We start from the raw sequence: 56,577 nt of genomic DNA, 5'->3' as shown, positions 1-56,577 counted from the left end.
ACCTGAACGTCCGGCATGCCGCCAGCCTGATGAGCAAGTACCGGGTAAAGCGTCTTCTGGTGTTGGCCGACAATGATCTTAAAGGGTTCGTGGTCATGGACGACATCATGGCGGCCCTGCTCGATAGCATCGACTGATGGTGAGTCAGGTCAGGCATAGCACCACCAGCCGGTCACCCGGCTGCAACTCCAGATAGTCTTTCCGGGGCGGATTCAGCTGCAGGTGGCGTCCGCGCTCATCCGCCTTACAACGAAAAACGCCCAGGGCCAGCTCACCTTCGGCCGCCACGGCCTTTTCCAGAACCTGGAAGGTCGCACTGGCGGGCAATGGGTAATCCGCGGGGTCCCGGAACTGGATCTCGGCACCGCCGACGGTGAACAACTCATCCAGTACCACCCGGAGCTCCCGCCTGAGGGCCACCTGGGCCAGTACATGACTGAGGATCATGGGACTGATCAGTATTTCACTCTGTTGGCCGTACAACAGGTGCCGGTTATCCGGGTCGCTCAGTTCCATAATCAGTTGGGGCCGCGCTGTAGCCTCGGCCAGGATGTCTTCCAGCAAAAGATAACCCACCATGGCCCGGGCATCGGCTTCTTCTCCAGACGCCAGTCGGTCGCTGCTCAGCAGGATCACGGTGTCATAGCCCGCCGGCACAATCCGGCGCAGCTCACCTTCCACCATGTAATCCGCCTCGATATGCCGACAGGTCAGGCGCTCGGCATTCTCCACGTACTGGGCAATGGCCTGTTCCCGCTCGGTTCTCGGAACCACTGAGACCAGGTCTACTTCAAAATGACGGTGTCCGTAGCTCAGGAATTCCGCGATCAGGCTGGGTACCCGCCGGTTCCAGCCCAACACCAGAACCCGGTGGTTCACCTGGTCGGCAGGCCGGTCGACGCGCACCGCTTGCCCTCTCTCCAATTCCGGCAAGGGTGCCTTTTTGGGGTCCGGCTCCGTCTCGGAGTAGTCCCGAGCCATGATGACCACCCGATCCGCAGGATCAATTCGCGAGTCTGAAGGCGCCAGCAACTGGACGTCCCAGCCTGCATCGCGATGCTTCAACAGGCCCAGCACGATAACGTCCGGCCGAGCGGCGGCCAGTGCGCCAAGCGTCATACCGCCCAGCGATTCTCCGCCCCGGATATAGATTTCGTTTCCCTCACCGGCGGTGAGCAATTCGTTGAATACTTCCGACAGCCCGGGATGAAGAATGTTCTGAACCATCAGCCGACTGATAGTGGCATCGCCAGCCACGACCTCGACCGCCCCGGGATAGGCTCTTTCAACCACCGGGAGTTTGCGAACATCTTGAATTTCAGCCACCACGAACGGCAAAGGAGCCTGCAGGTGTCTGGCTTGAGCGGCGATGGAAAGAAGCGCTTTAACGGTTTCCACATCCGACGTTACCAGGCTACCTGCTTCATGGGCTGCACTCGGGACGATAACCGCAGCTGCGTCCAGGCAGGCCACTCTGTGTAAAGCGTCCGGCTGAATGGCCGAGCCAGATCGCAGAATGATCTGGCGGGCTCGGCGCCCGATCCCCGGCTCACTCCTCAGTTCGTGAACCTGGGCCGCGGAGGCGTCCTCCGACAGCACCACCAGGTTGAGCCTCTGGGCATCATGCTTTTCCAGAAACCGTCGCATCCGGCCGCTGGACCCGAGCAACTCGGAGAGCAATGGCAGAGTCTGGCTGGTCCAGCCCAACACCACCACATGGTTTTTGAGAGTCACCGGCGTGAGGCCCCGCTCAAGGTCAGCCATTTTGGCAATAAGCCATCGGGTCAGGATGGCGACCAGGGTACCCATGAACACCACATACCCCAGAACCGTCAGCAGGGTTGAGACAATTCGTTGCCAGGTGCCAACGTCGTCGCCGAGGTAACCCGGGTCGGTCAGCCGGAGAAACGCCCACCAGATTGCTGTGCCCGGTTCCTCGAAGTCGCCGCCCTGGGGAACGACCAGCAATCCGCCAACCATGGAAATCAGCGCAATGAAGATGCCCACGACAAGAAGCTGAAAACCTGCTCCTTTCACAAGTTGACGTTCTACAATGAATTTTACGCGGTCAATAAGCCGAAAAGGCAGCATGGGTTTCCTTGTGAAATATCCGATCTGTCAGCCATAGGTTAAAGCATAGATTGTGAAAGGAATTGTGGAATGAAAAGAATTGGTCTGCCCACAGGAATACCCGCATTCCTTATCGCGGTAATCGCACCCCTTTTCCCGGCACCAACTATACAGGCCGCTGACTTCCATCTGCCACAACCCTGGCAGCAGGAGGCTGTCGTAGAGGGGCGGGCTGAAATTTACAATTCCGAACGGTTCCTGAATGAGCTGAGCTTTCGCCACCAACACCCTCCCGGCCCCACACAACAGGGAATCCGGGGAACGGCCGGCAGCGCAAGAAGCAAGCGGTTGTTCATGGATTTTCGCTTTTACCGGGACTTTGCGTTTGACAATGAGCATCAGGGATTCCTGCTGGACATACAACGCAGCGAGGATCTTGACGGGGCGTTTGATCGTCAGCTGGTTGGATTCCGCCATACACTGAACAACACCGATCTGCGCATTCACGGTGACGTCTTTCACGACAAATCCCTGTCAGACATTTACCTGGCCGCCCGGCATCGCTTCTCAGGGGGAGACTGGCTGGAAGCTGCATGGATATTGCCGGATGCCTACTTCAACAGCAAAACCGAGACCAACGACGAGTTCGCGACCAAACCCCAGAGCCTGTTTCTTCAATGGCACAGGGGTAGACGGGAAGCATCCCGTGATGGGGGTTCAACGCTGTCGTTAAACGTGTCGCCCGAATCAGAACTGGTCAGCCGCAGTGCGGGGCTATCCGTCAGGAGCAGATCGGTGAAAGCTGCCCTTACACAGTCATTTCTTTTCCAGCAAGCGGAAGTGACACTGAGTGGAAAGGGGGAATACGTTCGTCGTACCTACCAGCTCGAGGAAGGCGGTAGTCCGGAGTTTACCCGAGACCATTTTCAGTTGATGGCGGAAGTCGCACCTCCAGGGCTACGGCTCTCTCCCAGATTGGGTGTTTCGGGACTATACCTGGATGAAACAGGCTATTTCGGGAGGTCCATCAACAACACCGGGACCGTTCGCAGGCGTGAAGCCAACATTTTCGGTTCGGTCTCTTTCCAGTTAACACCTCGGACGGACCTTGCCCCTGAACTGTTTCTGGGCACTGCAAATGTCCGCCAGAAACTGGAAGGCGAACCGCAGGAAAATCATACCGGATTCATCGGCAAAGTGGCTTTTCCGGTAAACATTCTTCTTTCGGCGACGGACAACGCCATGCTGACGATCAACCCGACTTTCTATCTTCACAAAAGCAATTTCGGCGGAGGAAACGTCCAACTCCACTGGCCTATGTAGAGCACGGAGCGTCGCGGCCCTGGTCGGCTACCAGGGCAAGCGCATGGGCCAGTGAGGGGCAGAACATGCTGACACCCGGCACAGGCTCTACACCGGCGCGCGCCAGGGTTCTCAACGGCTGAAACTGGAGATCGGCAATAACAATCTGCGTGCCATCCTGTTGGCAGGTAGCAATCAGCTTGTTCAGGGCAGACAGCCCCCCGGCATCCAGGATGGTAACGCTGTCCATGTACAGGATGAACCCACGCGCGTTCCGGGACATTGCTGCCAGCTCTCCGAAAATCCGGTCAGCGGCGGCGAAGAACAGAGGCCCGTTGATCTTGAACACCTGCCAGCCATCGGGCAGGCGGGCGTCAGCAAGCCGTTTGCTCCGGGTAATATCCGTAACCCTGGTCATCTGCGCCATCTCCCGCATGAACAGGACCGCTGCCAGCAAAACCCCGGTGGTGATCGCGATCACCATGTCCAGCAACACCGTGAGCGAAAAGCAGGTGAGAAACACCAGGATATCGCTGCGCGGCGCTGTTTTCAGAAGGTGCAGAGACTTGGGCGCCTCGCTCATATTCCAGGCCACCATAACCAGCAGAGCCGCCATGACGGGCATGGGCAGGTACGCCAGCAGACCCGCCAGCGAAACCAGCGCCAGCAGCACCACCAGAGAGTGAACCATTGCGGAGACCGGCGATTCGGCACCGGCCCGGTAATTGGCTGCCGAGCGCGCAATGGCTGCGGTGGCGGTAATGCCGCCGAAAAACGGCGTAAGGATGTTGCCAAGGCCCTGCCCCATCAATTCGCTATTGGCGCTATGACGCTTGCCGGTCATGCCGTCGAGCACTACGGCACACAGAAGGGACTCGATGGCGCCCAGCATGGCGATGGCAAAGGCTGCGGGCAGCAGGTCCCGGACCAGCGACCAGGACAGCCCGATGGGCTCACCCGACGCCCCTGCCTGCTGCCAGGGCCAGGCAAATTCGGGCAAAAAAGGCGGAATACCGGCACCGACCGAACCATCCGGTAACAGGTAGCTGAACCTTGAACCAATGGTTTCGATGGCAGCGCCCTGGGCATTCAACCAGAGTGCCAGGAGACTTCCGATCACCACGGCTGGCAGGTGTGGTGGCACCGGCGTTTTAAGCCTGGGCCAGACTAACATTACGGCAAGGGTGACGCCGGCCACCAGCGTGCTCATGTCATCAAACTCCGGTAGCGCAGCCGCCAGCACCGCCAGCTTGTCCCAGTAATGCTCAGGCATATCGCCAACCGGAAGGCCCAGGAAGTCCCGGACCTGCAACGTGGCAATCACCACTGCAATGCCCCCGGTGAACCCCAGGGTTACAGACTCTGGAATGTATTCAATAAAACGGCCCAACCGCATCAGGGCCATGACAATCAGCAAGACACCGGACATCAGAGTAGCCAGCAATAAACCGCCCAGGCCATAGTTCTGGGCAATGGGGTACAGAATGACGACGAAGGCGGCGGTGGGGCCCGAGATACTGAACCGGCTGCCGCCAGTCAATGCAATCACGAATCCGGCAATAATCGCGGTGTAGAGCCCGTATTGCGGCGCAACACCACTGGCAATCGCCAGGGCCATGGCCAGGGGGATGGCGATAATACCCACCGTCACCCCGGCCATCAGGTCGCGCAGGAAACGGCGCCCCCGGTATGGCTCATCAATACAGGCTTCCCGGAATGCGTGGGCCAGTCGGAGTGAGAACAGGTGGGCTCGGTGTGGCATGGAGTGCTCGTTAATTGCAACTTGTACCGTTCAATTATATGCTCACTGAATCTACATTCAATGTTAATCTGATTAACATCAAAGAAATCACCAGAGGTAAAGAAAAGCCCATGGAAAACCGCACTGCCCGTCTGACGCTTCTGATCGACCCGGAGAAAAAAGCCGCCTTCGAGGAACTCTGCAAGCAAGAGGATGTGACGCCCTCCCAGAAAGTGCGCCAGTTCATTCGGGAATACGTGGAAGAACGATTGGGGCCCGACTGGCGCGAAGATCGCAGAAAAAGATCCTGACAGCGCCCGAAACGTAAGGACTACCATGAAATTTGTCGCGCCAGCCCTGCTATTTGCTTCCCTGTTAACTCTGAATGGATGCACTTCCATGCCATCAGCAACCGCCACGGGCGCCCCGATTTCGGCACCCGAAACACAATACGATGCCCGGATAACAGACCCCAACAGCAAGACCCTTCTCTCTCCGACACAGCTGGCGCAACGGCTGGCCAATACCGATGTGGTGGTTGTGGGGGAATACCATGGGCACCACGGCTCGCATCTTTTGCAGTCCGGGCTTCAGACCGCACTGCATAGCCTGCGTCCGGAGCAGATACTTTCCATGGAACAATTCAACCTCGACCGTCAGGACGAGCTGAACCGTTATCTGGAGGGAAAAACCGGCGAAACCGAAATGATCGAAGATGCCGGGGCCTGGGACAACTACCGGGCCTCCTACCGCCCCCTGGTGGAATTTGCGCGCCGGCAGAATCTTCCGGTGATCGCTGCCAATGCGCCGGCCGATGTGGTCCGCTGTGTCGGCCGTAAAGGCCCGGAGTTCCTCAACCGAATTTCCGATACCCTGAAACAGAAATTACCGTCTGACCCCTTCATGGACACCCCTGCCTACCGCAAGAAGTTCATGGCTGCCATCGGTGCCAGCCATCAGGCCGACAACGCCATGAGCGAGCGGATGGAGAACACCTACAAGGCGCAGTTGCTCCGGGACAACACCATGGCCACCCGGATTCTCCAGGCCCGGGCAGAGCATCCGGAGCATCAGGTGCTGCACCTGACCGGCACGTTTCACAGTGAGGATGGTCTGGGCACCGTGGCTCTGCTGAAGCAACGGGCACCAGAACTTTCTGTTGCCGTGATCAGTCCGGCATTCTGGCCGTCAGACGACAGCCATCCAGCCCTGGACCAGAATCGATCGAAAGGCGACTTCATCTACTTTATTCAGCCCTTGCCTGAGGAATTCCGGGATGCCGACCGGGAGCGCGAAGCCATGCAGGCCCGTTTTCGCCGATCAACGGACAAGACCTGCGACTGAAAGGCGCCGCTACCGGCCCGACAGTCCCGGGTCCCGCTTGAGGGCGTCCTCAAACACCGAAAGATCCTGATCGCTGAACAGGACAAACCGGACAAGGCGAACAGAGTTGAGGTTGTCGAGAGTGTCGGCCACCGCCTTCATGGCCACGGCAGCGGCGTCCCTCAGCGGGTATCCGAACACGCCCGTGGAGATGGCAGGAAAAGCAATGGACGACAGTCCGCTCCGGTCAGCAAGCAACAGTGCGTTCCGGAAACAGTCTGAAAGCAAACGGTCCGAAGGCTCATCAACCCCGTAAACCGGCCCGAGGCAATGGATGACATGCTGATTCGGCAGATTGTGGCCCGAGCTGATCACGGCCTCGCCGGGCCCGATGGGTGCCAGCGCCCGACATTCCTCAGCCAGTCCCGGACCGGCTGCGCTATGGATGGCGCCCGCCACACCACTGCCAGGCAGCAGCTGAGCATTGGCGGCATTCACGATTACATCCATATCCTGTTGTGCTGCAATGTTGCCTTGGACACACTCAACTTTCACAGCCATCATGATTCCTCCCTTTTCGCTTGAGGCGTGAAGCGCTAATCTTGACCGTGATCTTCAGGATAACAGCCAGGGACCGGATTCTCTCCGGACCTTTCCGGTAATGTCATACAGGGACACGTGATGAAACTTCTTGCCTCGCTGATTCTCGGCATCAGCGCCATCATTTCCGCCACTTTGATCGGTAACGGTCTGACCGATCTGCGCACCGGCGACCGCTACGTAACTGTCAAGGGTGTGGCTGAACGGGAGGTGGACGCAGACCTCGCCCTGTGGCCCATCCGGTTTGTTGCCACCGGGGCCTCACTGAAAGAGGCCCAGGACAAGGCAAGAAGTAGTCGCGACGCAATCATGGCGTTCCTGAAACTGCAGGCCATTGACCAGGACACCGTCGAGCTCCAGCGTCTGGATGTTACGGATACCCGGGCCAACCCCTACCAGGCCAATAATGGCGAACAGAAATTCATCATCAGCCAGACTCTGATGGTTCGCAGCAACGATATCGAGCGAATCCGACAGGCCGCCCAGGGGGTCAGTGAGCTGGTGGACTCGGGGGTGGTGTTATCCTCGGACTACGGCCCATCCGGGCCTACTTACGTGTTTAACGGGCTCAACGACATCAAGCCAGAGATGATTGCCGAGGCCACCGCATCAGCACGGGAAGCTGCTGCCCAGTTCGCTCAGGATGCCAATGCGAAGCTCGGAGGGCTCCGCCGTGCCAATCAGGGCGTCTTCCAGATCCTCGCCCGGGATCAGGCGCCTGGCATTATGGAAGGGCAGCAACCGGTGAAAACCGTTCGGGTGGTCTCGACCGTCGAATATTACCTCCGGTAGCCCGCCCGCCTACTGCGTGGCCACCATCTCATCCGTCACCTGATACTCACCTGCCAGCCAGCGCAGTATCTCGTTGGCTGCGGGATGGTCAAAGGCATCGTAGGTATGCTGAAGACTCTGCCGCTTTTCATCACTGATCCGGCCCAGACCAGCGTCCTGAAGCACCAACAAATCCGCATGCAGCTGGGCTGCCAGTTCCCTGCCCAGCACCTCCCGGGCCACATGGCGGAACGCCTGACCGTATTGGTAGGAGGGGCCGAGCCGATAGGATTCCGCCAGCGTAATGGCCGGGATCGCTGTCAGAGTCGGTTGCAGGGCGGGGTTAATGCCATGGCCGGCCAGGTGTGCGGCATTGGCTGCAGGCCTTCCGGTGAACGCGCGCAGATGCAGGTGTTGCGACATCCGGTCGCCGTCGTTGACCGGATAGTTGTCCCAGAGCACCGGCTTGCGACCGAGCAGATCCCCGATCCGCTTCAGATGACCGGGAGAGACTTCCCGGGAACACACCTCCTCCCCGGTCCAGAATATAGTGATGGAGTGGTCCAGCTTGCGCCCAAGAGTCTCGAGATAATCCGCCGGGCGCTCACCGAACACACGGTCCAGGACCGGATCGTCAGAATAGTAGCTGGGGCAGACGCTCAGATGCTTGATGGCCGTGCGCTCACGAATCCAGTGCACAATCTCCACCTGGGTATTGGCAAGATCCGGTGTATCGGCTTGCATGTCATCAAACAGAATCGCCAGTTCATCAATACCGATTCGTTCCAGCAGGGCAAGCTTGTCTGCCAGTGCTGCGCGAGCATCGTCGTCAAAGCGGTTGAACACCTCGAACGGGCTCAGCCCCACCCCGAAACGCACCCCCTCATGCCGGCAGAAGCGCGCAAATTCCGCAAGCTCCGAGGCCACTGCCGGTGGATGGGGTTGCTGCCATTTTCGGCGCAGGAAGACGTCGGCCTTGGGGGCATAGAGATAAAACCCGTAACCATGGGGGGCCAGGATGCGGACCAGGTGCCTGCGTTCCTGCCATGTCCACATGGGGCCATAGAATCCTTCAATAATTCCCAATGGTGTTGTCATGGCTCTTCCCCACCGCCCTTGCTTTCCGAGGTAATAAGGATCAGCTCCACGCGCCTGTTCCGGGCACGCCCCTGGCTGGTTTCATTGCTCTCCAATGGCCGAGTCCCGGCAAAACCGACGGCTGAGAGCCGCTCCGGCGATACGCCTCTGGTAATAAAATAGCGCACAACAGTGGCCGCGCGCGCCGAGGACAGCTCCCAGTTCGAAGGATATTTCGGCGTGTTTATTGGCACGGCATCAGTATGGCCGGTTACCTTGATTCTGTAATCTGTGCTCTCGAGAACGGGCAACAACTGCTGGAGAGCATCGAACCCTGCCGGCGACAGCATGCCTTCACCCGATTCGAACAGTATGTCATTACCGATCCGGAAGCTGACACTGCCAGCATGGCGGATTACCTCAATGTCGCTCCCAAGGCCATCCAACGCAAGTGGCCCCAGTGTATCGTCTCCGTTTTCCACGATGGCTGGTTCCGGCGGCTTTAATGCAGACGGCATGTCGCCATGGAGTTTCCCGGATACCGTTTCCGAAAGCTCCCGGTTAATCGCCGGCGGCCCGGCGAACGCCAGCATTACCACAAACATCACCAGCAAAAGGGTGATCACATCCAGGTAGGTAATCAGCCAGCCTTCCTGTTCGGAACTGTCTTCCACGGGCACGTGCCAACGGAAGGTACGCTCGCGAGAGTCAGCCATCGCGCACCGACGCCTTTGTCGCAGCTGGCCGACGAGCCGCACTGGCACTGACTGTTCCCGCCTCGTGGATTTCGTCCTCGAAGCTCATGACAAACGATTTCAGAGTCTCACGCATCAGCGAGGGGCTACGCTTGCGGTACATCATGGAAATGCCCTGCATCACCATATTCATCACAATCAGCCGTTGTTCAGTCCGGCGCTCCAGTTTGACGGCTACGGGCTTGAACAGCAGATTCGCCAGTAGAATGCCGTAGAAGGTGGTCATCAGGGCGACGGCCATCTGCATGCCAATCACCTGCATGTCACCATCACCCAGTACAAACATCAGGTTGATCAGCCCCACCAGGGTACCGATCATGCCGAATGCCGGGGCAAATCCGGCCATTACCCTGAACAACTGGGCTTCTGCATGTTCCCGGGCCTTCAGGCGGGCAATACGCCACTGCATGAAATCCAGGATATCTTCCTCGGGCGTCATGTCGATCACCATCTGAACGCCCACCCGGAGAAAGGGGTTGCGGACATTGCCGAGTTCCCGCTCGACCGCCGGCAGATTACCCTCAATCCAGAGCCGGGAGATCCGGACCAGCTCTTCAATGTCATCCTGGGTGTAGAGCTTTTCGTTCCGGAGCACCGTGCCGAACAGCCGGAACACCCTGAGCACTTCTTTCAGGGGGTAGCTGATGAACGTGGCCGCCAGGGTACCGCCCAGAACAATGGCCAGGCCTGGCAGATTGATAAAGAGCCAGGGATCTGTTGCCGACCAGAACAGGACACCAGCCAGTACCGCCAGGCCCGTGATCATGCCAATCAGGGTTGATGGATTCATCGAACGCTCCGGATTCGTATTGTCTGCGAGGCAGAGTAGCTCAATGACTCCGCGGGAGGGAAGGCGGCACACCGGTTCCACAGGCAACAAATTTGGCTAGACTGGGAGGATAGTGCCAATCATGGATCCAACATACACAGCCAGGAGTTAGAAGATGGAAATAAAAACCTTCGAAGATCTGATCGAATGGACACGACAACTGCACGCGTATCTGTCCCGGTGCCTGCAGGAATCCGCAAAACTCAACAACGATGAACGAGCCAGCGCCCTTCTCGACTATCTGGCAGATCACGAAGCGCTGCTTGAGAAAGCCGTTCGTGAATTCGAGAAGCAGGCTGACCCCAAGGCCATGAAGACGCGCCTTTACGACTACCTGAACCACAAACCGATCAGGGCCAGCGCCGACTCATATACCCACTACGCCTCCATGTCCTTCTCCGACATCGCCAAAGAGGTATTCCATTTCCACGACCAGGTTATGGACCTCTACGATTCCCTGATCGGAAAGGCGGAAATTCCCGAGGCTAAGTCACTGCTCGAGGAGCTTCTGGCCCTGGAAGAGCACGAGGCAATGCGCCTCGCGAGCCAGATTGGTCGCATGGACGACCTCTGATCCGCTGTACGACCAAGGTCGTACATCCAGCGGTTTTTGATTTCGTTTGTTAACGATAATTGCTAACGTGAACTAGCATCAAGAGTGATTTTGCCCCGAAAAGGGGAGACGCTCACCCCACAAAAACGATAAGAGGATAGAAGAGCAATGAAGATCCGTTCTGTTCTTTCCGCGGCTGTGCTGGCTGTGGCAACCACAGTTGCCTCCACACAGGCGCTCGCCCAAGAAACCTTCACACTCCGCCTTGCGGAAACCTGGGGCCCGAACTTTCCGATCTTTGGTGACACCACCAAGAACTTCGCCGAGCGTGTCGAGAAAATGTCCGACGGCCGACTCAAGGTACGGATTGATTCCGCCAACAAGCACAAAGCCCCTCTGGGCGTGTTTGATATGGTCAAGGCCGGCCAGTACGACATGGGCCACTCCGCTTCCTACTACTGGAAAGGCAAGGTTCCCAACACCCTGTTTTTCACCAGCATGCCCTTTGGCATGAACGCCATGGAACAATACGCCTGGTTCTACCACGGCGGTGGCATGGAGCTGATGCAGGAAGTCTATGAGCCGCACAACATGCTGTCCTTCCCCGGTGGCAACACCGGCGTTCAGATGGGTGGCTGGTTCCGAAAGGAAATCAAGTCGCTGGACGACCTTGATGGACTGAAAATGCGCATTCCGGGCTTCGCGGGTGAAGTATTCGCAGAAGTTGGCGTTAACCCGACCAACATTGCCCCGGGCGAGCTTTACACGGCTCTGGAGCGCAACACCATCGATGCGGTTGAATGGGTAGGCCCGGCGCTGGACCTGCGCCTTGGTTTCCAGCAGATTGCAGATTACTACTACACCGGTTGGCATGAGCCTGCCACCGAGCTGCAGTTCCTGATCAACAAGAAGGTCTGGGACGAACTGCCCGCCGACCTGCAGGAAATCATGCGCATAGCCATGCGCACCGCATCCTATGACATGCTGGTTCATTCCCAGCACGCCAACGCAGAGGCCTGGGCCAACATCAAGGAAGAATACCCGAACGTGCAGATCAAGCAGTTCCCGAAGGACATCTTCCAGGCCATGTACAAAGCCAACGAGAAACTCCTCGAAGAAGCCGCCAACGAGAACGAGCAGGCAGCACGAATCGTGAAGTCCCAGGAGGAATACCTGGAGAAGAGTCGCGCCTACACGAACATTTCAGAGCGCGCCTATCTCAACACGATGGACGAAGTCGAGTAACATATCGGCTGTAATGGAGCCGGGATCGCTCTAGAGGTGGTCCCGGTTTTTGTCGTTTATAGCAGATGAAAGGCGCTGGTTTAGCCGGCGAAGGACAATCAATGCGTTGGATTATCAAGCTGGACGAAGGCCTGGCCCGCCTGTCCACGTTCTGCGGCTGGGTGGCCTGTGCCGCAATGATTCTGATGGCGGGCAATGTGTTTTTCGATGTGGTCGCCCGGTATGTGTTTAACAATGTGTCGATCGGTATGCAGGAGATGGAGTGGCACCTCTATTCGGTGGTTTTCCTGTTTGGCATCCCCTACGCCCTGCGTACCGACGGGCATGTCCGGGTGGATGTTCTCTACACCCGCTGGAGCGACAAGACCAAGGCGTGGATCAACCTCGTCGGGGCGATCATCTTCGTCATTCCTTTCTCCTACCTGATCTGGAATTACGGCTACGAATTCGCTGTCGATTCCTATCGTATGGGCGAGGGCAGCGGCGATCCGGGTGGTCTTCCCCATCGCTGGATTATCAAGAGCGTAATTCCCATATCCGCCGTCTTTACTGCAATCGCCGGGCTTAACATGGTCACCCATGCCCTGCGGGTCATGTCCGGTGAGAAAAGCTACGAAGCGAAACATGGCGCGGAGGGCCTGGCATGATTGGCATGATTATGTTTGGCGTTGCCCTGCTGATGTTGATGCTGGGCTTTCCGGTTGCCTTTACCTTTGGCGGCGTTGCCCTGTTCTTCGGGATCTATGCAGAAGGCATGGATCTGTTCGCGTTCATGCCCTACCGCATCATGAGTGTCATGCAGAACACTACGCTGATGGCGGTTCCGCTGTTCATTTTCATGGGCGTGGTTCTTCAACGCACCAAACTGGCAGCTCAGTTGCTCACTTCGATGGGTCGGCTGTTCGGCGGACTGCCCGGCGGCCTGGCTATTTCCACCATTCTGGTGGGTGCACTGCTTGCTGCCTCTACCGGTGTAGTTGGTGCCAGCGTTGTTGCCATGGGCCTGATTTCGTTGCCGGTCATGCTCGCTCACAAATACGACAAGCGGCTGGCCACTGGCACAATCTGCGGCGCCGGCACCCTGGGCCAGATCGTCCCGCCATCGATCATCCTGATTATTCTCGGCGATGTGCTGGGACTGCCAGTGGGGGATCTGTTCAAGGCAGCGGTCATACCCGGCGCGGTTCTGATCGGCCTGTATATCGTTTATATTCTTGTTCTTACCCGACTCAAGCCTGAAACGGCCCCGGCCATGCCGGATGACAGCGGCCTGTCACGGGGAAAAGAAATACAGGCAGCACTCCTTGCCATCATCCCGCCGCTGGCGCTGATTGTCATTGTTCTGGGTTCTATCTTCGCCGGCATTGCCACACCCACAGAGTCTTCAGCACTCGGTGGCGTCGGGGCTGTGGTTCTGGCTCTGATCTACCGCCAGTTCTCTTTCAAGATGGTCTGGGAGGCGTCCAAGGACACCGTCAAGGTTACCGCCATGGTGTTTGCCATTCTTATCGGGGCAACGGCGTTCTCGATGGTGTTCAGCTACACCGGGGGCGACTACCTTCTTGAGGAATGGATGCTGCAGCTCCCGGGTGAGAAATGGGGGTTCATCATTCTGGCCATGCTGGTCATCCTGGTGCTGGGCTTCTTCATCGACTTCGTGGAGATTTCCTTCATTATCGTGCCCATCCTGGCGCCGGTGGCGGAAGCACTGGGCATCAACATGCTCTGGTTCGCGATACTGATCGCCATGAACCTGCAGACCAGCTTCCTGACGCCCCCCTTCGGATTCAGTCTGTTCTATCTTAAAGGGGTCTCACCGCCCACGGTGCGAACCACGGATATCTATAAAGGGGTTTTGCCGTTCATACTGATGCAGGTGCTGGTTCTGGCGCTGATCGTCATATTCCCCGAATGGTTTGGCATGAGTTCCTCTTACTGACCATGCCGGAATACCGGGCCTCAGGGCCCGGTATTTTTTAACTGCCTTTTTGCTACCCCGCTCTTCTATTTATTATCCCGATAGTTTCCTTCCATAGCTCCCCGACCTGACAAAATCCGACAGTTTTCTATACTGAACGGACAACCGGCGATTCTCAGACTGGTATTCGGGAACCCTGGCGCGCACACGTCGAGAAAAACAGTGATGTTGAGGTTATCAAGGGAGAGCGGAGTCCATGAACCAGAGTACTGCCCAGAAAACCCGTCATGACGGGCAAGAACCCAAAAGCCACGTTCTGACCCTGCCACTGGAACACACCCATGTTGACCGGTCGCCCCACACCTATGAACGCTGGCTGATTGCCAAGCTCATGCGCATGGCAGGCTCGCCACCGGTCCGGTTCCGGCTCTGGAACGGGGACGTTATCGAGCCGGAAGGGCAGCAGCCGCAATTCACTCTGCACCTGACCGACCCCAAGGCTCTCTACTCACTGGTCACCAACCCCAACCTGGCTTTTGGCGATCTTTACAGTTCCGGCCGGCTGGAAGTGGAAGGCGATTTGCCAGACCTGATGGAGGCGCTCTACCGGGCCGTTCACCAGGCCCGCCAGAAATGGCCGAAATGGCTGGAGGCCCTGTGGCGCAACCACAATCCCCGCTCCACCGGCATTTCAGAGGCAAAGGAAAATATCCACCACCACTATGACCTTGGCAACGAGTTCTATCAGCTGTGGCTGGACAGCGCCGAAATGCAGTACACCTGCGCCTATTACGAGAGCCCGGACCTTACCCTTGAACAGGCCCAGCTTGCAAAACTGGAGCACGTCTGCCGCAAGCTTCGGCTAAAGCCCGGTATGACCGTGGTCGAGGCCGGCTGTGGATGGGGCGGCCTAGCTCGCTACATGGCCCGCAACTACGGAGTCAAAGTCCACTCCTACAACATCTCCCGGGAACAGCTGGCCTATGCTCGGGACGAAGCCCGCAAACAGGGACTGGATCACCTGGTGGAATACGTGGAGGACGACTACCGCAACATCAGTGGCCAGTACGATGCCTTTGTGTCCATCGGCATGCTGGAGCACGTGGGTAGGGAAAACTATGAGGCCATGTCCGAGCTGATAAAACGAAGCCTCAAACCCGACGGTATTGCCCTGTTGCACAGCATTGGCCGCAATCGCCCGATGTTGATGAATGCCTGGATCGAGAAACGGATTTTCCCGGGCGCCTATCCGCCAAGCATCGGCGAATTCATGCAGATCTGCGAGCACGGTGATTTTTCGGTGCTGGATGTGGAGAACCTGCGCCTGCACTACGCCCAGACCCTGAGCCACTGGATGGAGCGATTCAACGAAAACGAAGATGAGGTAACCCGGATGTACGACGGGCACTTCACCCGTGCCTGGCGCATGTATCTGGCCGGCTCTATCGCGGCATTCCGGGCGGGCTCATTGCAGTTGTTCCAGGTAGTCTTCACCCACGGCGACAACAACCATTTGCCGCAAAGCCGACAGGATCTCTACAGCTTTCCCGCCGCACCGGAGGAGGTCTGATGGACTATTACGACCTGATCATCGTTGGTGCCGGCCCCGCCGGCTCCACCCTGGCCAGCGCACTGGAAAATAGTGGCAAAAAAGTATTGATCATCGACAAGCAGGATTTCCCCCGGGACAAGACCTGTGCAGGCTGGGTTACTCCTGCCGTTATGGAAACCCTTAAGATTAACCCCGAGGAGTACGGCAAAGGACGAACAATTCAGCCCATTCGTCGTTTCCGCATCGGCATGATGGGCCAGCAGGCCGTTGAAAACGATCACGGTGAGGTGGTCAGTTATGGCATCCGCCGGTGTGAGTTCGATAATTACCTGCTGAGCCGGGTCAACGGCCCGAAACAGTTGGCCACGCCGGTCAAGTCCATTGTCCGTAAAGACGGCAACTGGGTGATCAATGACACCTGGGAAGCGCCCCTGGTGGTCGGAGCCGGCGGCCACTTCTGCCCGGTTGCGCGGATGCTGGGCGACGGACCAGGGGGCCATGAGACCATCGTCGCCGCCAAAGAGGTTGAGTTTGAAATGACACCGGAGCAGGCCTCCGCTTGCGAGGCCAGGGGCGATACTCCGGAACTCTGGTTCTGCCGCGATCTAAAGGGGTATGCCTGGGTGTTTCGCAAGGGCAATTATCTGAATATCGGCCTGGGCCGGGAGGACAACCACAAACTGACCGGTCATCTTCAGGCGTTTGTCGACGAGATGAAGTCCACCGGACGCATCCCGGAGGACCTGCCGGGGCGCTTCAAGGGCCACGCCTACCTGCTTTATGCCCATGCAGAGCGGCCTTTGGTGGACGACGGCATTGTGCTGATCGGCGATTCCGCCGGCCTGGCCTACACCCAGAGTGGTGAAGGCATCCGGCCAGCGATCGAGTCGGCACTGCTGGCAGCGGATGTGATTCGGAATGCACCGGATTACTCGGCTTCTTCATTGCAGGTTTACGGCGATGCCATTGCCGAACGCTTTGGCAACCGCGCAGCGGACACGGACCATGGCTGGCAGGTTCCGGACTGGGTCAAGCAGCCACTGGCCAGCAGCCTGATGCGTTCGCACTGGTTTACCAGGAAAGTGGTCACGGAGAAATGGTTCCTCCATCAGGAAGTGCCACCGCTGAAAGCCGCTGTCTGAGGCAGAAAACAAAACCCGGGAGCACCGATAACGGTGCTTCCGGGTTTCCTTCAGGCCCCGAACTCAGTTCGAAGTCAGTTCGATAACATCAATACCGTAGAAGGTAGTGGTGCCACTCACTTCATTGCCCACCGCCAGCATGGGCTTGCCATTGGGGCTGTCTTCTGCGGCGATGAACGCCAGGCCTTCGGGGCCAAGATCACCGGCCATTCCAGCTTCCAGATCATCCTGGGACACTGAGAAATCCCGGTTGTTCAGGTACTGAACGAATTGTGCGTTCTGAGGATTGGTAACGTTGTAAACCATGATGCCGCCAACGCGTTCCAGGCCGATAAATGCGAAGGTCTGGCCGTTGATTTCGCCAACGGTCACGGCTTCCGGCTCGGGGCCTTTGTCGTCTGAGCGGTTATCGAAGGAATTCTCGTCATTGTTGCCGTTGAAGTTGTCTGGGATCAGGCTGGCAGTGATACGCTCAAATTCGCTGCCACTGTCGAACACTCGCTTGCCGTCCTCTGACCAAATGGAGAAGGATCGGGCACCGTAGCTGTAAAGGGTGTCGTACTCGCAGTTGTTTTTCACGTAGAACTCAATGTCGTCCACGTCCACGTTGCCGTCTCCGTTGAGATCACCCAGGTCGGCAGGCAACTGTGAAGGATTACAGCCGTTGCTGATGCCCATGGTAGAAGTGGTTTTTAGGCGGCCCAGGTTGGCGTCGTCCTTCAGGTTGGCGATGCCCGCCAGGTCGCTGCCTGGTTCCAGGGGCAGATCGCCCATGCGGAATTCCTCGGTCCAGCCGTCGTAGTCGCGCGCATCGCCTTCATTGGCAGTGATGTAGTAGGTTTTACCGTTGTAACCATAGCTGGTGATCGCGTCTGGCATGTACATACCTTTCACGGGCCAGTTGCGAATGTTGATACCGCTGTCACGGTTGCTGGCGTCCAGTTCGTTGCCGATGATGCTATGGTCCTTGAAGCCAAGCGGCACGATGGCCGTGATTTCACCGGCTTCAATATCCAGCTCGGCTACAGCGTTGTTTTCCTGCAGGGCTACCCAGGCTTTGGTGTTATCGATTGATACGGCAATGTACTCCGGCTCCAGGTCCTGGGCCAGTGTGGCACCGGGGCCGAAGACGCGCAGGCCAGCTGCTTCCAGGTCTGCCTGATCCGCATTGAACCCGGTGAAACCGGCGGTGGTCACGGTGGCAGACGCCACGCCGTTAGACAAATCAATGATGCTGACAGAGCCTTCCGGATCAACGGTGTAGTCGTCGCTGGGCTCACCCTCGTTAGCAACCAGCACTTTCTGGCCATCACGGGTGAATGTAACCATGTCCGGGAGGGCACCAACCTCAACCTCACCTGCCTTGTTGAGGTCCGTGCTGTTATAGAAAACCACCTTGCCATTTGCCTGCTTGTTCTCTGCTTCGATGGCCACCGCCACCAAATCACCATAGACCGCCACGCTATTGGCGGCAGCGCCCTCAGCGGTAGCGTCAATGGTACCCAGCTTTACCGGGAGGGATGGATCGTTGATGTCCAGGACGTCCACGGTGGAATCGTTGGAGTTGATGACGAAAAGCCGCTGGTTGGCCGGGTCGTGGGCGACGATTTCCGCTGCGGATTCGTCAAATGTGCCGCTGGAGTAGCTGCCCAGTACGTTCATTTCGATCAGGGTCTGACTGGTGCCTGGCGCACCATCATTTCCATCATCGCCATCACAGCCGGCAAGACCGAGAACAGACGCCAGGATGGCGGTACCAAGGAGGGATTTGCGCAGTTCCATATTCGCCTCATCTTCTAAAGTGTGTTGGTTCACGACACACTCTATTGAAGCAAGGTGACATAAATGCGTCAGAAAGAAGACAATTTGAAGGCAGGATCGTTACACCGGCAAAAAAATGGCGACCCTGAGGTCGCCATCGGATTCGTAAGAAAAACCTGTGCTCAGTGGCCCAGGTAACTGCGGTACATCCACACCGTCTTTTCCTGCTGAGAGATGTAGTCGCTCATCAAGGCAACGGTGCCCTCGTCTTCCGCTTCACCGGCCAGACTGAGCAGTTCACGCTGTTTACCAATCAGCTTGGCAAAGCTTTCCACGATATTCTCCATCGCTTCCTTACCGTCGGAAACATCCTTCCGCTCCGGCACTTCTGAACGCTCGATGTAGGTGCTGTAGGCGTGAGCCGGACGATGCCCCAGAGTGAGCACACGCTCTGCAATCTCATCAATCTTGAGCAGCAGATCGTCGTACAGCTCCTCGAACTTCACATGCAGCTCAAAGAAGTTGTCGCCCTTGATGTTCCAGTGGTACCCGCGGACGTTCATGTAGAAGATCTGGTAGTTGGAAAGCAGATCATTGAGAGAGTCCGCAAGCTTTTCCGTTTTCTCGGTATCAAGACCAATAAAGTTCTTACCCATAATGCGTCTCCTTGGCAGTTATGTATAAATGACTAAAAATACTATACCCCCGATGGCTAAACATCGGGAAGTTGAGTCAGCTTATTCCTGTCATAGCGGCATTGCATAGCTCTACCTATGAGAGCCACCCACTTCATAGATGACAGCTATCGAAGTTCAAAAAACAATTCATTTAACAATCATTCTCACCAGACGTTTAATGGAAGCACTAACGAACGACACCGGAGAGAATCATGAGCGCGTTAAAACTGTTCGTACACAACCATGGCACGAATGGCGATCAGTCGCTGATCAAGACGGTAACGTTCGCCCTCACTCACTTTACAGTGGCCTTCACCGTGGCTTATCTGCTCACCGGTGACATCCTCATCGGAAGCCTGATCGCCATGGTGGAGCCGGCAATTAACACCGTTGCCTATTTTTTCCATGAGAAAATCTGGGCCAGACGCCAGCGCAATGCAAGGGCTCCAGAAGGAACTGTAACCCACGCCCAGCCTCACACCTGTTGATCCCGATCAAGGGCCCGCTCAGACACCGGGCCCACAATCGGTGCAGCCTTCCTCTGGCGCCGGTCCGATACTGAGGTTGCGGTTGAGGTCTTTCAGCGCGGTTCTCAACCCTTCCTCAATGACCGGATGGTAAAACGGCATTTCCAGCATTTCGGTGACGGTCAGTCTTCGCTGGGCCGACCATGCGAGCAGATGGGCAATGTGCTCCGCCGCCGGGCCGAACATCTCGGCTCCCATAAACAGGCCACTGCCATGCTCACCGTAAACCCTCAGTAGTCCCCGGTTTTTGCCGATCACCCGACTGCGCCCCTGATCCTCGAAGGACACCTGCCCAACGGCGAAGCAGCCGCGACAACGCTCGCCCACCTGGTGGATCGTCAGCCCGACCGTCGCAATCTGCGGATCGGTGAATACCACCGCCAACGGCGTCCGGCGAAGCCCGGTTCGCACATCCGGGTAAGCGGCTGCGTTGTCGCCGGCTATCCGGCCCTCGTCGGCTGCTTCGTGCAACAGCGGCAGACTGTTATTGGCATCACCGGCGATAAAAATGTGGCTCTGGCCACAACGCAGGGTATGGGGATCAAACAGGGGCATGCCATTTTCATCCAGCTTAATGTCGGCGTTTTGGATATCCAGTCCATCGACGTTGGGCCGGCGGCCGGTTGCCGCCAGGAGATAATCGAACACCTCGGATTTTTCTCCGTGCTTTCCATCGGCAAAGGTAATTCTGACGCCGTCATCAACCCGCTCAACGGCCTTCACATCTGAATCCGGATCCAGCGGAAACTCTTCGTTAAAGGTTTTAAGGGCGTAATCCCGGATCGAGTCGTCCTGGATGGGACCGACAGCCCCGCCGACCCCGAACATTCGCACCCGGACCCCAAGCCGGCTCAAGGCTTGCCCAAGCTCCAGCCCAATCACGCCCGGACCAAATACCGCCACCGAGCCCGGCAGATCCTGCCATTCGAAAATATCATCATTCACCACCAGCCGGTCCTTGGCTTCTTTCAGAAACCCGGGAATATTGGGCCGGGAGCCGGTAGCGATGATGATCCGCTCCGCCTGAACCTCACGATTGCCTTCGACCAGCAGTCGATGCGGGCCAACAAACCGCGCGTGGCCTTTCAGGCGGTGCGCTTCCGGAAACTTCTCGACCGAATCAATCACGGACGAAACGAAACGATCCCGTTCGGTTCGCACCCGCTCCATAACCCGCCTGCCATCAATCCGGATGTCCCCGGCCGAGACGCCAAAAAGGCTGCCAAGCTCCATCTCATGAGCATTTTCGGCGGCCGCGATCAACAGCTTGCTGGGCATACACCCGACCCTGGCACAGGTGGTGCCATACTGGTCACCTTCAATCAGCACGACTTTATCGGTCACTTTGCGTACACGCTGGTAGGCCACCATACCGGCGGTACCAGCTCCGATAATGGCAACGTCTACAAGTTGCTTATCCATACAACAGTCTCCTGAAAGGCATTCCCGGCAACCGGGAACAGGGAAGGTTCGGAACGGTGTGACCTCAGTATAGAAGCCGTGGCAAGTTTCACCCGTCCCGTGAAAAAAACACAGATTCAGCCTATGCTGTCAGACTTTTCAGGCAATGCCAGGTGCAGGATAGGAGTAGGTAAAATGCAGAGTTACTGGCCGGAATTTCTGACCGTAGCGGTGGTCCACTTGTTGGCCGTGGCAAGCCCCGGGCCGGATTTTGCCGTGATGCTCAGACAGGCGCTTTGCCAGAGCCGGAGAAATGCCCTGCTGACCGCCATCGGCATCGGTGGCGGAATTCTTGTGCATGTCTGTTATTCGTTGCTGGGAATTGGCCTTCTGATCCAGCAATCGATCATGCTCTTCAATATTCTCAAGGTGCTCGGGGCGCTCTACCTTGCCTGGATCGCTGTTCAGTGTCTGCGGGCCCGGGCCGGCGGCATTGAACTGGAGCAGGATCCTGCAACCGGACAATCCGGATTCGCAGCCCTGCGACTCGGTTTCCTGACCAACGCTCTTAACCCCAAGGCCACCCTGTTCTTCGTGTCCCTGTTTTCTGTCGTAATCAGCCCCGGAACACCCATCGCCCTGCAGGCCGGCTACGGTCTCTACATGGCCCTGGCAACCGGACTCTGGTTCGCGGTGGTTGCTGTCTTTTTTACCCTGCCGCAGGTACGCCGGGGGTTTAGCCGGTTCGGCCATTGGCTGGATCGGCTGATGGGCGGCGTTCTGCTGTTACTGGCCGGCCAGCTCTTGCTGTCTACAGTGAGCGGAACAGAGCCTCCGTCTGGGCCCACCCCAGACAGGGATCGGTAATCGAGCAGCCGTAGCGCAAGTCCTCACCATCGTCCTGGCGGCCCGGTTCCAGGAAGCTTTCCAGCATCAGGCCGCGGATATGGCGATTGCCTGCACGGCGCTGGGCCATCACGTCCCGTGCAATATCCAACTGGCGCTCGGCCTGCTTGCAGGCGTTGTCGTGGCTGCAATCCACCATGATCGCTGTGGACAGACCGGCTTCTGCCAGGGTGCCAACGGCATGCTCAATACTGGCCGCATCGTAGTTGGTCATGCCGCGACCGCCCCGCAACACCAGATGGGTATCGGGGTTACCCCGGGTGGTAATCATGACCGGCGCCCCGGTTGCTGACACACCCAGGTGATGATGGGGATGAGAGGCAGACTTCATGGCATTGGTTGCCACCGTAATACCACCATCGGTGCCATTCTTGAAACCGGTCGGCATGGGTAGCCCGCTGACCAATTCCCGATGCACCTGCGACTCCGTGGTTCGGGCACCAATGGCAGTCCAGCTCACCAGATCACCCAGGTAATCCATAGCGAAGGGGCTCAAGGCTTCAGTGGCCAGCGGCAGCCCCATAGCCGCCAGATTCAGCAGGAGACGACGGGAACGACGCAGCCCCTCATTCAGATCTCCCGCTCCTGTGCGTTCCGGATCGTACAGTAGCCCTTTCCAGCCGACAGTCGTCCGGGGTTTTTCCAGATACGCCCGCATAACAATCAGGAACCGATCGCTGACGGCATCCGCCAGCGCTTTCAGTTTCTCCCCATATTCCAGGGCAGCCACCTCATCATGAATGGAACAGGGCCCCATTACGATCAGAGTTCTTGCATCATTCCCCTGCAGAATCCGCCGGATAGCCTGCCGCTGCTCACGCACCTGCCCTAAGACAGCGTCACTGGCGGGCATGTGCTGCTTCAGTTCCGCCGGCGTTGGCAGCAGCGCTTCGTGTCTATGCAGGGCCTGAGAGCCCGCATCCTGCTGTGTCAGTTCCGTATTCAATGGCATGTTCATGTCAGTGTTTCCGTTTCCCTGCGTCAGAATCAAAAAAGCCCCGGCTGGGCTACCAGTCGGGGCTTTTTGAGTCCGGTGGCAGCCTGGGTTCTCTGCCGGGCTGCCTTCCTCGTTATTCGTTCGATGAAGATGCTATGGGCGGCCCCGGCTCTGGCTAAAATAAAAGCCATAACCAAACCACCAGAAAAACACAGCAGCAACCGCAGCCGCCGGTTTAGTACCGAAAGCTTGCAAAACATTCAATTGACAGGTCGCGTGTGTCGTCTTCATGCTTTTCAATATATACCCCTGGTTTTCAACTTGGCAACCCGTGTACCGGAGTTTTTTCAGATTCCGGCAGAAAGGTTGGGAGCACTCAATGACCGTATTTCTCCGACGATACCCTCTGTTGATGGCGCTGACTGCGCTATTTGTGCTGTTTTCCAGCCAGACTCTGGCACAGACGGAGTCTCGTGCCTATCAGCTTAATAATCGCCCGGGCGACGATGTTGCCGTGCAAATTCGCGAGCTTTACCAGGGCTCGCCGGTCACAGTGACAGCCCGGGGTCAGCAACTGGTCGTTCGAGGCGAGCCGGCGTTGCTGGACGAGATCGGTCGGCTTGTCGAGACGCTGGACGTGGCGCCGGTCCAGGTCCGGGTCACCGTTCGTTCGAAAAAAGAGAGTGGCGGCAAACGCTCGGGGGCCGGTATTTCCGCGTCCGAAGGCGAGGCCAGTATTTCGGCTGAGCGCCGTGTTACCAGCACTGGCAGCAGCCAGGAGCGATCGCTGGTTATGCAGGATGGCCAATCCGCGCACATTACGTCGGGCCAGATCCGAACCATTCCGGTGGCCGTTCGGGGTGGCAGAAACCCGGCTGCCTTCCTTGAGCAGGTTGAGACCCGCAGCGGGTTTCTGGTTAGCCCGCAGGTTCTCTCTGATCAGGCGGTTGAGCTGAGTATCGTGTCCTTTGAGGAGGAGCCGGCAGAGCTTCAGGGTTATGAGACCGAAGCCGTGGTGACAATCCGTCGCGTAGAACCGGGACAATGGGTCAGCCTCGGTAGCACCTCCACGCAATCGACACAGGAACGCAGTGGCATCGCCTATCAGGTAAACAGCAGCCGATCTGACAATCGAAGCTTCGAAGTCCGGGTAGACATTCTTCCGTGACCTCAGGCCCTGTTCTTGCCGAGCAAAACCTGCTTTGCTTCGTTAAGTTTGGCGGCCAGATAATCATTGCCTCCCCGGTCAGGGTGAAGCTTCTGCATCAGCCGACGATGGGCCATCACAACGTCCTCTTCGGTGCAGCCGACTTTCACGCCAAGGATATCGCAAGCTTCACGCTCTGACATTCGGCCATTCAGGTCAGTGCCAGGAGCAGACTGACGGCTTGCCTGTTCCTGCCCCGTTCCCGGCTGCTTTGCTCCCATGAATCGATTGATTGCCGGGGCAAACCTGAACAGCGCTGGAAGCTTGCGCAACAGCGGAATCAAGGCAGCCACCGCCGCCGTCAGCACGTGGACGCGTCCGGTCAGCACCATGAACACCAGCAAGGCGCCAGCAATCACCAGAACAACCTTCCAGGTGGCCGCTTTTTTCTTTTCGGCGGACAACGCCCCCCACTGTTTCAGAATCACGAACACGGCGGCTGCCAATGCGATCCCCAGAATCCACTGCATGGTTGATCCTCAACGTGTATACCGTCGTAATTCTGTCACCGACGTCTGTTACATTGCCAGTATCCTGCACGGAAAACCGCTCGCCACGAAATCAGCCATGATGTTTGTCAAATCCGGCGAACCCGCAGTCTAGATAGAAATACTTACAACCCGGTGACAATACCGACCCGGATTTTGTAGGATGCTATGCTTCCCCAGACCTGACACAGATCCCAGGACCCGAACTATGCGCACTGCTTCCCGCTTTCTGATCGTCATTATTTTTCTCGGCGTGGTGCTCGGAGGCATCTTCGGCTACAAGTTCTACCAGTTTGGCCAGATGCAAGAGCAGATGTCCCAGCCCCAGCCACCGGCCCAGATTTCCGCAACCGAGGCCCGCACCGAAGACTGGACGCCGGCGATCAAAGCCGTTGGCAGCGTTGAAGCCATTAACGGTATCGAGGTTGCCAATGAGGTGCCAGGCGTGGTTGAGACCATCAATTTTGAGTCGGGCGATGTGGTCAAGCAGGGTGACGTACTGATCCGCATTGATGCTGCCATAGACGAGGCTGCCCTCCGCACACGTCGCGCCGAGGCCCAACTGGCCGAGCAGGAGTTCAAACGGGTGTCTGACCTGTTGCCCAAGCGCGCAGTATCCCAGTCCCAATACGACGAAGCAAAGGCCAATTTTGACGCCGCACGGGCGCGGGTCAACGAGGCTGAGGCCCAGCTGAGCAAGAAAATCATTCGTGCGCCCTTTGATGGCACGCTTGGTATCCGGATGGTCGACCAGGGTGAGTACATCCCCACCGGCACACCCATTGTCGAGATCAACATGCTTGATCCCATCTACGTGGATTACACCCTGTCAGAGAAAAACCTGCCGAACGTCAAACCGGGCTACCCGGTGGTCGCGACAGTAGCAGCCGTTCCGGAACAGGATTTCGAAGGCTCGGTCAGCGCCATCAATACATCGGTTAACCCGGAAACCCGGACCGTCCGGGTCCGCGCAACGGTTGAAAACCCCGACAACCTGTTGCGCCCGGGCATGTTTGCCACCGTCCTGACCCAGCAGCCGGAGGACGAAGAAGTCGTGACCGTGCCGCGAACCGCAATTTCCTACAACACCTATGGCGACTTCGTATTTGTGGTCAAGGAGAACGATGACGGTGACCTCACCGTTAGCCGCCGCACTGTGACAACTGGCGAAACCCGTAACACCCGCGTTGCTGTCCTTTCCGGTCTTGAAGAGGGTGAGACCATTGTCGAAAAAGGACTTCTCCGCCTGCGCGACGGCCAAAATGTTGCCATTCAGGAAGACGACGAGAAGCAGGAGGCGTCTGACTAATGCGCTTCACTGACATTTTTATCCACCGTCCCGTGCTGGCGACGGTGGTGAGCCTGCTGATCCTCCTTCTTGGCGCCAGGGCGGCCATGGAGATGGAAATCCGCCAGTATCCGGAGCTTGAAAGCACGACCGTAACCGTTACCACTGCCTATCCCGGTGCCAGCTCAGACCTGATCAAGGGGTTCATTACCACACCGCTGCAGCAGGCAATAGCCGAAGCCAGTGGCATCGACTATCTGACCTCCACCAGCTCCCAGGGTACCTCCACCATCGAAGCGAAGATGGTGCTGAACTACGACGCCAACGCGGCACTTGCAGAAATCCAGGCCAAGGTGGCCAGCCAGCGTAATGTTCTGCCGGCGGAAGCCCAGGACCCGGTGATTACCTCCACGACCGGTGACTCGACCGCGCTGATGTATATCGCTTTCTACAGCAACGAACTGGCCGTGCCCCAGATCACCGACTACCTGACCCGTGTTGTGCAGCCCAGATTGCAGGCCCTGTCCGGTGTCGGCAAGGCGGAACTGCTGGGCCGGAAGTTCGCCCTGCGGGTCTGGCTGGATCCCGAACGTCTGGCTGCCGTCGATATGACGCCGCAGGAGGTGGTGCAAAAACTCCGCGCCAACAACTATCAGGCCGCTGTAGGTAACACCAAAGGCACCTACACCGAAATCAGCATGACCAGTGACACTGATGTTGCTGATCCGGATGCGTTCCGCAACCTGGTGGTCAAGCAGTCCGAAGGCACCCAGATTCGCCTTCAGGACATAGCCCGCGTTGAGCTGGGGTCGGAAACCTACGATCAACTGGCTTTGTATAAAGGCCAGCCGGCAACCTATGTCGCCATTGAACTGGCCCCCGGCGCCAACCCACTGACCGTCGCCGGCCTGGTGAAGGACGAACTGCCGGATATCGAGAGTCAACTGCCGTCCGGGCTGGATGTGCGCCTGGCCTATGACGCGTCAGATTTCATTGAAGATTCCATCTACGAAGTGATCCAGACCCTGATCGAAGCCATGATCATCGTTCTGGTGGTGGTGTTCCTTTGTCTGGGCTCGGTACGGGCGTCGGTTGTGCCTTCGGTTGCGGTACCCCTGTCGCTGATCGGGGGCGCCTTCATTATGCTGATGTTCGGTTTCTCGCTGAACCTGCTGACGCTGCTCTCCATGGTACTGGCTATCGGCCTTGTCGTGGATGACGCCATCATCATGGTGGAGAACGTCCACCGGCATATCGAAGAGGGCGAATCCCGATTTGAAGCAGCAATCAATGGCGCCCGGGAGATGGCAGTCCCCATTATTGCCATGACCACCACTCTTGTGGCGGTATACGCGCCCATCGGCTTTATGGGCGGGCTGGTGGGCTCGCTGTTCACCGAATTTGCCTTCACCCTGGCGGGCACCGTGGTCATTTCAGGCATTGTTGCCCTGACGCTTTCACCCATGCTGTCCGGCAAGGTACTGAAGCCCCACGGCAATCCCGGTAAATTCGAGAGCCTTGTCGAGAAATCCTTCAACGGCCTGGCCGCTGCCTACAAGTCCGCCCTGACTTCACTCATGCAGACCAAATCGGTGGTGGTGTTTTTCGCCATTGTGGTGCTCGGGTCGATTTATTTCATGGTCACCATGAGCCAGAACGAGCTGGCTCCCACCGAAGACCAGGGCATTCTGTTCTACCAGGGTCTGGGACCCCAGACTTCGACTCTGGATTACCTGCTGGAGCATGGCGATGAGGTCCAGGAACGCATGGCCACGGTGCCAGGCTACAATGAGGACTTCATGATTATCGGCATCACCGGCCCCAACGCGGTTTTCGGTGGCTTCAAGATGGCACCCTGGAGTGAACGCGAAATCAGCCAGTTCGAAGTCCAGCCCAAACTGGATGCTGAACTCAAGAACGTAACCGGTTTGCAGACCGCTGTCTTCCCGCGCCCCTCCCTGCCCGGCTCCGGTGGCGGGCTGCCATTCCAGTTCGTGATTACCACTGGCAGCAGCTATGAGCAGCTGGATCAGGTAGCCGATGAGCTGTTGGGCAAGGCCATGGGCAGCGGTAACTTCATGTTCCTGCAGAAGTCCATCAACTTCGACCGACCGATCACACGGATCAACGTCGATCGGGACCGTGTCGCCGATCTGGGCCTGTCGATGCAGGACGTCGGCGAGAGCCTGTCGAGCATGCTCGGCGGCGGTTACATCAACCGGTTCAGTATGGAGGGTCGGTCCTATCAGGTGATCCCGCAGGTCGATGACAAGTTCCGGCTGGACGCCCAGGCGCTGAATGAGTACTACATCCGAGCCGACAATGGCGAACTGGTGCCACTAGGCAGCGTGGTGAGCTTCAGCCAGGACGTTGAGCCGTCGAACCGCACCCAGTTTAACCAACAGAACTCCCTCACGCTTGAGGGCGTAATCAAACCGGGTGTTGCAGCCGGTACTGCCATGGATTTCATGGAACAGACTGCGGAGGATGTGTTCCCTCAGGGCTTCAGCTATGACTACACCGGCCAGAGCCGACAGTTGGCCACCCAGGGCAGCGCCCTGATGGTGACCTTCTTCCTCTCGCTACTGGTGATCTATCTGGTTCTGGCAGCCCAATTCGAAAGCTGGCGGGACCCGTTCATCATCCTGGTGTCGGTGCCCATGTCGGTTGCCGGCGCCATGGCGTTCATCGTGCTTGGCTTCGCCACCATGAACATCTATACCCAAGTGGGTCTGATCACGCTGATCGGGGTGGTGTCCAAGAACGGTATTCTGATTGTCGAGTTCGCCAACCAGTTGCAGAAGGAGCGCGGGCTTAACAAGGTGGATGCGGTCATTGAAGCGGCTGCGATTCGCCTGCGGCCCATCATCATGACGTCCCTGGCGCTGATCTTCGCCATGGTGCCGCTGCTGATTGCCATTGGTCCGGGCGCGGAAAGTCGCTTTGCCATCGGCCTGACCATCAGCGCCGGTCTGGGCATCGGCACCCTGTTCACCATCTTTGTGTTGCCGGCGTTCTATATCCTGCTGGGCCGCGATCATCATGGTTCAGCGGCCGACGAATATGGCAACGGATCCGGAACAGAGGGTAAATCGGCACCCGCCCACTGAGATGGCAAACCACTGAGCCCGGCCACGAAAATGTGAGCCGGGCTTTTTTGTTTTGAGGTCAGTGCAACGCCAAGTAGGGCTCTGTCAGGGCTTTCTCGCCACTGCCGTCCTGTATGGCCCGCCGCCACTGCACGGTTTCGCTGGGCAATTCCCCAAAGTGCTCCCGGTACAGGGCCGCAAAGCGCCCCAGATGGGAAAAACCCTCATCGGCCGCATACCAGGAGATGTGCGGCACTTCGCACTGGCAATCCACCAGGCGCTGCCGCACTCTGATCAGCCGATGACGCTGGTACAGTCGATAGGGCGTCATGCCGGTTTCCCGCTTCATCAGATAATAGAGATTCCGCTCACTGACACCCGAGTGGCTGGCCAGTTCCTGAAGGTTGAAGTCCCAGCCCGGTTCCTCCCTGATTTTTTCGATCGCCCGCAGCAACCGCCGATCCAGCTCCGGACACCGGCAGCTGTCAAGCGACCCCTGAGGTGATAACGTCAGGTGGCGGAAAAGGTGGTTCGTCATTCTGATCGCATGAGCGTCGTTCTGGAAATAGGGTGACTGATAGAGGTAACAGGTGATCAGCTCCTCCCAGGCCGGGAGACACGCCTCGAGATCGCAGCGGGTCAGGCTTTCGAGAAGGTCAGCCTCGGGTCTGACGATCAGCACCCGGCTCCCCCGGGGCAGACGCAACCGGAACCGGTCTTCTGGCCGGGCGAGAACGAGCTTTTCCAGCCCCTGCCACGCCCCCTTCAGGGGCGCGATCTCCGGGCTTCCCGCTCTTGGTAACAAAAGTACCGGTGCCGAGGCGCGGCATCCTGTAATCTCCATGCCCTGGCTGGCGTACAGACAGACCAGAAGACCCTGCTCGGCGGCCAGCATCGACAGGGCGCCCACCTGCTGACCGCTGCCTCCGGACAAGGTGCACTTCATATCACTGCAACCGGAAAGCTCGCGGATCGCAGCAAGCCATTCGGCGAGCGATGCGCGGTTAAGTCGCAGGTAGGCATCGAGTTCCAGATCTGGCGCTGTATTTCGCATAGGGGGTCCGAGGTGGAGATTTGCCCCTCTTTTAGGTCAAGCCCGGCATTTACCCTAGTCAAATATTGCAAAACGCTGCGAATTGAGAGCTTGTTCGACCTAGAATTGACGTCGATCAATCAATACCCCCTTCAATGCCTGCCAGGGGGCAGGCCTGGCCATCAGGTATCCCTGCCCCCGGTGACACTTTAGCTCGCTGAGTTGTCTGTACTGATCTTCGTTTTCGATGCCCTCTGCCACCACTTCCATGCCGAGCGCTTCGGCAATCCCCAGAATCGCAGAAACGATTCGCGAATCACGGGACTCCTCTCCCAGTCGCCAGATAAACTGGCGGTCGATCTTGAGCACCTGGACCGGCAACGTGTGCAGGTATGCCAGCGAGGAATACCCGGTTCCGAAGTCATCAATCGCGACGACCACCCCCTGCCCATTAAGCTCTTGCAGCCGTTGCAAACACTGCCGGGACAGATTCATCAGGTGAGTTTCGGTGATCTCTATCTCGGGCGACCAACCAATCATCCGGATACGCTCGAAGAGGGGGCTGAGCAAGGCTTCAAGACGGGAATCGGTAATCTGGCGCGCCGAGATATTGATGGCCAGACAAAGCCCCCGCGGCAAGCAGCCGTTACCTGAGTCCGGCAGATCCCTCAGAATACAGCGCACCAGATGCTCAGTCAGTTCGTGGATATGGCCACGCTGTTCTGCAATGGGCACGAATTCGGAGGGCGAAACGGGCCCGAAATCAGGGTGGTCCCAACGCAGAAGTGCCTCGAGCCCTGAAATTCTCCCCGTGGCCAGCTGGTACTGCGGCTGGTACACCACGCTGAACTCCTCCGGCGCGGTTTTGAGTGACGCAATCAATGCTTCCGACAGGCGCTGCTCGTGTCGACCCTGAGCCGTGTCAACAGCGCTGTAGACACGATAGCACGCGCGTCCGGCCAGCTTTGCCGTATACATCGCACGGTCGGCGTTCTGCAGCAGCTCGCCTCCGTTTTTTCCATGATCCGGGTACACGGCGGCTCCAACCGAAGCCGACAGGAAGTACTCCCGATGGTCCACAACGATCGGGGCCCGGAAAACCTGCGTCATGCGCTGGCAGACACTGTCCAGATGATCATCGGCCTGCGGCTCGATAATGGCGGCGAACTCGTCACCAGAAAGCCTCGCAACCACATCACCCCGTTTCAGAACACTCTGGATACAAAGGGCGGCCTGTTGCAGGACCCGGTCTCCGCATTCATGGCCGTGCAGATCGTTGACAGACTTGAAGAAATCAAGATCCACATAGAGCACGGCAAAGCGGCGCTTTTCCCGCTCGCACTCAGACACCCGGGCTTTGAGAAATTCCTGGAACAGGGAGCGATTGGGGAGTTCAGTAAGCGGATCATAATAAGCAAGTGAAGCCAGTTGCTCATCGCTGGCGGCAACGTCGCTGACATCCATGAAAACCCCGGCATAGAACCGTCTACCCTCGTGTTCAACGGGATAGATTGACAGCCACTGCGGGTAGGTCTCGCCACTTTTGCGCCGGTTCCATATCAAGCCCTCCCAGCGTCCCTGTTGCTCGAGGCTCTCCCACATGGCTTTGTAAAACTCGGAAGAGTGCAATCCGGAGCTGAGCAAAGAGGGTGTTTGCCCCAGCACTTCATTGGTGCTGTAGCCAGTCACAGAACGGAACATCTGGTTAACGTAGGCAATCCTCGGTTCGGTCGTCGCCAGCATGATCGCCCTGGGATGATTGTCCACCAAGGCCCTGAAATCTTGTTGTTGTAAAGCCTGCATGCACTGCTCACTCCTTTTCCGCAGTCCCTGACCCTGGTCTGACCAGTTCCAGACACCAGCATAAGGAGTATCTGTCGCCAACCTAGCCACATATTGCAAAAACACGGAAGCTACGACGAAAGCACAAGAAAAATTGAAGAAGTGTTCAATTATTGCAATAACCGGATATCGAACAACGCCAAGGCAGCCGATAGTTAAACAATGTGACAAGCACCACTGCCGAGGCAAGGATACTTCATGCGAATCAACGAACCCGTCAGCCAAAAAGAACGGGGCTACCCGGACCATTACCACCTGATCACCACCACCGACCTGCGAGGCAAGATCACCGCCGCCAATGAAGAGTTTGCCGAAGTCGCTGGCTATACGATTGACGAACTGGTCGGCCAGCCCCACAACCTGATCCGGCATCCGGACATGCCACCGGGAGCTTTCGAGAATCTCTGGCAAACCATTAAATCCGGCGATTCCTGGCGCGGTATCGTGAAGAACCGCTGTAAGAATGGCGATCATTACTGGGTGGACGCCTTCGTCACCCCAATACGCAAAGACGGCGAGATTGTTGAGTTCCAGTCGGTTCGCACCCGTCCCCGCCCAGATCAGGTTGCCCGGGCTGAGAAGCTGTATGCAGCCTGGAAACAGGGCAAAGTGCCACGCCGATACCTGGCAATAAGCCCGCCGCTGCCTCTGAAACTCGGCTGCCTTTATGGACTGCTGGCGTTCGCGCTTCTCTGGTTCGGCCTGTCCGAGCTGACCCTGCCCCATCTATTGATGCTGCAAGGACTGCTGCTGGCCGTGTTCGCGGTGCTGGTCTGGCTGACCCTTCCCATGATGCGCAGCGCCAAAGCGGCCTGCTGCGAGGCCCATCCGGCCCTGCCCTGGGTGTATACCGGGCGTCGCGATGAGGGTGCCTGGATCGAGTTTGATCGCCAGAAACGGGACGCCGTCCTGCGGGCAGTGTCTGCCCGCATGCATGCCAATATCGGCAAGCTCCACGGCCGTAAGCAACGCACCGTCGAATGGGTTTCAAATTCGGTGGACAGCATCCGAAGCCAGCAGGACGACATCCAGGATATCACCCGGGCCTTCGAGGAACTGGCCGAAAGCGTCCGACGGGTCAGTGAACTGACCGCCCGAACCCACGAGGCAACAGACGATGCGCGCCACTCAGCCGGCCAGTGTCGTGGCCAGATGACGTCCATGAATCAGTCATTGTCACAGCTAAAAGAACAGCTATCCGTGGCCAATGACCGCATGCGGGCGCTGTCCGAAAAAAGTGACGCCATCGGGATGGTCCTGGATGTGATCTCGGATATCGCGGAACAGACCAACCTGCTGGCTCTGAATGCCGCCATCGAAGCTGCCCGCGCCGGAGAGTCAGGCCGCGGATTCGCCGTGGTTGCCGATGAGGTGCGGGGCCTGGCCCAGAGGACCCACGAATCAACCCGCAAGATTGATGAAATGATTGCCGCCCTCCAGACTGAAACCCGGGAGGTGGTTGAGGTAATCAACAAGGGTACAGACTGCTGTCAGCAAACGGCCGGCATCGCCAGCGATGCCAGCGAAACGTTGGAGGCGACTCTCAGGGACGTCGATGTTATTACCTCCTGCGCCCATGAGGTGGCCGGCGCTACCGAGCAGCAAGCCGCACTGAGTGTTCAGGTGGAACGCCAGGCAGAACGCCTGCTGGAGCTGGGCAACCGGTCCGTCCAGAGCAGCGAGAATGCCCGGGAGGAGTCGGAACACCTGGGCAATAACGTGGATCAGGCCCAATTGCTGACCAGTCATTTCCTGCAAATGCTGTGTGACCGACTGTTGCCGGCAACGGCGCCAGACAAGCGGCAACGATTCCCCGAGCCGACGCAATAAGGTAGGCTGGCGATCAACCCTCTGACCAACCGTGGAAGATCGCTGAACCGTGACCCTTGGAACCCTGTTCTGGCTGTTTGTAGCCGGATTCGCTGTCTGGTACTGGTGGCGCGCCAAAGCCATCAAGGACTTCGTGCTTCAGGCGGCGCACCGTTACTGCAAAAGCATGGATGTAATGCTGCTGGACGACGCCGTATTCCTGCGCGGGCTCTGGTTCAGGCGTGACGATCAGGGGCGCATCCGGGTGTGGCGTCGGTTCCTGTTTGACTTCACCTCCACTGGCGAAGAGCGCTATACCGGCCGGATTATCATGCTTGGCCAGCGCATCCAGCATATGGAACTGGAACCCCACCGGTTTTCCTGAATACGCAGCCTTCCTGTCCTCACCCATTTGGGCGATTCCTGATCACATCTTTCGGACCAATAATCGACAGCGCATCGACGACCGTCGGCTGCCCGATTCAGCCGTCAACAAAAACAACAGGAGTCAAACATGCGTATTCGATTTACCACAGCAGTCATGCTGGGGCTGGCCTTGCTGTCTGCCCCATTCCTCAGTCACGCCAGCTATACCCAGACCCGCCACCCGATTGTGCTGGTTCATGGTGTGACGGGGTTCAACACCATTGGCGGCCTTGTAAACTACTTCCACACCATTCCCTGGAACCTCGAACGCAGTGGCGCCCGGGTCTATTCCGCCAGCGTTTCCTTCGTCAACAGCAGTGAGCAGAGGGGCCAGCAACTGGCTAACTATGTCAACAGCCTGGGCCACTCCAAGGTCAACCTGATGGCCCACAGCCAGGGCGCACCCACCTCACGGGTAACCGCCGCACTGATTCCCCACCGGATTGCTTCTGTTACCTCCATCGACGGCGTTAACAAAGGCTCCAAAGTGGCAGACGTCATTCGCGGCATTATTCCTCCGGGTAGTTCTGTGGAAGGCGGAGCAGACGCTATCGCCAATGCCCTCGGCGGGCTGATCAACGCCCTGTCCGGCGCCGACAACCCTCAGGACGGACTGGCCGCGCTGGAGACCCTGACCACACCGGGCACGACCAGCCTGAACAACGCCCTGGGCTGGAAAGGCGTCAACCAGAATGCCTGCGCAGGCACAAATGAGGATGTCTGGATTAACGGAAACCGCATCAAGTTCTTCTCCTGGACCGGGCGCGGTGTCTGGACCAATGTCTTCGACATTACGGATCCGTTCCTGGGCATTACCTCACTGGCCTTCGGCAGCGAACCCAACGACGGCCTGGTGGGCGTCTGCTCGACCATGATGGGTAATGTCATTGGCACCCACTACGACATGAACCATGTGGATGCCATCAACCATCTCCTGGGCGCACGCTCCCTGTGGACCAACCCGGTGACGCTCTACCGCGCCCAGGCCAATCGGCTGAAGAACCGCGGGCTGTGAGGTGACCATGAAACGGACATCCATCGAACCGCGTCGATGGCTGCTTCCCGGAGCCCTGTCGGCCGTTCTGGCCGGCAGTGGTGTCTGGTATGGCCTGATCCAGCAACCACGGACAACCGTCGAAGCGCCGACGCCAGTTACGGAGCACTCCGTCAGGGAAGAGACATCCTCCAGCTCGCCGTCCGAAGCCGGCGTCGCGCTTCACGCCGAGACGGCTGAACCTGAGCCTGCAAACGCCACCACCCCAAAATCACTCGGGTCAGAGCCCTTTGCTGCCTCTCTGTCAGGCACCGACATTGATGGTGCACTGAAAGCCGACACCAACGGGGAGTTGGTTATCAACCTTCAGGTCCGGGACTTCTTCGACTATTTCCTGAGCACCGTGGGTGAGGTATCGCCAGAAACGGCCATTCACCAGATCCACGCGATGGCCCGGACGCATCTGCCGGAACCTGCGTCCGCCCAGGCACTGGCATTGCTGGATCAGTACCTGGCCTACAAGCAGGCGTCATTGAGCGTGATGCAAACCCGCCTCGACCCTTCCCGGGAGGGGGACCCTGCCTACCAACTGTCAGCGCTGGGTGATGCGATGACACAGCTGAAAGAGCTGCGCCAGAACACCTTCAGTTCCGATGTGCACAAGGCCTTCTTCGGGCTCGAAGAATCCTACAGCGAATACACTCTGGCAACACTGGCCATTCAGCAACGCAGCGACCTGAGTGAGCAGGGCAAGCAGGCGTTGCTCCAGTGGCACCGGGACCAGCTACCGGCCGAACTCAGGGAAACCGAACAGCACCTTCACGCCAGCACTGTGCAGCAACAGGCCCGTACAGCTGCCATCAACTCGGCTGCCTCTCCCGACGCCGCGGGACGCCAGCTTGCGGAGCTGGGCGTGGATCAGGACGGTGTCGATAGTGTGGTGGGTTACCTGAAGCAGCGGGAGCATTTTGACCAGCGTTTTCAGGACTTCCAGGACGCCATGGACCGTGAAAGCTCCTCGGGACTGGCTGAGGCCGATCTGGAGAAACAGCGGGAGGCTTTACTGGAGCAGCATTTCCAGGAAGAACAGGACCGGACCTGGGCGCGCCTGAAACTGCTCGACAACAGCTGACCGGAATGTGCTCGGGCTCGCGAAAGCGAAAGCCCGGGCCAGCTACAATCCGGAGACTTGCCCGACTCCGGACACGGTCATGAATTCCGAGCAGATCAGACAGCAGCAGGCAACCGGGTTCCATAGCCTGCGTTTTACACCCGCTCTTGAGGTAGCGTATCAGCGATCCCGGGCGTCTCTGATCCGACAACGGGCCCGGCCGGTTTCGGTCGCAGGGCTGGTTCTGTTCCTGATCTACGCAGCCATGGACGTGCTGACCCTGCCCGCCGACCTTGCCCGTGTCACCGTAACCATCCGGCTGGCCATTATCTGTCCCCTGATTGCCCTTGTCGTCTGGCTGGCACACCGCCCCTTCCCTTCTGACAGGATGTTTGAACGTCTCTACACTCTCGCCTATTTACTGGGTGGGCTCGGCGTGGTGGCCATTATCGGTGCAGCCCGGCAGGTTGCGTTCCCGTTGCCCTACGAGGGCATGATCCTGATGCTGATGTTCGGCTACTTTGCCATGGGGCTGCCATTCTTCAGTGCCTCCATGGTCTCGCTCGCCCTGGTGACCAGCTATCTGTTAACGGAACTTTGGAGCGGAATGTCTGGTGCCGCGATCACGAACAATCTGTTCTTTCTGATGACCGCAAACATCATCGGCATGGTGGGGGCATGGACCAGCGAATACCGCCATCGTGCGCACTTTCTGGACCGTCAGCTGCTGGACCTGATGCACCAGGCCGCCCGGGACGAGAGCCGACGGAAAACCGAACTGATCACCGCCGCCAGCCATGATTTGCGCCAACCACTGAATGTGATCGACATAACCCTGGAAAACCTGTCGACACCCCACAATGGAGTGGCCGGGCACCCGGCAACCGGCCAACTAAAGGACATGGTCCGCCATCTTCGCCGTCTGCTCGGCACCGTGTTCGACAGTGCCAGGTTGAATGAAGGTATGGTGCAGGCGGATATCCGGCCAACGCCACTGGCACCGATTTTCCGGGACCTGAGAGATTTACTGGCCGATTCACTGAGCCATCGGGAAATGGCGTTGCTGATGGACCACCGATCCGCCGGGCTTCAGGTTCTGGCTGATCCTACCCTGCTGTTACGGGCGCTTCAGAACCTGATCTTCAATGCTGTGGAACACAGCGGGGGCAGTCTCATTCGCCTTTCGGCAACAACCATGGATCAACACGTGCGCTTGCAGGTCTCGGATAACGGATCGGGCCTGTCAGCAGAACTGGGGGGCGCCCTGTTTTCGCCCTACGTCAGAGGTAAGGGGCAAACCGATTACCCAGGACTGGGACTGGGCCTGACGATCGTTCGCGACTTCGTTGCCTTGATGAACGGGACGTGCGGTGTAAAGACAAAACCCGGCCAGGGCTCGGCGTTCTGGATACAGCTGCCTGCAGTGGCTACAGCCACCCCCGGGCCCGGGCATAATTCACACACTCGGTCCGGTTGTGAACGCCCAACTGGGTGAAAATCGCCTTCAGATGGGTTTTCACGGTGTGCTCGGTCAGGTTCAGGCTCTGGCAGATGCGCTTGTTGGGAAAGCCCTGAGCCAGGAGAAGAAGGACATCCATCTGCCTGGGCGTTAATGGCAGTTCCGGCCCCATGGGCTCAAGCCCTCCCGGAAAATAGCCGTTGCCACGGGTCACGGCCCGGACCATGCTCACCAACGCCGACCGCCCGGCGGACTTCGCCAGAAACCCGCTGGCGCCCGCGGCCCGGGCCGCCCGCACGGTAGCCTCGTCTTCGCTGCTGGAAATAATCACGACCGGGGGTGATTCCCGGTAACTGGCCAGTCTTGGCAACAATGCCAGCCCTGTCTCCCCTTGCAGGGCGATGTCCAACAGGACCAGCTCAAAGCCCTCCTGCCGGGCCAACAGGCCAGCGGCGACCTCCACTGTTCTGGCGGTAATAACCGATTCCGCCAGCCCCTCCTGCTGGATAAGGCCTGCCAGTCCCTGGGCAAAGAGGACATGGTCATCGACCAGCAACACCTTGGCCAAGGGAATTGCTCCTGCGGAACGCGCAACGGCATGCCTCGATTCTGATGTGATGGCATCCATGGATATGCCTCTCCCCGCTGTGTTTATTTTTGTTACCGCGGACGCATCACTATAGGCCAGCCAAGGCTTTCACACCGCGCCCTGCTTAACACTTTTTACACGAGTTCCTTCCGGGGTCATCGCCGGGCCCCCGGTTTGAAACATAAATGTCACATTACTGAAGCATCCTTCACGGATCTCAACCACCTGTCTTATAAAGGTTTTCCTTATAATGCCGAGATTCACACGGACGAATATCACATTGTCGCGACTACTGCTGCCGGCCATTCTGGCGTTCCAGGCCCAGGCCTATGAGCTCGAAATTCACGGTTCCAATACCGTGGGCGCAACCCTGGCCCCGATGTTGGTGACAGGTTACCTTGAAGGCCACAGTGACGGACGCGTGGTTTCCAGTGGCACCGGCGTGGAAAACGAGCAGGTCTTGCGGTCTCGCGTGAACGAACGCGCAACGGAGGTACTGGTCGCGGCACACGGCTCAAGTACCGGCTTCAGGGCGCTGGCCGCCGGACAGGCCACTATCTGGGCGTCATCCCGTCCGGTGAAACCGGCAGAGGCAGAGCAGTTGCGGGCCCGGGCAGACCTGATGGCGCTGGATAGCGAGCATGTTATCGCCATCGACGGCCTGGCGATTCTGGTGCACCCCACCAATCCGGTCAGCCAGATGAGCATTGAAACCCTGGGGCGGGTATTCTCCGGCCAGGTACGGAACTGGTCAGAACTGGGTGGGCCAGACCTGCCCATCAACCTCTATGCGAGGGACGACCGCTCCGGGACCTGGGATACCTTTAAATCCCTGGTTCTGGGAAAGCAATTCAAACTGGACGGCAAGGCAAAGCGTTACGAATCCAACGACCAGTTGTCCGATGATGTCAGCCGGGATCCTTCAGGCATTGGCTTCTCAGGCCTGGCCTCTGTACGCGACAGTAAACTGCTGGCCATCTCGGAAGGCAATGCACCTGCGCTCCGGCCCAATCAGCTGACGGTGGCCAGCGAAGACTACCCGCTGTCCCGACGGCTGTTCATGTATACAACCGGTAGCGAGATACCGCCACTGGCTGCCGGACTGATCGAGTTTGCACTCGGCCAGGACGGCCAGGCGCTGGTGGCCGAATCCGGTTTCATTTCCCAGAATCCTATCGCCGTAAGGCCGGAGTTTGACGACTCGACCCCTGAAAGTTTCCGCCGCCTGACCGGCAACTATCAGCGCTTGACGGTCAATTTCCGGTTTTCCGAGGGCCGGACGAAGCTCGACAACAAGGCCAGGAGGGACCTGCAGCGGGTTCAGCAGTACCTGCTTCAGCAGGGCCGATCCGCCGACGACCTGTTACTGATCGGATTTGCCGACACCCAGAGCCACGAATTGCGGGCCCAGATGATCTCCGAGCTCCGGGCCCTGTCGGTTCGCAAGGCGCTTCAGGAAGTGGATGTTCCGAACGTTGCCTACACCGGTTATGGCCAGTATATGCCCGTCGGCGGAAGCGGCAGCCCGCGCAATGGTCGCGTGGAAGTCTGGATAAAATCCCGCTAGATCGAGACCAAAGTCTGATCCGCAACTGCGGCAATCACCTATCCGCTGCAGCATCACAGATATGTTTGGGTTTTCTATACTGTCGGGGTCATTTCCAACCAACAGACAGGGACAATGGACATCCAAAACGACCACCGTTACGCGATCAACCTGAACGTTCGGGGCATTCAACCCTCGGCCACCCTTCGCATCAACGAATTGAGCAACCAGCTCAAATCCGAGGGCAAGGACATTATCAAGCTCGGTCTGGGGCAATCCCCATTCCCGGTTCCTGACCGCGTGGTGGAGGCGCTCAAGGAGCACGCCCACGAAAAGGACTATCTGCCAGTGAAAGGCCTCAAGGGCCTGCGCGAGGCCATTGCCGGCTACATCAACCGCAGCGAGCGCATGCGGTGCACCTGGGAGGACGTTCTGATCGGCCCGGGCTCCAAGGAATTGTTGTTCATGCTGCAGCTGGCCTACTACGGGGATCTGCTGATTCCGCGCCCAAGCTGGGTTTCCTACGCCCCACAAGCAAGAATTATCGGCCGCTCCGTGCACTGGCTGCCAACACACGCCGAGAACAACTGGCAGCTTACCGCCGAGGAGCTGGATATCATCTGCCGCGATGACCCGTCGCGGCCCAGGATCCTGATCCTGAACTATCCGTCCAACCCCACCGGCTGCACCTACACCGACGACCAGCTGCTGGCGATTGCCAACGTAGCACGCAAATACCGCCTGATTCTGCTGTCGGACGAGATCTACGGTGAGGTGCATTTCGAGGGCAAGCACAAATCCATCGCCCGCTATTACCCGGAAGGCACCATCATCAGCACCGGCCTGAGCAAGTGGGCCGGAGCCGGGGGCTGGCGCCTGGGTACGTTCATCTTCCCCCGGGAACTGCGGCCTCTGCAGGACGCCATGGCGATCATCGCCAGTGAAACCTACACCGCCACAAGCGCTCCGATCCAGCACGCGGCCATCGCTGCATTCAACGGCGGTGACGACATAGAGGAATACCTCAAACAGTCCCGCCGGGTGCTGAAAGTGGTGGGTGAGTACATGCATCGCCGATTGAGTGAAATGGGCGCCGTGGTTCAGAAGCCGGAAGGGGCGTTCTACCTGTTCCCGGACTTCTCCGGGTTCCGGGAGCAACTGGCCAGGAAGGACATCAAGACCAGCCAGGCTTTCTGCCAGGCCCTGCTGGAAAACACCGGCGTGGCTATCCTGCCCGCCAGCGACTTCGGCTTCGTTCCGGATCACCTGGCCGCCCGTCTGGCCTTTGTCGACTTCGATGGCGCCGAATCCCTGCAACTTGCTGGTGGCGAATACGCCGATCAGGATTTGGGCGATGAGTTTGTCAAGCAGGCGTGCCCACGCCTGGTCAAGGCCATGGACAAGATGGACCAGTGGCTCAACAGCCTCTGATTCTGCCGTGTTAGACTGGCGCCCTCACTCTCTTACGGGATATCAACGGGGGCGCCATGTCTGATTCTGTTTCTCTGCTCGAGATTACCGACTTTGCCGAAAACCTGGCCCGCGAGGCTGGCGAACTGATCCGCCGCGAGCGGGACGGCAATGCCCTGCGCACCGACTACAAACACCAGACCGAACTGGTGACTCACGCCGATGTGATGGCCGACGAATTCATTACCGGCGCCATCCGAAAACGTTTCCCCGGCCACCGAATCCTCTCCGAAGAGACCATGCCGGACCTCAGCCAGGCCGAGGAGCTGGACACCCCCCTCTGGATCGTGGACCCCATCGACGGCACCGTAAACTACGCCTACGGCCATCCGCAGGTGGCGGTGTCGATTGCCTACGCTGAAAACGGTCGTGTTCAGGCGGGGGTGGTCCATGCGCCCTTTCCCAGCGAAACTTTCCGGGCAACCCGCTCAGAAGGCGCGACCCTGAATGGCCGTCCCATCCGACACAGTGGCGCTACGGTTCCGAGGGACTCTCTGTTCGCAACTGGCTTCCCCTACACCAAAGACAACCTCGAGCCGTTGGTAAAACGTCTGGACGCCATGATTCACCAGTGCCGCGACCTGCGCCGCATCGGGTCAGCGGCTCTGGATATCTGCTGGGTGGCCTGCGGCCGACTGGATATCTACTACGAGAACGTCAGCCCCTGGGACTTCGCCGCTGCCCGCCTGATCGCACTGGAGGCTGGCGCCACAGCGGGGCATTTCAGCGAAGTACCTGAGGGCTACCCTGCCGACCTCTGGGGTCGCGATATTCTGATCTCGGCGCCGGCTGTCTGGGAGCCTGTTCGGTCTATTCTCCGGTCTGCCTCTGGGTATGACTGATTGCTTTACTGCTTGCCTTCAGAATGTTGTCCCCAGCCTGTTAGGTTTGGGGCAGGCAGAGGATGAGAACCGTCTTCCCGGAATGTCGCCGGCCATGGATGGCCGGCGCCAAGCGCACATGGATGTGCTCGTAGCGGTTCCGTAACAGCCCCGCCTAACAGCGCCAGACTCCCCGGCTTTTCAGGCTACAGAGTTTAAAGAGGCCAACTCCTCACTCAGCCCCAAACACCCTCAGCAACCAACCCCCAACTCTCGTCGAAGTCAGTAGAAGGCAACCGCGAGAACGACGAGCGGATAAACCGCTGAATACGGCCTTCAACGAACACCAGGACAAAATCTGAGCCCCGGGCGGACGTGGTTCTGGGCCGCAGGCCCTGGCGGATTTCACCTTCCTTGAGGGTCTGGCGTACCTGAGTTTCCAGGCGCTCGAAGAACTGGGAAGCACGCTTGCGCAGGGTATCGTTTTCACCCATCAGGGCGTCGCCCGTCAACACACAGCAAAGGCCAGGGTTACGCTCCGCGAACACCAGTACCAGGTGAACCAGTTGCTGGAGTCGAACCCGCACGTCCTCCTGCTCCTGCAAGATCACCTGACAGCGGGAGAACACGGCCTCCTCAGCGAACTCGATAAGCGCCTCGAACATTTTCCGCTTGCTGGGAAAATGGCGGTACAACGCCGCCTCTGTGACGCCCACGGATTTGGCGAGGCCAGCGGTGGTAATGCGGGCTCCCGGATCCGTCTCAAGGAGCTCCACAAGGGCGTGGAGAATCGCCTCGCGGCGACTGGGTTTCTGATCAGTCATGGCAGGACAGCAGCGCTCTGATTTATCGTTGTCGGGGCCGGTCGTTTATTGCCTACCCTCGGTTATATTCGAACACGGGGTCCGATGAAAGCGTTCATCCGCCCCGTGTTCAGCTTTGTTCAGAAAAAGGTACCATCAATGGGCGAGGATGCACTGGCATAGAGTTTCTTGGGCATCCGACCCGCCAGGTAGGCTTCACGGCCTGCCTCAATCGCCAGACGCATGGCGTTGGCCATTTTGATCGGGTCTTTGGCCTGGGCAATGGCGGTATTCATCAATACGCCGTCGCAGCCCAGCTCCATGGCAATGGTGGCGTCTGACGCCGTGCCGACACCGGCATCCACAAGCACCGGCACATTCGCGTTCTCGACAATCAGGCGGATGTTGTACCGGTTCTGGATACCCAGGCCGGACCCTATTGGCGCCCCGAGCGGCATAATGGCCACACAGCCCATCTCTTCCAGGCGCTTCGCCAGCAGCGGATCATCCGAGCAGTACACCATCACCTTGAAGCCATCCTTGATGAGTTCCTCGGCGGCAACGAGCGTTTCGGTCATGTTCGGGTAAAGGGTTTTCTCCTCACCCAGGACTTCCAGCTTCACCAGATCATGGCCATCAAGGAGCTCCCGGGCCAGCTTGCAGGTGCGCACGGCGTCTTTGGCGGTGTAGCAACCAGCAGTGTTAGGCAAAATGGTATAACGCTCCGGAGAGATCACATCCAGCAGGTTCGGCTCATCCGGATTCTGTCCCAGATTGGTACGGCGCACGGCAACGGTCACGATCTCCGCACCACTGGATTCGATGGCGTGGCCGGTTTCCATCATGTCGCGATATTTGCCGGTACCCACCAGCAGCCTGGACTTGTAAACACGTCCGGCAATGTCGAGGGGCCTGTCTTCTGGAAGCTGGAGTTCGGATATCTCTGTCATAGTGTTCCTGGGTATCGTGAATGCGGAGGATGGAAACCGTCGTGATCCATGGGGTAATGGCGGGCCGGGTAATTCAGCCGCCGCCAATAGCGTGTACGACTTCTACGCGGTCGCCATCGCTCAGGGTAAATTCCGGGTGTCGGCTTCGGGGCACGATGTCCTCGTTAACCTCAACAGCCAGCCGCTTGCCCGCAAGAGCCATCTTTTCAATCAGTGTGGCAATGGTCGCGCCACTGGGCAGCTCCATTGCATCGCCATTCACCTGAACCTGCATCGTGAGTCTTGAACCTCTGTATTCATTACGTGTTCCGGCGCAGGCCGGAGGTTATTAACAGTGCCCAGCCAACCATGAAACACACCCCGCCAAGGGGTGTGACCGGGCCAATCCAGCGGATGTCTGTCAGCACAAGGAGGTAAAGGCTGCCACTGAACAACAGGATGCCAGCCAGGAAAAATCCTGCCGACCAGCCCAGCAGTTTTCGCGGCAGGCCCTGCCCAGCCAGCAATGCCACCAGGACCAACGCTATGGAATGGTACATCTGATATGTGACGGCGGTCTGGAAAACTTCAAGACCACGCTCACTGACCAGGCTTCGCAGGCCGTGTGCGCCAAAGGCGCCCGCCATCACGGCCAGAAGCGCCAGAAAGGCACCCGCAACCAGAGGGAACCCCGGGGTGCGATGCGCGGGTAGTTGTACGGTCTCAGCAGTCACAGTGGATCTTTTCTCCCGAATCCAGATTCATCATGGTCAGGGCACCACCCCAGACACACCCGGTATCCAGGCCGATAAACCGGTCGCTGCCGGTTTTTCCTTCCAGGGCTGCCCAGTGGCCAAACACCACGCGGACATCGTCGTTGCGGGGGAAATGAAACCAGGGCTCGAAGCCTTCCGGGGCGCTGTCAACGGTTTCCTTGGCCGCCAGCTCCAGGGTGCCATCCTCGGCAATAAACCGCATGCGGGTGAAATAGTTGGTAATGACCCGCCAGCGGTCCATCCCCTGCAGAGTTTCGTCCCAGCACTCCGGCTGGTTGCCATACATATGGGTGAAGTATTCCGCCGCTGAATCACCGCGGATCACCGTTTCCACTTCCTGTGCGCATGCCATGGCCTGGCTGACCGTCCAGATATGGGGCAACCCGGCATGGGTCATCACCAGATTACGGACCGGATCGTGAACGCACAGATTCTGTTGCCGGAGCCAGGCCACCAACCGATCGTGATCCGGTGCTTCCAGAATATCGGAAAGGGTGTCTTTGCGACGCGTCTGGTGGCCTCCCAGGGCCACTGCCAGCAGATGCAGGTCGTGATTGCCGAGCACCACCACGGCTGACTCGCCCAGGCTCTCGATATACCTCAGAGTTGCCAATGACGACGGGCCACGGTTGATCAGGTCGCCGGCTACCCACAAACGGTCACGGGAGGGGGAGAAAGCCACTTTGTCCAGCACCTCTCTCAGGCGCTCGTAACAGCCCTGAATATCGCCAATGGCGTAGTCAGTCATCACTTACCTCGTTTGCCGGGTTCGCCCCACCTTTCTCTTCCACCAACCAGTCGGCAATGGCCACGTAATCCGCCAGGTCCAGATTTTCCGGGCGCAGGCCATCATTGATCCCCAGGTTCTGGAGCTGCTCCGCCGACACCATACCGCCGAGCGCCTTGCGCAGGGTTTTCCGACGTGCGTTGAATGCCGTGCGTACCACAGACTGAAGCGTGGCCAGGTCCCTTGCCGGGTGTGGCAAGGTCTTGTGCGGTACCAGCCGGACAATGGCCGAATCCACTTTCGGCGCCGGGCGGAAAGCGCCGGGACCCACCTCGAACAGCGGCTGCACCCTGCAGAAATACTGGGTCATGATACCAAGGCGCCCGTAATTGTTGTCACCCGGTACCGCAGCCATCCGCTGCACAACCTCTTTTTGCAGCATGAAGTGCATGTCCTGAACAACGCCCGCCTGCGACAGCAGATGAAAGATCAGGGGCGTGGATATGTTGTACGGCAGGTTACCGATAATCCTCAGGGGCCGATCAACCATCAACTGGCTGAAATCGAACTTGAGCGCGTCCGCCTCGTGAATCCGGAACTCGGGATAATTGAAGAATTTGGTACGCAGAACCGGAATCAGATCCCGGTCCAGCTCCACAACCTGGAGCCTCGGATTCACGGCCAGTATCTCTTCAGTCAGCGCGCCCAGGCCGGGACCGATTTCCACGATGGCATCATCGGGTTTGGGATTGATCGCGCGAATGATCTGTTCAATGACCCCTGGATCATGCAGGAAATTCTGGCCAAACCGCTTTCTGGCCTGGTGGCCGGCTTTGTTACTCACGAACAGGTCTCTTCAATTGCGGATTTACGACAGCGAGCCATTTGCTCGCCCACCTTCAGGGCCGTATGCAGGCTGCCGGAATCGGCCCGGCCGGTGCCGGCCAGATCCAGGGCCGTGCCATGGTCCACTGACGTCCGGACAATGGGCAGGCCCAGCGTGATGTTGACGGCTCGCCCAAAGCCCTGGAACTTCAGTACCGGCAACCCCTGATCATGGTACATCGCCAGAACTGCATCGGCCTGGTCAAGCCAGTGCGGCGTGAACAGGGTATCGGCCGGCAGGGGACCAGTCAGTGACATTCCCTCTGCCCGGAGCTTTTCCAGGGTCGGCTCAATGGTGTCGATTTCCTCCCGCCCCAGGTGTCCGCCTTCACCGGCATGGGGATTCAGGCCCGCCACCAGAATTCTGGGCCGGGCAATGCCGAAGAACTTTTTCAGATCGGCATCAAGAATCCGGGCCACCTGGGTCAGACGCGTCGAAGTAATGGCGTCAGCAACGTCTCTGAGCGGTAAGTGGGTGGTTACCAGCGCGACTCGCAATTCTTCGGTCGCAAGCATCATGACCACCCGTTCAACCCCGCAAAGTTCCTGAAGGAATTCGGTATGGCCACTGAACGCGATGCCGGCGTCATTGATAACCCCTTTGTGGACAGGGGCCGTCACCATGCCGTCAAAATCACCGCTCAGGCAGCCGTTGGCGGCCACTTCCAGCGTTCTGAGAACATAGGCACTGCTGCCGGTCTCCAGCCTGCCCGGCTCATGGCTGGCACAGCCATCCACATGCAACACGGACAACTGGCCCGCTTCCATCTGTGGCGCCTCGCCTGGCTGCCACGGATGCAGCACAACGGGCAGATCCAATTGCTGTGCCCGGGCTTCCAGCAACGGTCGGCTGGCCACCACCACAACGCCCGCCGTCCGGGCCTCAAGCGCCAGCTGCAGGCACAGCTCGGGACCAATGCCAGCGGGCTCGCCCGCCGTCAGCGCCAGCACCAGGGGGTTACTCATCAGGAAACCGGCTCATCGTCTGCGGGTGCATCGTTCGCATACTCGCCCTTGAACTCGATAAAGGCTTCATCACGAATTTCCCGAAGCCAGTTCTGTAACTCGGTCTCGAACTTGCGACGGTAGATTGCCTGCCGGGCCTCGGATTCCCGCACCTCGCCACTGATATCCTTCTGGCGGCGTTCCTCAACCTGGAGGATGTGCCAGCCAAACTGGGAGCGGAACGGCCCACGGAGCTCGCCGATGTCAGCATCCTGCATGGCCTGTTCAAATGCAGGCACCATCTGGCCGGGGCTGACCCAGCCCAGATTCCCACCGTCAGAACCGGACACCGGGTCGTCCGAGTGCTCCCTGGCCAGGGCATCGAAACTGGCCCCGTCCTGCAGCTGCTGGTAAAGGTCGCGAATCACGGTTTCAGCCTGGCTGTCAGTGGTTGCTTCAGACGGACGCACCAGAATATGGCGGACCCGATGCTGCTCGATCACCTGTTGCTCTTCGCCACCGCGCTTGTCCATGACCATCACCAGGTGAAAGCCACTGTTATTTTCCAGCACTTCTGACGGCTCGCCTACCGGAAGTTCCGGCACGACCGGGGCGACCAGCGAGGGCAACTGCCCCTCCGCCCGCCAGCCCATATCGCCGCCGTCAAGGGCGTTACTGGCATCAGACTCGGCGACAGCCACTTCACGGAAGTCGCGGCCATCGGCAATCTCATTACGCAGACGCTCGGCTTTTTCCCTGGCCGCATCCACTTCTGCTTCGTCGGACGGATCGTCAACGCTGACGAGAATATACGCCAGCCGGTATTCGGCGTTGTTACCGCCCCTGGATTCCAGGCTTTCCAGATAGTTCTCAACCTCACGATCCGTTACCCGGACCCGATTGCCGACCTGGCGCTGCTGCACCCGGCTGGTCAGCATTTCCTTGCGGATCTGCTCCCGCGCCTGGTTGTAGGTCACGCCTTCGGCCGCCAACTGGTCTTCAAACTGTGCCAGGGTCATGCCATTACGCTCGGCAATATTGGCCATGGTTTCGTTCAGCTCGTTATCGCTGATGCGCATACCTGCGCGGTCGGCCATCTGCATCTGGATCGACTCGGTGATCAGTTGATCCAGCACCCGTTCTTCCAGGACCTTTCGTGGAGGCAGACCCGTACCTTGTGCACTGAGGCGCGTAGTGATTGTGCTGATCCGTGCCTCCAGCTCTGTCTGCAGAATGACGTCCTCATCGACAATAGCTACCACCTGGTCGAGCAGCTTGCGCTCGGCCTGAACAGACAGGGGTGCCAGAACGGCAAGAAGAATCAGTAACGCTTGTACACCACGGCGAAGGGTCGCCTTCATAATCACCTCTGCAAATAGAATTTGAGCTTTTCTGCGTTTTGGGGGCCTTAGTCCCGGAACCAATCAGGGAGTTCCAAAACGACGACGCTCCCTTTCATCAAAACCGTAAATGGCCTCGGAAATACTGGATGAGGCACCGCCGCTACCACCCAGGCCCTTCAGTTGAACCTGGAACAGTATCCGGCCCTCCAACTCCCGATCGTCAGTCAGATAGTTCTGGTGCACCACCTGGACACTCCAGCAGCAGTTATTGTATTCAAGCCCGGCCAGGGATCCGACAGTCCGGTCAAGATCCGAGTCGTAGACCCAGCGGCCAATCAGACTAACACGGTCGGTCACCGGGAAAACCGCGGCAACGTCCGACTGTTCCAGTTCGTCGCGGCTGTAGGTGTGGCCCAGACTTGCCAGGTACCGATAGTCGCTGGAATGGAATGTCAGCTGGCTCCGCCCTTCTTCGGTATCACCGGTGTCCGGGTCCCACAGGCCTGAGGACCGGATCTCCAGGGTATCAAGCGGATTGAGCACCACCTCACCCGCCAGCGGAGAACGGCTCCGGGTACCGGCACCTTCGCCAAACAAAGTGACCTCCCGATCTTCAAAATACTGCACCTGGCCGAGACTGAACCGCGCCCGCTCGGCGCCCGTGAGCAGGTCATTGAACCGGCTGGTCAGGGCTACGGTCAACTGGTTGGCATCACCTACCCGGTCGCCGCCAGTGAAACGGTCCGGGCGGAACAGCTGGTCAAAACGGAAGTTCTGGAGATCCGTGTCGAAGTCAGGGATGTCGTTCTGATCGGCATCCGCATCGGCCCAGGCGTAGTAGAGCCTTGGCTCCAGGGTCTGGTTGTAGGGTACATCAAACAGGCTACTCTGCCGGTCGAAGTACAGCCCGTTATCCCATTCGGCAACCGGCACAGTCCGGTCAAAGGTACCGTCGCCGGGATCGTAATCGTCAAGATCGTAGCGGGTATAGTCAACGCTCACCGAAGGCCGACTGAAGCCCCACAACGCCCGCATCGGCAACGCCAGCTCCGGACGCGCGCGGAAACGCTGGCCGTTGGCCCGGTCCAGACCGGTCAGTGCCTCGTTATCCCGATAAAAAACGGTGTATTGGCTTTCCAGATTTGCTTCTGCAACGCCGGCGCGCGTCTGCCCCGCGTAAATGACTTCCGGTAACTGGGCATAGGGCTTGTCTACGTCGGCGATGCGTTCACTGATGGTCTGATAATCGTTGAGATAGGCGTCGAAGTATTGCCTGTCGCTTCGGTAAGTGACCCCGCCCTTTCTCTGCAGATGGGTGGCCTGATTGATCTCCAGGCTGCGATTCAGATCGCTGAGGTAGTCCTCGTCGCTCACCACGGAAAAATCCCCGTAACCGGACCAGCCTTGTCCAAACGCTGCCCGGGTGGTGGCGTCCAGAGCCCAGCGTTCTCCCGATTCACCGGGATTCTCTTCCCGAAATTCCGAATCCTTGTCGATATATCCCAGCTGCAGCGTGGTTTCTCCGAGCGAGCTGAGATACCGCCCCTCCACTTCGCTGAACAGACCACGGCCATGAATGTACTGGGGCGTCAGCGTGGCATCGTAATGCGGTGCCAGATTGAAATAGTAGGGTACGGCGACAAAACCGCCGCTGCCGGCACTGGAAGAGCCGAACTGGGGGTACAGAAAACCGGATTTGCGGCGGTCATCAATGGGGAAGCTGGCCCAGGGCCAGTAAAATACCGGTACATCCAGAATCTCCAGCCGAACGTGTTTGGCTGTGCCAAAACCCTCGGCCCGATCCAGCTGGATATCCGAAGCAACGATGCCCCAGTCGTTCTGGCTTGGGCCACAGGTGGTCAGGAATCCGTCTTCAATAACCACCTGTTCCTCGCTGACCCGCGACAGGCTGCCAGCGCGGCCCCGCATCTCAGGGCCGTGGAGCAAGAATGTCGCGGTATTGATGTCCAGACGTCCTGAGCCCACATCGTAATTCGCATCCTGCCCGGTCAGGAGGAAGCCCTCACCCCGGCTGACCAGTGGCCCCTGCACCGATACCGTTCCCTCCTGCTGGCTGTAGCGGGCTTCGGAACCGGTTACCCGGAAACTGCCCTGACGAATCCGGACGTCACCCTGAAGAAACAGTTCCCGATCAATTTCATACCGCGCATTGAGGCCGCTGGCCTCCAGCGGCTGTTCGGTATCAGCGCCGCCGGAAAAAGCACTACCAACTCCGTCGTCACCGCCGGAAGGCAAATAGCCACCGTCACAGAACAAAGGCAACGAAGACTGCACTTCGGCTGGCAACTCGGCCCTCGGTCGCCAGTCAATTTCCGCTGCTGAAGGTGCTGTCTGGGCGTGACCAGCCATACCACCCAACCCAAAAAATGCAGCCAGTAACACACTGCCAGACCGGCTCTGCCACCGGCTTTCCGGCGATTGCAGTGGGCGTTCGGGACATGGCACAGTGGCTGGATCCTGTTCCGGGTGAATTGGAGGACGGGCAATAGTAACCGCCGCCTAGTTTACACGTGCCCTCCAGGGTTGTTAACGGAAACTCCGCTGCAAAACCGATTTACCCTCTTTATACTCGTCTGCTAACTTTCGCTCTCAGCGACAACTTATTTTCAGGATCGCAACCCGAGCTATGGATACCCGCCTGCAGTTGCTGACCACATGGGTCAGACAGTTCCCCGGTTTCGAACTCTGCGAAGCCGAGCCGGTTTCCGGCGATGCCAGCTTTCGCCGCTATTTTCGGGTCTGGCAATACGCGAATCAGGCAGCCGCTTCCAGCGGTGCCGTGCCCTTTATCGTTATGGATGCGCCCCCGGAGCATGAAGACTGCGAGCCGTTCGTGGCCATCGCCCGGCACTGGCATCGTCAGGGCATCTCTGTGCCGGAAATCGTGCAGGCCGATCTGACCCAGGGTTTCCTGCTGCTGGAGGATTTTGGCGACCATCTGATGCTTGGCCGGCTGAACGACGATTCCGCAGACCTTCTATACCGCAGAGCTCTTGAGGAACTCACCCTCATTGCGGGCCAGGATTCTCCCGAGGATTACCCGCTACCACCCTACGATGCCACACTGCTTGAACGGGAAATGGCACTGTTTCCGGACTGGCTTCTGGAACAGCACCTGGGCATGAAACTGGAGAACAGCGAAAGGGCCCTGCTGGAAACCACCTTTTCCATATTGCGTGAAAGCGCCATGGCGCAACCGGAAGTGACGGTTCACCGGGACTATCACTCGCGCAACCTGCTGGTCCGCCCGAACACACCGCGCCCCGGTGTCATCGATTTCCAGGACGCCGTCACCGGGCCGGTCACCTACGATGTGGTGTCGCTGCTGAAGGACTGCTATATCAGCTGGCCGGAGGAGCGCATCTGCGACTGGCTGGAAGTATTTCGCCAGAGCAGCCGGGACGCAGGCCTGCACCGGGCTGACCCGGAAACTTTCCGACAGTGGTTTGAGCTGATGGGCATGCAGCGCCACCTCAAAGCCGCTGGAATTTTCGCCCGGCTGTCGATCCGCGACGGCAAACACGGCTATCTCAATGACATTCCCCGCACGGTACAGTACCTGATCGTTGCCAGCGGTCGGCAGCCGGCCCTGCGGCACTTCCACGAATGGCTCCAGGACATTGTCATGCCACGCATTGAGGCAAGCATTGGCCCGGCACCTGACCAGGAGCACAGGCACCCGTGAAAGCCATGATTCTCGCGGCAGGCAAAGGCGAACGTATGCGGCCGCTGACCCTCGCCACACCAAAACCTCTGCTCTGCGCCGGAGGCAAGCCACTGATTGTCTACCATCTGGAGCACCTGCGCCGTGCCGGGTTCCGGGACGTCGTCATTAACCATGCCTGGCTGGGAGACCAAATCGAAGAAACTCTGGGCAATGGCGAGCAGTTCGGGCTTTCGCTGCACTACTCCCGGGAAGGCGAGCCACTGGAGACCGCTGGCGGCATCGTTCGGGCCCTGCCCCTGATAACCGGAAGCGACTCCGACTGGTTTCTGGTAATCAATGGCGACATCTGGAGCGACTTCGATCTGTCCCGACTGGAACCGCCTGCTGACGCTGACGCCCTTCTGGTTGTCACCGACAACCCGCCACACCATCCTCAGGGTGACTTTCATCGGACCGATGAGGGATTTCTGACTGAAACTGGTACAGAAATGCTCACCTTCACCGGTATCAGCCTGCTGCACCGGTGCCTGTTCGAGGGCCTGAACGATCAGGCAGGCAAGCTGGGACCGGTGCTGCGCAAAGCCATGGGTGAAAGGCGGGTGAAGGGCCTCTATCATTCCGGACATTGGGTGGATGTGGGCACCCCGGAACGCCTCAAGGCACTGGACTGGCAACTGGGCAACAGGGAATCGAAACGCGATGGCAAGCAGTGACAAGCAACCTGAATTGCCAGCCCGGATGGAAGCCGAGTTCTCCAGCCTGATGCGGGAACTCTCGGCCTGCGGCCATCAGGCTCCTGCGCTGATCGAGCGCGCCCATCTACCCCGCTGGTGCCGACGCCCCCTGTTCTTTTTCCTGGGCTACATTGCCAAGGCAGAAGGGCGGGTTACCGAGGCCGATATCGGCTTTGCCGAATCCCTGATCAAGGCCATGAAGCTTTCGGGACGCCAGCGCAAGCGGGCCATCGGCTGGTTTCAGCAGGGCAAATCCGCCCGGGATCTTCCCTTTATCCGCGGCCTGACCATGCGTCTTTCCCGCCGCCTGTGGCCCTCGCCGCTCCTTAAAACCGCCATATGCCTGTGCCACGCCAGCCAGCTGAACGGCCGGCCCGGCAAGCCCAGACGCTACCGTTGCGAGGATGCGATTGATCAGATCGGGCTGCCGGTAAGCGTCACCGAAGACATCTTTGAGAGCTACGCCAGCAAAGTCTGGACCCGCCACAGCGAGAACCTGTCCAGGCCAACCAGCTACCAGCAGGCCTGCGAACTGTTGGGTGTCACCCGGCGTGATTCACTGGAGGTGATTAAACGGGCCTACCGGAAAAAGGTATCCGAATGCCATCCGGACAAGCTCGCCCAGCAGCAGGTCAGTGCCAGCGAGCAAAACCTCGCCAAGGAACGATTGCTGCACTACCAGCAGGCGTGGGAACTGATCAAGCGGCACAATGCCAACCGCCAGTGAGGGCGTTACAGGGATTCAAGCCAGGCAGCAACGCGGCTGGCCACGGCATCGCCGAGACCCTCGGACGGCGGGTTGAACCACGGGACCGGTTGTCGCTCAAAGCCCTCCACCCCGGCACGGAGCAACATTTTGCCCACACTCCAGTCCGGTTCTTTGCCCCCAGCCTCTGATGGCTGAAGTTCCAACAACGCTTTGTCGAGCGACTCCAGCCGATCCGACAGCTCCTGGCGATCTGCGGGATAGAATTGTGGAGCTACCCAGACAAGCGCGGACGCATCAGCACCATCGAGCAAGTGGTTGGTTACATGTATGCCGGCACGCCCGATACCCAGCAGAGCCGGCGTTTCATAGCCTCGCTCGACCAATAGCGCCAGCCCGGCTTCCAGCGCCTGACTGATACGGTTTCGGTAGCGCGCCTCAAGATCATCCGCACTCTCCGACGCCATAACATCAATCATCACGGATTCCGTTGGCGCCGGGTCACCCGCATCCGCCTCAGTTGCCGGACGCTCAACCACGGGCCGCATGAGGATCTGTTGAAGAACCGGCGAGGGCGACTCCAGACCAAGAGTCAGTACCGCCCAGCCCCGGGACGCCAGCCCCGCTGCCAACTGCCCGGCCACTCCGGATGCGGCGGTTTCGCCTTCGTCGGAAAGAACCAGCACGGCACCACGGGCCGGTGACCTGGCTTCGGGATAAAGCAGTCCCAGTGCCCGATCGCCTTCCTCAAGCTCCAGCCAGACAGCTGCCTCGGGAAATTGCTGACTCAGGGACCGCTCGCCCGCGCCCGTCCAGACCAGGGACCGATTCAGGGGACCCGAATCTGATGCCGCCTGCTCCGAGGCTCCATCCTCTGGCTCATCCTGTTCCTGGGCGAAGGCTGTCGACACCAGGCCGAACATCAACGCCAGGGCAAAAGCCAACCGCAGGCCGGGCCGGTAAATCTCGAATCTCTGCACAGATACTGATCCTTTGACTGCGAAAAAACGCGACTGAGCTGTTAGACTAGCAGCCACCTTGAATGTGCGGCAGGGACCGCTGACCACGCCATTATCCATTGTTGTGAGAGAGCCGTCATGAACCCTTACCTGATTGCCCCATCCATCCTGTCCGCCGATTTTGCCCGCCTTGGCGAGGAAGTCGACAACGTGCTGGCCGCCGGCGCCGATGTCGTGCACTTCGATGTAATGGACAATCACTATGTGCCCAACCTCACCATTGGCCCCATGGTCTGCGAGGCGCTGCGCAAGCATGGCGTGACCGCCCCGATTGACGTACACCTGATGGTGTCACCGGTCGACGACCTCATCCGTATGTTTATCGACGCCGGAGCCAGTTACATTACCTTCCACCCGGAAGCGACCAACCACATTGACCGTTCACTGCAGCTGATTCGCGACGGCGGCTGCCAGGCCGGCCTGGTATTCAACCCCGCTACGCCGCTGCATTACATGGATCATGTCATGGACAAGCTGGACATGGTGCTGCTGATGTCGGTGAACCCCGGCTTTGGCGGGCAAAAGTTCATTCCCGGCACCCTCGACAAACTCCGGGAAGCCCGCAAGCGCATTGATGCCAGCAACTACAACATCCGGCTGGAAATCGACGGCGGTGTGAAAACCGACAACATCCGGGAAATCGCCGAGGCCGGTGCTGACACCTTCGTGGCGGGGTCTGCCATCTTCAACACCGATGACTACAAAACCACCATCGATGCCATGCGCGAAGAGCTGGAACAGGCCCGCAGGGTAATCAGCCAATGAGCCTGGCGGGTTTGTTCAATCGCCGCTGGCCAGGCGTTGCCCTGTTTGATCTCGACGGCACCCTGGTGGACAGTGCGCCGGATCTTGCGGCCGCGGTTGATCAGATGCTCGAACACCTTGGCCGCTCTCCGGCCGGCATTGACCGGGTGAGAAACTGGGTAGGCAACGGCGCCAGCGTGCTGGTTCGCCGGGCGCTGGCCGGCCAGGTAGATTGGGAACCGGTTCGGCCTAAAGACGATGCCCTGTTCAAGGATGCCCTGGCGATTTTCTATCACGCCTATGGCACTATCAACGGACGCCACTCCGTCGTTTACGATGGCGTGGAAGCCTGCCTGACACATCTGAAGAACCAGGGCTGCCGACTGGGCATCGTCACCAACAAACCGGAACAGTTTGTGTCGCCATTGCTTGAGCAAATGGGACTGGACCACTGGTTTGATCTGACCGTGGGTGGCGACACCCTCCCGGTCAAGAAACCCGATCCCGCGCCCCTGCTTCATGCCATGGAGGCTTTAGGAGGAACCCGGGGAACCACGGTGATGGTGGGCGACTCCGCAGCGGACATCAATGCAGCCCTGGCAGCAGGCATTCCCTGCGTGGCGGTCCGTTACGGATACAATTATGGGCCCGCTGTGGATACCCTGGGTGCCGATGCGGTTGTTGATTCGCTGGCTGAGCTTTTGTAATCTCACAAGGAACTTACATTGAGCATGTCTTTACGGGAGATTCCTGCCGTGCAGGGACTGAATCTGACTGCAGCGCGAGGCATCCTTACAACCCGCGCAACACGATGGTGGCGATGGCGCACCGGCTGAGTAAGCCCGGAGGCTGACTGGCGCCTGCCCGTCGAGCCCACAGCACCAGATGGAAGCATAGGCTTCCGTCCACAATGCAGATCAGATTTCAGGAAACCGCACCATGACACCCGAGCAATTCGCCGAGCTCGCCAACGCCGGCTTTAACCGCATCCCTGTGTATCGCGAGGTTCTGGCCGACCT

53 protein-coding genes (1 of these 53 only partly in view) are annotated in these 56,577 nt (G+C 58.7%); 29 read left to right on the top strand and 24 right to left on the bottom strand.

The genetic code is table 11. The features are described from left to right. A protein-coding gene (locus ACESMK_RS12600; RefSeq protein ID WP_372999114.1) for a CBS domain-containing protein crosses the window boundary here: on the top strand, nt 1–137 show its end. It extends 253 nt beyond the left edge of the window; only the last 137 of its 390 coding nucleotides appear in the window; its start codon lies beyond the left edge, outside the window; it ends in the stop codon at nt 135–137. 7 nt (nt 138–144) lie between these two features. Here ACESMK_RS12600 and ACESMK_RS12595 read toward each other — a convergent pair whose 3' ends face one another. Continuing rightward, nucleotides 145–2,091 carry a CASTOR/POLLUX-related putative ion channel gene (locus ACESMK_RS12595; protein ID WP_372999111.1) on the bottom strand — a complete coding sequence of 649 codons (1,947 nt, stop codon included), beginning with the start codon at nt 2,089–2,091 and terminating at the stop codon, nt 145–147. 69 nt (nt 2,092–2,160) lie between these two features. Between ACESMK_RS12595 and ACESMK_RS12590 the strand changes: the two genes are divergently transcribed. Continuing rightward, on the top strand, nt 2,161–3,393 hold the full coding sequence (locus ACESMK_RS12590; protein ID WP_372999108.1) for a hypothetical protein: 1,233 nt from the start codon (nt 2,161–2,163) through the stop codon (nt 3,391–3,393). Here ACESMK_RS12590 and dauA read toward each other — a convergent pair. After that, nucleotides 3,386–5,134: a C4-dicarboxylic acid transporter DauA gene (dauA, locus tag ACESMK_RS12585; protein WP_372999105.1), complete on the bottom strand. Its 1,749-nt coding sequence runs from the start codon at nt 5,132–5,134 to the stop codon at nt 3,386–3,388. The genes ACESMK_RS12590 and dauA overlap by 8 nt on opposite strands. Nucleotides 5,135–5,244: 110 nt before the next feature. Between dauA and ACESMK_RS12580 the strand changes: the two genes are divergently transcribed. Together ACESMK_RS12580 and ACESMK_RS12575 are read left to right on the top strand one after the other, a co-directional pair. After that, the gene (locus ACESMK_RS12580) at nt 5,245–5,424 is read left to right on the top strand and encodes a CopG family transcriptional regulator (protein ID WP_372999103.1); all 180 of its coding nucleotides are present in this window, start codon (nt 5,245–5,247) and stop codon (nt 5,422–5,424) included. Between the two features lie 88 nt (nt 5,425–5,512). Beyond that, nucleotides 5,513–6,457 (top strand): ChaN family lipoprotein, encoded by a 945-nt coding sequence (locus ACESMK_RS12575; protein WP_372999100.1) that lies wholly within the window; start codon nt 5,513–5,515, stop codon nt 6,455–6,457. Nucleotides 6,458–6,466: 9 nt separating this feature from the next. Here ACESMK_RS12575 and ACESMK_RS12570 read toward each other — a convergent pair whose 3' ends face one another. Then, entirely contained in the window at nt 6,467–7,000 is a 534-nt protein-coding gene (locus ACESMK_RS12570) for a macro domain-containing protein (protein WP_372999097.1), read from the bottom strand. 117 nt (nt 7,001–7,117) lie between these two features. Here ACESMK_RS12570 and ACESMK_RS12565 point away from each other — a divergent pair, with 117 nt between their 5' ends. Beyond that, complete coding sequence (locus ACESMK_RS12565) at nt 7,118–7,828, top strand: SIMPL domain-containing protein (RefSeq protein ID WP_372999093.1); 711 nt, start codon at nt 7,118–7,120, stop codon at nt 7,826–7,828. Nucleotides 7,829–7,837: 9 nt separating this feature from the next. On the opposite strand, the gene ACESMK_RS12560 is transcribed toward ACESMK_RS12565, so the two are convergent. Genes ACESMK_RS12560 through ACESMK_RS12550 form a run of 3 tightly spaced genes read right to left on the bottom strand, consistent with a single transcriptional unit; the run spans nt 7,838 to nt 10,429 of the window. Next, nucleotides 7,838–8,905: a beta-N-acetylglucosaminidase domain-containing protein gene (locus tag ACESMK_RS12560; RefSeq protein WP_372999091.1), complete on the bottom strand. Its 1,068-nt coding sequence runs from the start codon at nt 8,903–8,905 to the stop codon at nt 7,838–7,840. Further along, nucleotides 8,902–9,600, bottom strand: a complete 699-nt coding sequence (locus tag ACESMK_RS12555) for a flagellar motor protein MotB (protein WP_372999088.1) — start codon at nt 9,598–9,600, stop codon at nt 8,902–8,904. The genes ACESMK_RS12560 and ACESMK_RS12555 overlap by 4 nt, the downstream gene beginning before the upstream one ends. After that, nucleotides 9,593–10,429, bottom strand: coding sequence for a motility protein A (locus tag ACESMK_RS12550; RefSeq protein ID WP_372999084.1), 837 nt, complete (start codon nt 10,427–10,429; stop codon nt 9,593–9,595). Before ACESMK_RS12550 ends, ACESMK_RS12555 begins: the two co-directional genes overlap by 8 nt. A 154-nt stretch (nt 10,430–10,583) precedes the next feature. Here ACESMK_RS12550 and ACESMK_RS12545 point away from each other — a divergent pair, with 154 nt between their 5' ends. The 6 genes from ACESMK_RS12545 to ACESMK_RS12520 all read left to right on the top strand — a co-directional run bounded on the left by ACESMK_RS12545 (nt 10,584) and on the right by ACESMK_RS12520 (nt 16,878). Continuing rightward, entirely contained in the window at nt 10,584–11,042 is a 459-nt protein-coding gene (locus tag ACESMK_RS12545) for an ATPase (RefSeq protein ID WP_372999080.1), read from the top strand. 147 nt (nt 11,043–11,189) lie between these two features. Next, on the top strand, nt 11,190–12,266 hold the full coding sequence (locus tag ACESMK_RS12540; RefSeq protein WP_372999077.1) for a TRAP transporter substrate-binding protein: 1,077 nt from the start codon (nt 11,190–11,192) through the stop codon (nt 12,264–12,266). Nucleotides 12,267–12,367: 101 nt separating this feature from the next. After that, nucleotides 12,368–12,913: a TRAP transporter small permease subunit gene (locus ACESMK_RS12535; protein ID WP_372999075.1), complete on the top strand. Its 546-nt coding sequence runs from the start codon at nt 12,368–12,370 to the stop codon at nt 12,911–12,913. Next, nucleotides 12,910–14,205 carry a TRAP transporter large permease subunit gene (locus ACESMK_RS12530; protein ID WP_372999073.1) on the top strand — a complete coding sequence of 432 codons (1,296 nt, stop codon included), beginning with the start codon at nt 12,910–12,912 and terminating at the stop codon, nt 14,203–14,205. Before ACESMK_RS12535 ends, ACESMK_RS12530 begins: the two co-directional genes overlap by 4 nt. A 235-nt stretch (nt 14,206–14,440) precedes the next feature. Then, nucleotides 14,441–15,754 (top strand): class I SAM-dependent methyltransferase, encoded by a 1,314-nt coding sequence (locus ACESMK_RS12525; RefSeq protein ID WP_372999070.1) that lies wholly within the window; start codon nt 14,441–14,443, stop codon nt 15,752–15,754. Beyond that, nucleotides 15,754–16,878: an NAD(P)/FAD-dependent oxidoreductase gene (locus ACESMK_RS12520; protein WP_372999067.1), complete on the top strand. Its 1,125-nt coding sequence runs from the start codon at nt 15,754–15,756 to the stop codon at nt 16,876–16,878. The genes ACESMK_RS12525 and ACESMK_RS12520 overlap by 1 nt, the downstream gene beginning before the upstream one ends. A gap of 63 nt (nt 16,879–16,941) precedes the next feature. On the opposite strand, the gene ACESMK_RS12515 is transcribed toward ACESMK_RS12520, so the two are convergent. Beyond that, nucleotides 16,942–18,660, bottom strand: coding sequence for a choice-of-anchor I family protein (locus ACESMK_RS12515; protein WP_372999064.1), 1,719 nt, complete (start codon nt 18,658–18,660; stop codon nt 16,942–16,944). 161 nt (nt 18,661–18,821) lie between these two features. Next, nucleotides 18,822–19,295: a Dps family protein gene (locus tag ACESMK_RS12510; protein WP_372999061.1), complete on the bottom strand. Its 474-nt coding sequence runs from the start codon at nt 19,293–19,295 to the stop codon at nt 18,822–18,824. Nucleotides 19,296–19,528: 233 nt separating this feature from the next. Between ACESMK_RS12510 and ACESMK_RS12505 the strand changes: the two genes are divergently transcribed. After that, on the top strand, nt 19,529–19,804 hold the full coding sequence (locus ACESMK_RS12505; protein ID WP_372999059.1) for a DUF2061 domain-containing protein: 276 nt from the start codon (nt 19,529–19,531) through the stop codon (nt 19,802–19,804). An 18-nt stretch (nt 19,805–19,822) separates the two neighbouring features. On the opposite strand, the gene ACESMK_RS12500 is transcribed toward ACESMK_RS12505, so the two are convergent. Beyond that, nucleotides 19,823–21,265, bottom strand: coding sequence for a dihydrolipoyl dehydrogenase (locus tag ACESMK_RS12500; RefSeq protein ID WP_372999056.1), 1,443 nt, complete (start codon nt 21,263–21,265; stop codon nt 19,823–19,825). 174 nt (nt 21,266–21,439) lie between these two features. On the opposite strand from ACESMK_RS12500, the gene ACESMK_RS12495 reads away from it, so the two are divergent. After that, on the top strand, nt 21,440–22,111 hold the full coding sequence (locus ACESMK_RS12495) for a LysE family transporter (RefSeq protein ID WP_372999053.1): 672 nt from the start codon (nt 21,440–21,442) through the stop codon (nt 22,109–22,111). On the opposite strand, the gene ACESMK_RS12490 is transcribed toward ACESMK_RS12495, so the two are convergent. Continuing rightward, nucleotides 22,056–23,108, bottom strand: a complete 1,053-nt coding sequence (locus ACESMK_RS12490) for a 3-deoxy-7-phosphoheptulonate synthase (RefSeq protein ID WP_372999050.1) — start codon at nt 23,106–23,108, stop codon at nt 22,056–22,058. The two genes, ACESMK_RS12495 and ACESMK_RS12490, sit on opposite strands and share 56 nt — an antisense overlap. A 358-nt stretch (nt 23,109–23,466) precedes the next feature. Between ACESMK_RS12490 and ACESMK_RS12485 the strand changes: the two genes are divergently transcribed. Next, complete coding sequence (locus tag ACESMK_RS12485) at nt 23,467–24,255, top strand: secretin N-terminal domain-containing protein (RefSeq protein ID WP_372999047.1); 789 nt, start codon at nt 23,467–23,469, stop codon at nt 24,253–24,255. 2 nt (nt 24,256–24,257) lie between these two features. Here the strand turns inward: ACESMK_RS12485 and ACESMK_RS12480 are convergent, their stop codons facing one another. Beyond that, nucleotides 24,258–24,764: a molecular chaperone DnaJ gene (locus ACESMK_RS12480; protein WP_372999044.1), complete on the bottom strand. Its 507-nt coding sequence runs from the start codon at nt 24,762–24,764 to the stop codon at nt 24,258–24,260. A gap of 226 nt (nt 24,765–24,990) precedes the next feature. On the opposite strand from ACESMK_RS12480, the gene ACESMK_RS12475 reads away from it, so the two are divergent. Further along, the gene (locus ACESMK_RS12475) at nt 24,991–26,091 is read left to right on the top strand and encodes an efflux RND transporter periplasmic adaptor subunit (RefSeq protein WP_372999041.1); all 1,101 of its coding nucleotides are present in this window, start codon (nt 24,991–24,993) and stop codon (nt 26,089–26,091) included. Then, nucleotides 26,091–29,180 (top strand): efflux RND transporter permease subunit, encoded by a 3,090-nt coding sequence (locus tag ACESMK_RS12470; RefSeq protein ID WP_372999038.1) that lies wholly within the window; start codon nt 26,091–26,093, stop codon nt 29,178–29,180. Before ACESMK_RS12475 ends, ACESMK_RS12470 begins: the two co-directional genes overlap by 1 nt. Nucleotides 29,181–29,238: 58 nt before the next feature. On the opposite strand, the gene ACESMK_RS12465 is transcribed toward ACESMK_RS12470, so the two are convergent. Further along, nucleotides 29,239–30,213 (bottom strand): AraC family transcriptional regulator, encoded by a 975-nt coding sequence (locus ACESMK_RS12465; protein WP_372999036.1) that lies wholly within the window; start codon nt 30,211–30,213, stop codon nt 29,239–29,241. A 99-nt stretch (nt 30,214–30,312) separates the two neighbouring features. Continuing rightward, entirely contained in the window at nt 30,313–31,995 is a 1,683-nt protein-coding gene (locus ACESMK_RS12460; RefSeq protein ID WP_372999033.1) for a putative bifunctional diguanylate cyclase/phosphodiesterase, read from the bottom strand. Nucleotides 31,996–32,232: 237 nt separating this feature from the next. Between ACESMK_RS12460 and ACESMK_RS12455 the strand changes: the two genes are divergently transcribed. The 5 genes from ACESMK_RS12455 (at nt 32,233) to ACESMK_RS12435 (ending at nt 37,869) form a co-directional block, all read left to right on the top strand. Continuing rightward, nucleotides 32,233–33,864, top strand: a complete 1,632-nt coding sequence (locus ACESMK_RS12455) for a methyl-accepting chemotaxis protein (protein ID WP_372999030.1) — start codon at nt 32,233–32,235, stop codon at nt 33,862–33,864. Nucleotides 33,865–33,913: 49 nt separating this feature from the next. Continuing rightward, nucleotides 33,914–34,228 carry a DUF3301 domain-containing protein gene (locus ACESMK_RS12450; protein ID WP_372999027.1) on the top strand — a complete coding sequence of 105 codons (315 nt, stop codon included), beginning with the start codon at nt 33,914–33,916 and terminating at the stop codon, nt 34,226–34,228. Nucleotides 34,229–34,357: 129 nt separating this feature from the next. Beyond that, the gene (locus tag ACESMK_RS12445; protein WP_372999024.1) at nt 34,358–35,284 is read left to right on the top strand and encodes an esterase/lipase family protein; all 927 of its coding nucleotides are present in this window, start codon (nt 34,358–34,360) and stop codon (nt 35,282–35,284) included. Nucleotides 35,285–35,291: 7 nt separating this feature from the next. After that, on the top strand, nt 35,292–36,395 hold the full coding sequence (locus ACESMK_RS12440; RefSeq protein WP_372999022.1) for a lipase secretion chaperone: 1,104 nt from the start codon (nt 35,292–35,294) through the stop codon (nt 36,393–36,395). Between the two features lie 79 nt (nt 36,396–36,474). Then, entirely contained in the window at nt 36,475–37,869 is a 1,395-nt protein-coding gene (locus tag ACESMK_RS12435; protein WP_372999019.1) for a sensor histidine kinase, read from the top strand. Here ACESMK_RS12435 and ACESMK_RS12430 read toward each other — a convergent pair. Then, on the bottom strand, nt 37,802–38,392 hold the full coding sequence (locus ACESMK_RS12430; protein WP_372999425.1) for a response regulator transcription factor: 591 nt from the start codon (nt 38,390–38,392) through the stop codon (nt 37,802–37,804). The two genes, ACESMK_RS12435 and ACESMK_RS12430, sit on opposite strands and share 68 nt — an antisense overlap. Before the next feature lie 280 nt (nt 38,393–38,672). On the opposite strand from ACESMK_RS12430, the gene ACESMK_RS12425 reads away from it, so the two are divergent. The 3 genes from ACESMK_RS12425 to ACESMK_RS12415 all read left to right on the top strand — a co-directional run bounded on the left by ACESMK_RS12425 (nt 38,673) and on the right by ACESMK_RS12415 (nt 42,280). Further along, complete coding sequence (locus ACESMK_RS12425) at nt 38,673–39,989, top strand: substrate-binding domain-containing protein (protein ID WP_372999016.1); 1,317 nt, start codon at nt 38,673–38,675, stop codon at nt 39,987–39,989. 114 nt (nt 39,990–40,103) lie between these two features. Next, the gene (locus ACESMK_RS12420) at nt 40,104–41,399 is read left to right on the top strand and encodes a pyridoxal phosphate-dependent aminotransferase (RefSeq protein ID WP_372999013.1); all 1,296 of its coding nucleotides are present in this window, start codon (nt 40,104–40,106) and stop codon (nt 41,397–41,399) included. A 56-nt stretch (nt 41,400–41,455) separates the two neighbouring features. Next, nucleotides 41,456–42,280, top strand: coding sequence for an inositol monophosphatase family protein (locus ACESMK_RS12415; protein WP_372999011.1), 825 nt, complete (start codon nt 41,456–41,458; stop codon nt 42,278–42,280). Between the two features lie 215 nt (nt 42,281–42,495). Here ACESMK_RS12415 and slmA read toward each other — a convergent pair whose 3' ends face one another. From slmA to ACESMK_RS12370, 9 genes are all read right to left on the bottom strand, one after another. Beyond that, on the bottom strand, nt 42,496–43,083 hold the full coding sequence (gene slmA / locus ACESMK_RS12410; protein WP_372999008.1) for a nucleoid occlusion factor SlmA: 588 nt from the start codon (nt 43,081–43,083) through the stop codon (nt 42,496–42,498). A gap of 119 nt (nt 43,084–43,202) precedes the next feature. After that, nucleotides 43,203–44,012, bottom strand: coding sequence for a thiazole synthase (locus ACESMK_RS12405; protein ID WP_372999005.1), 810 nt, complete (start codon nt 44,010–44,012; stop codon nt 43,203–43,205). A gap of 73 nt (nt 44,013–44,085) precedes the next feature. After that, the gene (gene thiS, locus ACESMK_RS12400; protein WP_372999002.1) at nt 44,086–44,286 is read right to left on the bottom strand and encodes a sulfur carrier protein ThiS; all 201 of its coding nucleotides are present in this window, start codon (nt 44,284–44,286) and stop codon (nt 44,086–44,088) included. Nucleotides 44,287–44,311: 25 nt separating this feature from the next. Next, a complete protein-coding gene (locus ACESMK_RS12395) occupies nt 44,312–44,638 on the bottom strand; it encodes a DUF423 domain-containing protein (protein WP_372999422.1) in 327 nt (108 codons plus the stop codon). A gap of 76 nt (nt 44,639–44,714) precedes the next feature. Further along, on the bottom strand, nt 44,715–45,515 hold the full coding sequence (locus tag ACESMK_RS12390) for a symmetrical bis(5'-nucleosyl)-tetraphosphatase (RefSeq protein ID WP_372998999.1): 801 nt from the start codon (nt 45,513–45,515) through the stop codon (nt 44,715–44,717). Next, nucleotides 45,508–46,338, bottom strand: a complete 831-nt coding sequence (gene rsmA / locus ACESMK_RS12385; RefSeq protein ID WP_372998995.1) for a 16S rRNA (adenine(1518)-N(6)/adenine(1519)-N(6))-dimethyltransferase RsmA — start codon at nt 46,336–46,338, stop codon at nt 45,508–45,510. The genes ACESMK_RS12390 and rsmA overlap by 8 nt, the downstream gene beginning before the upstream one ends. Continuing rightward, nucleotides 46,335–47,345: a 4-hydroxythreonine-4-phosphate dehydrogenase PdxA gene (gene pdxA, locus ACESMK_RS12380; RefSeq protein ID WP_372998992.1), complete on the bottom strand. Its 1,011-nt coding sequence runs from the start codon at nt 47,343–47,345 to the stop codon at nt 46,335–46,337. The genes rsmA and pdxA overlap by 4 nt, the downstream gene beginning before the upstream one ends. Further along, nucleotides 47,345–48,685, bottom strand: a complete 1,341-nt coding sequence (locus tag ACESMK_RS12375) for a peptidylprolyl isomerase (protein ID WP_372998988.1) — start codon at nt 48,683–48,685, stop codon at nt 47,345–47,347. Before ACESMK_RS12375 ends, pdxA begins: the two co-directional genes overlap by 1 nt. 63 nt (nt 48,686–48,748) lie before the next feature. Continuing rightward, nucleotides 48,749–51,037, bottom strand: a complete 2,289-nt coding sequence (locus ACESMK_RS12370) for an LPS-assembly protein LptD (protein ID WP_372998985.1) — start codon at nt 51,035–51,037, stop codon at nt 48,749–48,751. A gap of 277 nt (nt 51,038–51,314) precedes the next feature. Between ACESMK_RS12370 and ACESMK_RS12365 the strand changes: the two genes are divergently transcribed. Genes ACESMK_RS12365 through ACESMK_RS12355 form a run of 3 tightly spaced genes read left to right on the top strand, consistent with a single transcriptional unit; the run spans nt 51,315 to nt 53,816 of the window. Then, nucleotides 51,315–52,373, top strand: a complete 1,059-nt coding sequence (locus ACESMK_RS12365; protein WP_372998982.1) for an aminoglycoside phosphotransferase family protein — start codon at nt 51,315–51,317, stop codon at nt 52,371–52,373. Beyond that, nucleotides 52,370–53,068, top strand: coding sequence for an N-acetylmuramate alpha-1-phosphate uridylyltransferase MurU (gene murU / locus ACESMK_RS12360; protein WP_372998979.1), 699 nt, complete (start codon nt 52,370–52,372; stop codon nt 53,066–53,068). The genes ACESMK_RS12365 and murU overlap by 4 nt, the downstream gene beginning before the upstream one ends. Next, nucleotides 53,055–53,816 carry a DnaJ domain-containing protein gene (locus ACESMK_RS12355; protein ID WP_372998976.1) on the top strand — a complete coding sequence of 254 codons (762 nt, stop codon included), beginning with the start codon at nt 53,055–53,057 and terminating at the stop codon, nt 53,814–53,816. Before murU ends, ACESMK_RS12355 begins: the two co-directional genes overlap by 14 nt. Nucleotides 53,817–53,821: 5 nt before the next feature. Here ACESMK_RS12355 and ACESMK_RS12350 read toward each other — a convergent pair whose 3' ends face one another. Beyond that, nucleotides 53,822–54,775, bottom strand: coding sequence for a DUF3530 family protein (locus ACESMK_RS12350; RefSeq protein WP_372998973.1), 954 nt, complete (start codon nt 54,773–54,775; stop codon nt 53,822–53,824). Between the two features lie 117 nt (nt 54,776–54,892). Here ACESMK_RS12350 and rpe point away from each other — a divergent pair, with 117 nt between their 5' ends. Then, nucleotides 54,893–55,579 carry a ribulose-phosphate 3-epimerase gene (gene rpe, locus ACESMK_RS12345; protein WP_372998970.1) on the top strand — a complete coding sequence of 229 codons (687 nt, stop codon included), beginning with the start codon at nt 54,893–54,895 and terminating at the stop codon, nt 55,577–55,579. Further along, complete coding sequence (locus tag ACESMK_RS12340) at nt 55,576–56,265, top strand: phosphoglycolate phosphatase (protein WP_372998967.1); 690 nt, start codon at nt 55,576–55,578, stop codon at nt 56,263–56,265. The genes rpe and ACESMK_RS12340 overlap by 4 nt, the downstream gene beginning before the upstream one ends. Nucleotides 56,266–56,577 lie beyond the last annotated feature (312 nt).

Origin of the sequence: Marinobacter sp., assembly GCF_041687235.1 — a bacterium.
Classification (GTDB): domain Bacteria; phylum Pseudomonadota; class Gammaproteobacteria; order Pseudomonadales; family Oleiphilaceae; genus Marinobacter.
This window is presented reverse-complemented; position numbering and strand designations above follow the sequence as displayed.

Bases quoted from the DNA above. Each gene is read 5' to 3' on its own strand.
- ACESMK_RS12595 (WP_372999111.1), bottom strand. From the start codon at position 2,091: ATGCTGCCTTTTCGGCTTATTGACCGCGTAAAATTCATTGTAGAACGT.
- ACESMK_RS12590 (WP_372999108.1), top strand. From the start codon at position 2,161: ATGAAAAGAATTGGTCTGCCCACAGGAATACCCGCATTCCTTATCGCG.
- dauA (WP_372999105.1), bottom strand. From the start codon at position 5,134: ATGCCACACCGAGCCCACCTGTTCTCACTCCGACTGGCCCACGCATTC.
- ACESMK_RS12580 (WP_372999103.1), top strand. From the start codon at position 5,245: ATGGAAAACCGCACTGCCCGTCTGACGCTTCTGATCGACCCGGAGAAA.
- ACESMK_RS12575 (WP_372999100.1), top strand. From the start codon at position 5,513: ATGCCATCAGCAACCGCCACGGGCGCCCCGATTTCGGCACCCGAAACA.
- ACESMK_RS12570 (WP_372999097.1), bottom strand. From the start codon at position 7,000: ATGATGGCTGTGAAAGTTGAGTGTGTCCAAGGCAACATTGCAGCACAA.
- ACESMK_RS12565 (WP_372999093.1), top strand. From the start codon at position 7,118: ATGAAACTTCTTGCCTCGCTGATTCTCGGCATCAGCGCCATCATTTCC.
- ACESMK_RS12560 (WP_372999091.1), bottom strand. From the start codon at position 8,905: ATGACAACACCATTGGGAATTATTGAAGGATTCTATGGCCCCATGTGG.
- ACESMK_RS12555 (WP_372999088.1), bottom strand. From the start codon at position 9,600: ATGGCTGACTCTCGCGAGCGTACCTTCCGTTGGCACGTGCCCGTGGAA.
- ACESMK_RS12550 (WP_372999084.1), bottom strand. From the start codon at position 10,429: ATGAATCCATCAACCCTGATTGGCATGATCACGGGCCTGGCGGTACTG.
- ACESMK_RS12545 (WP_372999080.1), top strand. From the start codon at position 10,584: ATGGAAATAAAAACCTTCGAAGATCTGATCGAATGGACACGACAACTG.
- ACESMK_RS12540 (WP_372999077.1), top strand. From the start codon at position 11,190: ATGAAGATCCGTTCTGTTCTTTCCGCGGCTGTGCTGGCTGTGGCAACC.
- ACESMK_RS12535 (WP_372999075.1), top strand. From the start codon at position 12,368: ATGCGTTGGATTATCAAGCTGGACGAAGGCCTGGCCCGCCTGTCCACG.
- ACESMK_RS12530 (WP_372999073.1), top strand. From the start codon at position 12,910: ATGATTGGCATGATTATGTTTGGCGTTGCCCTGCTGATGTTGATGCTG.
- ACESMK_RS12525 (WP_372999070.1), top strand. From the start codon at position 14,441: ATGAACCAGAGTACTGCCCAGAAAACCCGTCATGACGGGCAAGAACCC.
- ACESMK_RS12520 (WP_372999067.1), top strand. From the start codon at position 15,754: ATGGACTATTACGACCTGATCATCGTTGGTGCCGGCCCCGCCGGCTCC.
- ACESMK_RS12515 (WP_372999064.1), bottom strand. From the start codon at position 18,660: ATGGAACTGCGCAAATCCCTCCTTGGTACCGCCATCCTGGCGTCTGTT.
- ACESMK_RS12510 (WP_372999061.1), bottom strand. From the start codon at position 19,295: ATGGGTAAGAACTTTATTGGTCTTGATACCGAGAAAACGGAAAAGCTT.
- ACESMK_RS12505 (WP_372999059.1), top strand. From the start codon at position 19,529: ATGAGCGCGTTAAAACTGTTCGTACACAACCATGGCACGAATGGCGAT.
- ACESMK_RS12500 (WP_372999056.1), bottom strand. From the start codon at position 21,265: ATGGATAAGCAACTTGTAGACGTTGCCATTATCGGAGCTGGTACCGCC.
- ACESMK_RS12495 (WP_372999053.1), top strand. From the start codon at position 21,440: ATGCAGAGTTACTGGCCGGAATTTCTGACCGTAGCGGTGGTCCACTTG.
- ACESMK_RS12490 (WP_372999050.1), bottom strand. From the start codon at position 23,108: ATGAACATGCCATTGAATACGGAACTGACACAGCAGGATGCGGGCTCT.
- ACESMK_RS12485 (WP_372999047.1), top strand. From the start codon at position 23,467: ATGACCGTATTTCTCCGACGATACCCTCTGTTGATGGCGCTGACTGCG.
- ACESMK_RS12480 (WP_372999044.1), bottom strand. From the start codon at position 24,764: ATGCAGTGGATTCTGGGGATCGCATTGGCAGCCGCCGTGTTCGTGATT.
- ACESMK_RS12475 (WP_372999041.1), top strand. From the start codon at position 24,991: ATGCGCACTGCTTCCCGCTTTCTGATCGTCATTATTTTTCTCGGCGTG.
- ACESMK_RS12470 (WP_372999038.1), top strand. From the start codon at position 26,091: ATGCGCTTCACTGACATTTTTATCCACCGTCCCGTGCTGGCGACGGTG.
- ACESMK_RS12465 (WP_372999036.1), bottom strand. From the start codon at position 30,213: ATGCGAAATACAGCGCCAGATCTGGAACTCGATGCCTACCTGCGACTT.
- ACESMK_RS12460 (WP_372999033.1), bottom strand. From the start codon at position 31,995: ATGCAGGCTTTACAACAACAAGATTTCAGGGCCTTGGTGGACAATCAT.
- ACESMK_RS12455 (WP_372999030.1), top strand. From the start codon at position 32,233: ATGCGAATCAACGAACCCGTCAGCCAAAAAGAACGGGGCTACCCGGAC.
- ACESMK_RS12445 (WP_372999024.1), top strand. From the start codon at position 34,358: ATGCGTATTCGATTTACCACAGCAGTCATGCTGGGGCTGGCCTTGCTG.
- ACESMK_RS12440 (WP_372999022.1), top strand. From the start codon at position 35,292: ATGAAACGGACATCCATCGAACCGCGTCGATGGCTGCTTCCCGGAGCC.
- ACESMK_RS12435 (WP_372999019.1), top strand. From the start codon at position 36,475: ATGAATTCCGAGCAGATCAGACAGCAGCAGGCAACCGGGTTCCATAGC.
- ACESMK_RS12425 (WP_372999016.1), top strand. From the start codon at position 38,673: ATGCCGAGATTCACACGGACGAATATCACATTGTCGCGACTACTGCTG.
- ACESMK_RS12420 (WP_372999013.1), top strand. From the start codon at position 40,104: ATGGACATCCAAAACGACCACCGTTACGCGATCAACCTGAACGTTCGG.
- ACESMK_RS12415 (WP_372999011.1), top strand. From the start codon at position 41,456: ATGTCTGATTCTGTTTCTCTGCTCGAGATTACCGACTTTGCCGAAAAC.
- slmA (WP_372999008.1), bottom strand. From the start codon at position 43,083: ATGACTGATCAGAAACCCAGTCGCCGCGAGGCGATTCTCCACGCCCTT.
- ACESMK_RS12405 (WP_372999005.1), bottom strand. From the start codon at position 44,012: ATGACAGAGATATCCGAACTCCAGCTTCCAGAAGACAGGCCCCTCGAC.
- thiS (WP_372999002.1), bottom strand. From the start codon at position 44,286: ATGCAGGTTCAGGTGAATGGCGATGCAATGGAGCTGCCCAGTGGCGCG.
- ACESMK_RS12395 (WP_372999422.1), bottom strand. From the start codon at position 44,638: ATGGCGGGCGCCTTTGGCGCACACGGCCTGCGAAGCCTGGTCAGTGAG.
- ACESMK_RS12390 (WP_372998999.1), bottom strand. From the start codon at position 45,515: ATGACTGACTACGCCATTGGCGATATTCAGGGCTGTTACGAGCGCCTG.
- pdxA (WP_372998992.1), bottom strand. From the start codon at position 47,345: ATGAGTAACCCCCTGGTGCTGGCGCTGACGGCGGGCGAGCCCGCTGGC.
- ACESMK_RS12375 (WP_372998988.1), bottom strand. From the start codon at position 48,685: ATGAAGGCGACCCTTCGCCGTGGTGTACAAGCGTTACTGATTCTTCTT.
- ACESMK_RS12370 (WP_372998985.1), bottom strand. From the start codon at position 51,037: ATGGCTGGTCACGCCCAGACAGCACCTTCAGCAGCGGAAATTGACTGG.
- ACESMK_RS12365 (WP_372998982.1), top strand. From the start codon at position 51,315: ATGGATACCCGCCTGCAGTTGCTGACCACATGGGTCAGACAGTTCCCC.
- ACESMK_RS12355 (WP_372998976.1), top strand. From the start codon at position 53,055: ATGGCAAGCAGTGACAAGCAACCTGAATTGCCAGCCCGGATGGAAGCC.
- rpe (WP_372998970.1), top strand. From the start codon at position 54,893: ATGAACCCTTACCTGATTGCCCCATCCATCCTGTCCGCCGATTTTGCC.
- ACESMK_RS12340 (WP_372998967.1), top strand. From the start codon at position 55,576: ATGAGCCTGGCGGGTTTGTTCAATCGCCGCTGGCCAGGCGTTGCCCTG.